The organism is Spirosoma litoris, assembly GCF_054776755.1.
The window spans coordinates 1-47146 of sequence record NZ_BAAHBI010000027.1; the positions used below are offsets into that span (position 1 = coordinate 1).

43 protein-coding genes and 3 CRISPR repeat arrays are annotated in these 47146 nt (G+C 45.5%); of the genes, 14 read left to right on the top strand and 29 right to left on the bottom strand.

Features of this window, described 5'->3' with window-relative positions; translation table 11 throughout:
* Positions 1-91: 91 nt before the first annotated feature.
* Positions 92-555: a CRISPR direct-repeat array (repeat unit 37 nt; unit sequence TGTCGCAATCTCTTCTCCGTCAGCTACAGACTCCTAC).
* Positions 556-649: 94 nt separating this feature from the next.
* From cas2 to ACYVGR_RS16700, 10 genes are all read right to left on the bottom strand, one after another.
* On the bottom strand, positions 650-952 hold the full coding sequence (gene cas2 / locus ACYVGR_RS16655) for a CRISPR-associated endonuclease Cas2 (RefSeq protein ID WP_460958640.1): 303 nt from the start codon (positions 950-952) through the stop codon (positions 650-652).
* A 2-nt stretch (positions 953-954) separates the two neighbouring features.
* Positions 955-1947 carry a CRISPR-associated endonuclease Cas1 gene (cas1, locus tag ACYVGR_RS16660; RefSeq protein ID WP_460958642.1) on the bottom strand — a complete coding sequence of 331 codons (993 nt, stop codon included), beginning with the start codon at positions 1945-1947 and terminating at the stop codon, positions 955-957.
* 45 nt (positions 1948-1992) lie between these two features.
* A CRISPR array of direct repeats spans positions 1993-2671; the repeat unit is 36 nt; unit sequence GTCGCAATCTCTTCTCCGTCAGTCAGATACTCCTAG.
* A 138-nt stretch (positions 2672-2809) separates the two neighbouring features.
* Positions 2810-3679, bottom strand: a complete 870-nt coding sequence (gene cmr6 / locus ACYVGR_RS16665) for a type III-B CRISPR module RAMP protein Cmr6 (protein ID WP_460958644.1) — start codon at positions 3677-3679, stop codon at positions 2810-2812.
* A gap of 12 nt (positions 3680-3691) precedes the next feature.
* On the bottom strand, positions 3692-4063 hold the full coding sequence (locus ACYVGR_RS16670; protein ID WP_460958646.1) for a hypothetical protein: 372 nt from the start codon (positions 4061-4063) through the stop codon (positions 3692-3694).
* A gap of 89 nt (positions 4064-4152) precedes the next feature.
* Positions 4153-4900: direct repeats of the CRISPR family, unit length 36 nt; unit sequence GTCGCAATCTCTTCTCCGTCAGTTAGGCTCTCCTAT.
* Between the two features lie 102 nt (positions 4901-5002).
* Positions 5003-5842 (bottom strand): type III-B CRISPR module RAMP protein Cmr4, encoded by an 840-nt coding sequence (gene cmr4 / locus ACYVGR_RS16675; protein ID WP_460958648.1) that lies wholly within the window; start codon positions 5840-5842, stop codon positions 5003-5005.
* A 12-nt stretch (positions 5843-5854) separates the two neighbouring features.
* Positions 5855-7048: a type III-B CRISPR module-associated Cmr3 family protein gene (locus ACYVGR_RS16680; RefSeq protein ID WP_460958650.1), complete on the bottom strand. Its 1194-nt coding sequence runs from the start codon at positions 7046-7048 to the stop codon at positions 5855-5857.
* A gap of 5 nt (positions 7049-7053) precedes the next feature.
* On the bottom strand, positions 7054-8664 hold the full coding sequence (gene cas10, locus ACYVGR_RS16685) for a type III-B CRISPR-associated protein Cas10/Cmr2 (protein WP_460958652.1): 1611 nt from the start codon (positions 8662-8664) through the stop codon (positions 7054-7056).
* Positions 8657-9982, bottom strand: a complete 1326-nt coding sequence (locus ACYVGR_RS16690; protein WP_460958654.1) for a hypothetical protein — start codon at positions 9980-9982, stop codon at positions 8657-8659. Before ACYVGR_RS16690 ends, cas10 begins: the two co-directional genes overlap by 8 nt.
* The gene (locus tag ACYVGR_RS16695; RefSeq protein ID WP_460958656.1) at positions 9979-11784 is read right to left on the bottom strand and encodes a hypothetical protein; all 1806 of its coding nucleotides are present in this window, start codon (positions 11782-11784) and stop codon (positions 9979-9981) included. The genes ACYVGR_RS16690 and ACYVGR_RS16695 overlap by 4 nt, the downstream gene beginning before the upstream one ends.
* A 164-nt stretch (positions 11785-11948) precedes the next feature.
* Entirely contained in the window at positions 11949-12182 is a 234-nt protein-coding gene (locus ACYVGR_RS16700; RefSeq protein WP_460958658.1) for a DUF3871 family protein, read from the bottom strand.
* A 631-nt stretch (positions 12183-12813) separates the two neighbouring features.
* Here ACYVGR_RS16700 and ACYVGR_RS16705 point away from each other — a divergent pair.
* Positions 12814-13518 carry a ParA family protein gene (locus ACYVGR_RS16705; protein WP_460958660.1) on the top strand — a complete coding sequence of 235 codons (705 nt, stop codon included), beginning with the start codon at positions 12814-12816 and terminating at the stop codon, positions 13516-13518.
* 300 nt (positions 13519-13818) lie between these two features.
* Here the strand turns inward: ACYVGR_RS16705 and ACYVGR_RS16710 are convergent, their stop codons facing one another.
* The 12 genes from ACYVGR_RS16710 to ACYVGR_RS16765 form a co-directional block, all read right to left on the bottom strand.
* Complete coding sequence (locus tag ACYVGR_RS16710; protein ID WP_460958662.1) at positions 13819-14187, bottom strand: hypothetical protein; 369 nt, start codon at positions 14185-14187, stop codon at positions 13819-13821.
* Entirely contained in the window at positions 14165-15055 is an 891-nt protein-coding gene (locus ACYVGR_RS16715; RefSeq protein ID WP_460958664.1) for a DUF6371 domain-containing protein, read from the bottom strand. The genes ACYVGR_RS16710 and ACYVGR_RS16715 overlap by 23 nt, the downstream gene beginning before the upstream one ends.
* A gap of 269 nt (positions 15056-15324) precedes the next feature.
* Positions 15325-16413 carry an AAA family ATPase gene (locus ACYVGR_RS16720; RefSeq protein WP_460958666.1) on the bottom strand — a complete coding sequence of 363 codons (1089 nt, stop codon included), beginning with the start codon at positions 16411-16413 and terminating at the stop codon, positions 15325-15327.
* Positions 16398-16763 (bottom strand): helix-turn-helix transcriptional regulator, encoded by a 366-nt coding sequence (locus tag ACYVGR_RS16725; protein ID WP_460958668.1) that lies wholly within the window; start codon positions 16761-16763, stop codon positions 16398-16400. Before ACYVGR_RS16725 ends, ACYVGR_RS16720 begins: the two co-directional genes overlap by 16 nt.
* Positions 16764-16857: 94 nt before the next feature.
* Positions 16858-17838 carry a hypothetical protein gene (locus ACYVGR_RS16730; RefSeq protein WP_460958670.1) on the bottom strand — a complete coding sequence of 327 codons (981 nt, stop codon included), beginning with the start codon at positions 17836-17838 and terminating at the stop codon, positions 16858-16860.
* A gap of 21 nt (positions 17839-17859) precedes the next feature.
* On the bottom strand, positions 17860-18978 hold the full coding sequence (locus ACYVGR_RS16735; RefSeq protein WP_460958672.1) for a tyrosine-type recombinase/integrase: 1119 nt from the start codon (positions 18976-18978) through the stop codon (positions 17860-17862).
* Positions 18975-19535, bottom strand: a complete 561-nt coding sequence (locus tag ACYVGR_RS16740; RefSeq protein WP_460958674.1) for a helix-turn-helix domain-containing protein — start codon at positions 19533-19535, stop codon at positions 18975-18977. The genes ACYVGR_RS16735 and ACYVGR_RS16740 overlap by 4 nt, the downstream gene beginning before the upstream one ends.
* A gap of 242 nt (positions 19536-19777) precedes the next feature.
* Positions 19778-21220 (bottom strand): tRNA uridine-5-carboxymethylaminomethyl(34) synthesis GTPase MnmE, encoded by a 1443-nt coding sequence (gene mnmE, locus ACYVGR_RS16745; protein ID WP_460958676.1) that lies wholly within the window; start codon positions 21218-21220, stop codon positions 19778-19780.
* A 182-nt stretch (positions 21221-21402) separates the two neighbouring features.
* Positions 21403-22413, bottom strand: a complete 1011-nt coding sequence (locus tag ACYVGR_RS16750) for an oxygenase MpaB family protein (protein ID WP_460958678.1) — start codon at positions 22411-22413, stop codon at positions 21403-21405.
* A 77-nt stretch (positions 22414-22490) separates the two neighbouring features.
* Entirely contained in the window at positions 22491-23657 is a 1167-nt protein-coding gene (locus tag ACYVGR_RS16755) for an amidohydrolase (protein WP_460958680.1), read from the bottom strand.
* A 90-nt stretch (positions 23658-23747) separates the two neighbouring features.
* A complete protein-coding gene (locus ACYVGR_RS16760) occupies positions 23748-23951 on the bottom strand; it encodes a hypothetical protein (RefSeq protein WP_460958682.1) in 204 nt (67 codons plus the stop codon).
* Between the two features lie 36 nt (positions 23952-23987).
* Positions 23988-25535: a S10 family peptidase gene (locus tag ACYVGR_RS16765; RefSeq protein WP_460958684.1), complete on the bottom strand. Its 1548-nt coding sequence runs from the start codon at positions 25533-25535 to the stop codon at positions 23988-23990.
* A 222-nt stretch (positions 25536-25757) separates the two neighbouring features.
* On the opposite strand from ACYVGR_RS16765, the gene ACYVGR_RS16770 reads away from it, so the two are divergent.
* Positions 25758-27032, top strand: a complete 1275-nt coding sequence (locus ACYVGR_RS16770; RefSeq protein WP_460958686.1) for a M20/M25/M40 family metallo-hydrolase — start codon at positions 25758-25760, stop codon at positions 27030-27032.
* A gap of 121 nt (positions 27033-27153) precedes the next feature.
* A complete protein-coding gene (locus ACYVGR_RS16775) occupies positions 27154-27606 on the top strand; it encodes a RidA family protein (RefSeq protein WP_460958688.1) in 453 nt (150 codons plus the stop codon).
* 342 nt (positions 27607-27948) lie between these two features.
* Here ACYVGR_RS16775 and ACYVGR_RS16780 read toward each other — a convergent pair whose 3' ends face one another.
* The gene (locus ACYVGR_RS16780; RefSeq protein WP_460958690.1) at positions 27949-29043 is read right to left on the bottom strand and encodes a GntR family transcriptional regulator; all 1095 of its coding nucleotides are present in this window, start codon (positions 29041-29043) and stop codon (positions 27949-27951) included.
* Between the two features lie 417 nt (positions 29044-29460).
* Here ACYVGR_RS16780 and ACYVGR_RS16785 point away from each other — a divergent pair, with 417 nt between their 5' ends.
* The 6 genes from ACYVGR_RS16785 to ACYVGR_RS16810 all read left to right on the top strand — a co-directional run bounded on the left by ACYVGR_RS16785 (position 29461) and on the right by ACYVGR_RS16810 (position 36118).
* Positions 29461-29886 (top strand): hypothetical protein, encoded by a 426-nt coding sequence (locus tag ACYVGR_RS16785; protein WP_460958692.1) that lies wholly within the window; start codon positions 29461-29463, stop codon positions 29884-29886.
* 178 nt (positions 29887-30064) lie between these two features.
* On the top strand, positions 30065-30799 hold the full coding sequence (locus ACYVGR_RS16790; RefSeq protein WP_460958694.1) for a (Fe-S)-binding protein: 735 nt from the start codon (positions 30065-30067) through the stop codon (positions 30797-30799).
* A gap of 91 nt (positions 30800-30890) precedes the next feature.
* The gene (locus tag ACYVGR_RS16795; protein WP_460958696.1) at positions 30891-32267 is read left to right on the top strand and encodes a lactate utilization protein B; all 1377 of its coding nucleotides are present in this window, start codon (positions 30891-30893) and stop codon (positions 32265-32267) included.
* On the top strand, positions 32264-32848 hold the full coding sequence (locus ACYVGR_RS16800) for a LutC/YkgG family protein (RefSeq protein ID WP_460958698.1): 585 nt from the start codon (positions 32264-32266) through the stop codon (positions 32846-32848). The genes ACYVGR_RS16795 and ACYVGR_RS16800 overlap by 4 nt, the downstream gene beginning before the upstream one ends.
* 260 nt (positions 32849-33108) lie before the next feature.
* A complete protein-coding gene (locus tag ACYVGR_RS16805; protein ID WP_460958700.1) occupies positions 33109-35526 on the top strand; it encodes a TonB-dependent receptor in 2418 nt (805 codons plus the stop codon).
* A 154-nt stretch (positions 35527-35680) separates the two neighbouring features.
* Positions 35681-36118 (top strand): nuclear transport factor 2 family protein, encoded by a 438-nt coding sequence (locus ACYVGR_RS16810; RefSeq protein WP_460958702.1) that lies wholly within the window; start codon positions 35681-35683, stop codon positions 36116-36118.
* Between the two features lie 261 nt (positions 36119-36379).
* On the opposite strand, the gene ACYVGR_RS16815 is transcribed toward ACYVGR_RS16810, so the two are convergent.
* Positions 36380-37768, bottom strand: coding sequence for a glycoside hydrolase family 88/105 protein (locus ACYVGR_RS16815; protein ID WP_460958704.1), 1389 nt, complete (start codon positions 37766-37768; stop codon positions 36380-36382).
* Between the two features lie 1088 nt (positions 37769-38856).
* Between ACYVGR_RS16815 and dtd the strand changes: the two genes are divergently transcribed.
* The 5 genes from dtd (at position 38857) to ACYVGR_RS16840 (ending at position 43495) form a co-directional block, all read left to right on the top strand.
* A complete protein-coding gene (dtd, locus tag ACYVGR_RS16820) occupies positions 38857-39309 on the top strand; it encodes a D-aminoacyl-tRNA deacylase (RefSeq protein WP_460958706.1) in 453 nt (150 codons plus the stop codon).
* 96 nt (positions 39310-39405) lie between these two features.
* On the top strand, positions 39406-40047 hold the full coding sequence (locus ACYVGR_RS16825) for an O-methyltransferase (protein ID WP_460958708.1): 642 nt from the start codon (positions 39406-39408) through the stop codon (positions 40045-40047).
* A gap of 39 nt (positions 40048-40086) precedes the next feature.
* A complete protein-coding gene (locus ACYVGR_RS16830) occupies positions 40087-42438 on the top strand; it encodes a LysM peptidoglycan-binding domain-containing protein (RefSeq protein ID WP_460958710.1) in 2352 nt (783 codons plus the stop codon).
* A gap of 139 nt (positions 42439-42577) precedes the next feature.
* Positions 42578-43144: a DUF3109 family protein gene (locus ACYVGR_RS16835; protein WP_460958712.1), complete on the top strand. Its 567-nt coding sequence runs from the start codon at positions 42578-42580 to the stop codon at positions 43142-43144.
* 18 nt (positions 43145-43162) lie between these two features.
* On the top strand, positions 43163-43495 hold the full coding sequence (locus ACYVGR_RS16840) for an MGMT family protein (protein ID WP_460958714.1): 333 nt from the start codon (positions 43163-43165) through the stop codon (positions 43493-43495).
* Between the two features lie 42 nt (positions 43496-43537).
* Here the strand turns inward: ACYVGR_RS16840 and ACYVGR_RS16845 are convergent, their stop codons facing one another.
* The 5 genes from ACYVGR_RS16845 to ACYVGR_RS16865 form a co-directional block, all read right to left on the bottom strand.
* The gene (locus ACYVGR_RS16845) at positions 43538-44050 is read right to left on the bottom strand and encodes an RES family NAD+ phosphorylase (RefSeq protein ID WP_460958716.1); all 513 of its coding nucleotides are present in this window, start codon (positions 44048-44050) and stop codon (positions 43538-43540) included.
* A 6-nt stretch (positions 44051-44056) separates the two neighbouring features.
* Positions 44057-44611: an antitoxin Xre-like helix-turn-helix domain-containing protein gene (locus tag ACYVGR_RS16850; RefSeq protein WP_460958718.1), complete on the bottom strand. Its 555-nt coding sequence runs from the start codon at positions 44609-44611 to the stop codon at positions 44057-44059.
* Between the two features lie 240 nt (positions 44612-44851).
* Positions 44852-45400, bottom strand: a complete 549-nt coding sequence (locus ACYVGR_RS16855; protein WP_460958720.1) for an NADPH-dependent FMN reductase — start codon at positions 45398-45400, stop codon at positions 44852-44854.
* Positions 45401-45418: 18 nt separating this feature from the next.
* On the bottom strand, positions 45419-45985 hold the full coding sequence (locus ACYVGR_RS16860) for a precorrin-2 dehydrogenase/sirohydrochlorin ferrochelatase family protein (RefSeq protein ID WP_460958722.1): 567 nt from the start codon (positions 45983-45985) through the stop codon (positions 45419-45421).
* 114 nt (positions 45986-46099) lie between these two features.
* Entirely contained in the window at positions 46100-46984 is an 885-nt protein-coding gene (locus tag ACYVGR_RS16865) for a hypothetical protein (RefSeq protein ID WP_460958724.1), read from the bottom strand.
* Positions 46985-47146: the final 162 nt, after the last annotated feature.

Genomic DNA, 47146 nt, shown 5'->3' on the forward strand with positions numbered 1-47146 from the left:
TACCAAACTGTTTTATCAAACTCTCAAAAGTGAAGTGTCCGGCTAAATAGGACCACCCCAGCCGACCTAGCTGAAAAATTCAAAGTTAATGTGTCGCAATCTCTTCTCCGTCAGCTACAGACTCCTACCGTTTTTCATGAAAAACGTTGAAGGGCTCGCTCCTGTCGCAATCTCTTCTCCGTCAGCTACAGACTCCTACCCTCGTTAGCCCAGCAACCAGGATTTGATCTAGTCTGTCGCAATCTCTTCTCCGTCAGCTACAGACTCCTACCATTGGTTTAGTTGTGATCGCCATCAAAAGCGTAGATGTCGCAATCTCTTCTCCGTCAGCTACAGACTCCTACTAATTTTTTGTTCTTGTGACCGCAAGTTCATCAAAGTCGCAATCTCTTCTCCGTCAGCTACAGACTCCTACTGAGCCGAACTCAGAAGGTATTTGCCAATTTTATGTCGCAATCTCTTCTCCGTCAGCTACAGACTCCTACTCGTAGTGAATTACGTCCTCATCAAATACCGAGTGTCGCAATCTCTTCTCCGTCAGCTACAGACTCCTACAGCAAGGTAGGGTCAATTTGTTGTATATCAGTACATTGTATAGTGTTTCTTGCTGGCCCGAAAGGCCGTTTTTATGCATTTGCTTTAAAAAGGGTTATAAGATGAGGGTTAACGTCTGATTACAATGATATGACCAGTCAGGCGGTTCTTCGCCTAACCAATACGCTTTACGGGCATAGGCTTCTGCCAGAGGCATCAACATGAACTGAGTGGTACTCAGATTGGCCGAAGCTAGCCACCGTTCTACTTCCTTTACTAACTGCTGTTGACGTGAATCATCCAGACTACCCAAGAACACCGAACGCTGTAAGCGTTCCAGCCCATAGGCCAGTAAGCAGTTCGCTAATTTCAAGCGTAACTTGTCATCTTCAATATCATAACTAGCTAAATATAACATAGTTAGAAAGGCAAAGCAAACGATTCTACCTTATGGCGTAACTCATTGGCATACCGATAGATACTATTTTTTCGGGATGTTTGATACTGATGGAAAGGCTCCATGCCGTTTACGTATTCGTTCCAGCGAGGGATTAAGAATCGCTTGCCAATTCGATTCAAACAAACTCCTCCATCCGGCTTTCGATCCGTAAAATCGGCTTGCCACATATTGTCTAAGCATAAATCCAGTAGGAATCTATCTGCCCAGGGGCGAAAGGGTTCAATTAGATCAAAGGCCAGAGTTGGGGCATTGTATTCATCTACATGAAATAGACCCAGATAGGGGTCAAGTCCAGCCGCTAGGAGCGCATTTTCGACGGACGTATAAAGCATTCCGTATAGATAATTCAGGGCCGCATTGAAGGAATCAACGGCAGGCCGTCGGCTTCTTGACTCAAAGGTTAATGTGTTGGGAAGAGCAGCCGCAACCGCCTGCCAATATGCCCGAGCCTGACTGCCTTCTTTACCTAATAACTCCTGCCGGAGTGCAGATATGGGACATGTCAATTGATCGGGCGATAATAAAGGCTTTGTTGTCGTGATCTGACTAATGGCCTGTTCAATTGGCTCACTTGCAGATGGTCGTCGATTAAGCAGGTACCGAAGCACTTCTGTCTGTTGCTGATTCTTAAGGGCAAAAACTTCTGCAATCCAGCCTGTAGCAACTGCACTATCAGAAAAATATACCTGATGCCGCCGGATGGTGGCAATCGTACCAAATCGCGGACTTTGTAACGATGCCTGTACATCGCCGATGGTATCGAAAAAGTAAATAGGTATCTGATGTTTGGCAGCCAGTTGGATAGCTCCTGAGCTTATCAGGCAACCCTGTGTTACGGCGATACTACTGACTTTGAAAGGCGATATAATTCGCTCAGTATTCTCATGCCGGATCATAAAACAGCGGTTTCGCAATTTCACGACAAGTCCTCTTGTGTCAAGTAAAAGTTGCATTGGGCTGAGTATTGATGATACAAATGGTTTTCAATTTCAGGGCGTCGAGCCGTCTCTTCTCCGTCAGTCAGATACTCCTAGATAATGGCAGTAGATTTAAGTACAAACTTATTTGAGTCGCAATCTCTTCTCCGTCAGTCAGATACTCCTAGCTGTCGTGTACATTCCACTGGCACTTCCAGGCGCCATGTCGCAATCTCTTCTCCGTCAGTCAGATACTCCTAGACTGACGGTAACTCCGGCAACATTTTCGACATCTCCGTCGCAATCTCTTCTCCGTCAGTCAGATACTCCTAGATTCTGACAGGCATACCACGCATCGTTGAAGCACCGTCGCAATCTCTTCTCCGTCAGTCAGATACTCCTAGCTTTTGGACATATGATAAAATCGTGTTCCATAGATCCGTCGCAATCTCTTCTCCGTCAGTCAGATACTCCTAGGTGGAAAAATTGTACAAGCTGTAGCGGCTGTCGTGTCGCAATCTCTTCTCCGTCAGTCAGATACTCCTAGAAGTCTTCAGCATGACGACTACAATTTTGAGTTAGTGTCGCAATCTCTTCTCCGTCAGTCAGATACTCCTAGCAAAGCACGGTGTAGCAGGTACGGATTCAGTTTTGTCGCAATCTCTTCTCCGTCAGTCAGATACTCCTAGTCGGCAGGATCGCTTTGGTGGCGATGGAGAAGGATGTCGCAATCTCTTCTCCGTCAGTCAGATACTCCTAGAGCAAGGTGGTGATAAGTCATTGTATACGAGCGTAATACATACTATTTTTTGCTGGTCTGAAAGGCCGTTTTTATGCATTTGAGTAAAACAGGGTATATAGGATTAATTGTAATCTTTTCTCAAGTACTCCATTGTTTTTAGTCAACCAATCGACCGTAACCTACGCGTGTTTTGGCGCCGACACCCAGCTCGCCAATGATAGCGCTGAACAAAATCTTACGCTGCTCAGGAGTAAGGCCCGCTTTGGTTCCCCGTAGGTCAAATTGAAATGTAATGGGTACCTCGGGCATTATTTTCAGGAACTGTATCGGGATTGGATTGGTAAATGGACTCATGCGGGGATTCTTCCGGTTACGGTGGGGCGTAATAAAATCATCGCCGAACAACTGACCAGCATGAGCAACTCCCCTCATATCTATGCCGATAAGTGCATCGTAGAAAATATCTCCTTCCGATAGGGGTATGTTTTCCTTAGAGCGCTCCTCATCTTTGAGGTGACCGAAGACCTCAGATTCTAAGGCCTCTATTTTTATGTCTGCACTCTGCTCAGCAGTTAACCCAACGCTCGATTGTAGAAGATATTGAATAAACGCTTTTGCCCGATGATGCAATTGATTCCTGTCGGGATTACCAGGGAATGCACTCCTGAGTAAGCCCTTCACAGATGATCCGGGTATGATGGGTAGTCCCGTTGTATAATCGAACGAAAAGCCTAGTTTAAGTTCATCCTTACTCCCCGTTTCGTGCCGATAGCCACTGCCAACCAATAAACCGGGATAGGTAGTTTTCAGACTGAATCGACCCGAGCTGGGGCCAACTAGCAGGGAGTTCAGTGCATCCCGATACTGATTGGCGCGAATGGCCAATAACTCGGCTTTATGGGTATCCAGCCCGGTAAAGGTATACCAGGGCTTTTCAGGTGCTTTACCCCGTTCGGTAGGGAGAGGAGCCTGGGAGCGGAAGTAGTCGTAAAAGTATTTCCAGTGTAGGTTTACAGGTGCAGGCATAGCCCAATGGGGTTATTGGTTCATTTTTTCTTTATCCATGGGAAAGGTTCGCAAGGCCATTTTTAGGGCCACAGCAGCATTCATTACCTCTTTCCGACGCTTATTCTTAAGGCGGAACGTCTCATCGACAAATGCTTTCAGGTCACCTATTCCTTGAGGGTCAAGTAAATAGGCAATGGCTTCGACAACCAGTGATCGATTTCCTTCAGCTCCGTCGCCTGTGTTCAAATACAACACTAAGGCTGGCAATACTCCCGACTGCCGAACATCGACGCCAAAGGAAGATATATAGCCATTGTAAACACCCGGAACTTTCCCATTAATTAGAAAATGTTTTTGGATATAGGTTCGTGCAGGTTCTAAATACTTCTCAACAGCAGTCATAATTTATCAGGTTAATGAATCTCTTCTCCGTTAGTCTGCTACTATTACCCAACATTATTACCTGGAGTCAAGCGTGTAGTCGACGATGGGTCGCAATCTCTTCTCCGTCAGTTAGGCCCCCCTATACGACCGGATGGTTATTTCACACTATCGGCATTTATGTCGCAATCTCTTCTCCGCCAGTTAGGCTCTCCTATATCGTGGGACTTCTATCCCTGTTTGCAAGCAGCATGTCGCAATCTCTTCTCCGTCAGTTAGGCTCTCCTATATGAATTCAACTCCCTCATTTACCGCGATCAGTGTCGCAATCTCTTCTCCGTCAGTTAGGCTCTCCTATACGACAAGAATCAGAATCCTTTCAAGACAATCACATGTCGCAATCTCTTCTCCGTCAGTTAGGCTCTCCTATACCGATGTGACAGTGCTTGATTACAATGACAAATGTCGCAATCTCTTCTCCGTCAGTTAGGCTCTCCTATGTGGGAATTCAGTTCGGGCGAAAAGTGGATTGCTGTCGCAATCTCTTCTCCGTCAGTTAGGCTCTCCTATCATGGATCGTTACTCACAAAGGTAGTGCGGTTCGCGTCGCAATCTCTTCTCCGTCAGTTAGGCTCTCCTATTTCGCTAATGTGCAGGCTCAATTGAAAAACATTACGCTGTCGCAATCTCTTCTCCGTCAGTTAGGCTCTCCTATGTGGGAATTCAGTTCGGGCGAAAAGTGGATTGATGTCGCAATCTCTTCTCCGTCAGTTAGGCTCTCCTATAACGAAAAATTGTGATCGTAGCCAAAGGGATGAACGTGTCGCAATCTCTTCTCCGTCAGTTAGGCTCTCCTATAGCAAGGTGGAGATAAGTTGCTGTATACGAGCGCGGTATGGGTCATTTTTTGCTGGCCCGAAATGGCGTTTTTATGCATATGGTTTGAACGGGGTATATACGTTAAGTTGTTATCACTCTGCGAAGCATACATTGGCCGTAACCAATAGTTGCATTGGCACCAATTTGCACCCGGCCATTAGCCGTCGAAAGGGCTTGGTCGAATGCTGTTTCGGTATCTGGATGGCGTACAAACAGCGAAAAACGGCTCTGACGAGGGACGATTTCTTCATACCAGAGATTTACACTCCGGCCATTTTCAAGGTTGTTACGGGCAATGACCGGTAAACGTTCGGCTACCTCTTTCAGCGTAGTATGATCAAAGAGGGCAATATGCTCATAGCCTAAAACTGTTTTCAGGGCTTGCCGTACGGTTTCATTAACGACCGATTTGGCCTTGTATTCATCCAGATAAAGATCGCCTGCAAATGTCTGCGGAGTTAGAGCTATTGGCTCGTCTGGTTGCGGGGCCAGTGCCTTGAGGGCTGTCAGTAAATCAGCCGCAGGGGTATATGGAATTCCAAATAATGATAGCTGGTCGAAACAGTCGATCAGGACTTCTTTAGAAGTCGCCAGAAAATAAGGCAAATGACTACTGCGCACGGGAAGCGCTAATAATCGGGCTTCGAAAAACTGATGAGAGCCCTGTTTTAATTCCTGATTACCATTTCGTTTCGAATCGTTCCCAAAAATTGTGTTGACAACGGTGTCGTCAATGCCTTCCTGGTGTTTAAACCACTCCCGAAAAGCGCCTTTCAAACTCGACGCCTGGATTACGGGTAAATTCTCGATAGGGTCACGCTGGACCTCCTTGTCCACAATATCATAATTTGTATCGCCCCGTCCGGCATGGAGGTGGGTTAGGCATTGGAGTAAATACCAGTCGCAGGTTTGTGCAGGCATGGGTCGAAAGGGTTAAGCAGGTTGAAATAAGGTTGCGGATTGTCCGGTCAGGTGGTACGCGTTATAACCAATCTGGCAGAAGTGGATGGGTTTTTCAAGTGCCTTACATAAGGCTGGCATCTGGTCGGCAGTTGTATACAATACAGACCCCCGTTCGAGTAACTGATATTTTTTTGCTTTCTGCGGACTCGTCACATCACCTTTGGCCGAACGGTTGAGATTGGCGTAGTTTTTCACGGTTACGCTAGACTCGATTGGGCGAAAATCAACGGTTTCCGTAATGGCAAAGTCGCATTCTTTATAAATTTCATTGGTTACAAACGCATCACTCAGCAGGGTCAGCCGAAGACGTCCGTCTATAGCAGGGCGATTGGGCAAGGCAAAAAAATCAACTACATTACCAGCAGGCGACATGGTTAGCCGAAATGGACGACCTTCGCCCCCTAACGTAGCCCAGCAATTGGTCAGTAAATGATCCGATAGTTTGGCTGCTGCTTCCTTAGCTAGGTAGGCAATGAACGCAAACGACCAGTTCTTATTAGCAAAGCGGTAGTAGGTCTGTTTGTAAAATCCCTGATCGTCTTCGGCGCGTTGATCAGTTTTTAGTATCCCCTCCTGTATCTGAGATTTGTATGGGCTTTGTGCCGCAGTCTTTTCATCATAATCCAGCGGGCATAAATTATTTTTAGCATCGATCAGTTGTCGTTTCAACCCTATCTTCGGATCATAACCACTTACTACATGTGGTATTTGTTGACGAACACCTTGTCCCACCAATGAAGAAACCGACTGAGTTCTCCATTCCAGAGCCATCCCCTGATCTTTGGGGGCCATTACGAAAGGCGTATCCTGGTGCGTGTGCTTATCCTGGTGCAACCAGAATAAGGGCGATAGGCCATGAATATGTCCGTATGAACGCGCTTGATTGGTTTCGGCTGTGTGCTGAAAACTTCGTTTGCCAATCCAGTCTATGGCTTCCTGTGGTATGGATTTTTGTTTGGACGCTAACCAGCCGTTGGCTTCGAGCAATTTATACCGAAGTATACCCAGCAATGCAGTTTGCTGTGGATACCGATTCGACTCGACAAAGTAATTGGCCGTAACGTTTTTCTGCGATCGCTCGCCATCATAGCCAAAGGTTCGCTCACCTCCGAAGAAAAACGTATCTACGGGCTTCAGCCTGAACAGATAAGGAAGACTAGCCATCGGTGTTAGTTGAGTTCAGTAGAGGTTAGAAAGCGATGAGTCCGTAAGAGTGCGTAAGCTGCATCCATTGCCAGGGCTGCGTTAGCGTGTTCTGCAAAGCAGGCATTAAGCAAACTAACAATAGCCGCAAGAAATAGACGGGTATGACTTTTATGGATGTCTTCGTTGAAATTGTTATCAAAAAAGGCCTGTAAGGCACTATTGTCGTGGCCAATTAATTGAAGAAGTTTCCGATTCTCATGAAGTTTATGAACGATCGAACTGAGCATCTGGCCGTCTTCTTCCGAGGAAAACTGAAGCAAGGCCATAAGCTGGTCGAACGAAGCACTTTTCAGTCGAAATGCACCGCCAAAAGGTTGCCCGCTATGTTTTTGCACTCGCAGCGCAATGGTATTCTTACCGTCTATGTGTTTGGCCACACCAAAAAGCTGATGGGCAGCAGCTTCACGAGCTTCGTATAATGGAAATTTATAGTAGGTTACCGATACCCCAAAAGAAAGCGTTGGATGAGGATCACCTGTGGCTACAGGAAACTCTTGAAAGGTTTTTGTGAACAGCGTATCTAACCTGCTCAATAGGTCAAACAAGGTTTCCTGCTGATACAATAAGGGGGCAAAGAACAGTAAGTCATCCCCGCCTGCATAAATATTCATCCCCCCAAACGCAACGACTTCCTTGACAGCGTTGAGGGCAAATTCGCTTAGTTTTGTAGAAAATTTCGCATAATCTGCTGGTTTCAGGTTCGCAATTACTTTGCCAACATTATCCCCATCGGCTTGTATAACCGCGATGTATTTATGCGCAGGCCGAAAGATTTTAGCCGGTGTAGGCGTGAGGGTTGCTCGGTAATTAGCCGTTAGGTAACTAATCAGGCTGGTTTCATCGGAAGCCAATTCTGATTCGTCTAGTTCTTCTGCTTCAGCAATCTGGGAGAAGCTAGTCATTTGATTGGCCTCTGCCTTATTATACTGAAACCCTGTTCGCTTTTCTTTTAAACGATCATAGGGCCGAAGTCCTAGTTGACTGAAGTCTCGGGTAGCTACTTCCAGGATAGTTTCGAAACTGTGCTGCTGCTCTCTGAATCCATCCTGCACCAAAAATGACTTAGTAACCCGGTCGAACAACTGGCGGAGAAACGGCTCATCGGTTGAGTTGAAGTTGTGTTGCAACTCCAGACTATCCAGATGCGGCATAATTGTCAGAATAACGTTTTGCGTCGCTGGATCAAGGGGTATTTCTAAGGCATAGAGTTTAAAGTAATTTTTAAGAAATGCCAGCACTGGTCCAGTAATACCGGCAGTGCGTTGCATCTGGGTGGCAAGGTATACCAATGTCTCTTCAAGGATTTTCTCTAGCTCGGGCAGTTGATCTGGCGCTTTGGTTTCGAAAATAAAGCGGTCTGGAAATATCCCTACGCCATAGGTAGACGTCTGCTCTCCCAGAATAGAAGGAAGGATAAAGTTGCCAGGGATACGTTCATTCTGTAAGATGCGCCTGGTTATTTGCTTTACCAGGTAAGAAAACAAATAACTCGATGCCCACAACTCGCGGGTATAACGGGCACCAGCCATCGTTTGATAGATCGGCCCGATGGTAAAGGCGAGGTAGTTAGGCATTTTTTGGTGGGGTATGGAATTTGAGTGAGCGAAGAACTTGCTTGATTACAGGAGAATGATTCCGGTTTTCCCGCTGTATATCTTTCTCAATTCTAGGTGCGTAAACATCCTTAATGTATTGAAAAAAAGCGGATAGGCCGAAATAAGGAGCGGTCGAAAATTCCGTAGTAGGACTATCTTTGATATTAATTGATAGCTTAAAATTTTGACTCAAAAATTCAATGGGAATCGGCTCATAAGAAACAAAAACATTAAATTCCGTTTTGCTTAACCGAATAGGTTTGAACATAATAGGAGACTTGAATCGTGCAATCTGACCTGATTTATGATCCTTTTCGAGAGTAACTTGCTGGTGTTTCCAGTTAGTTGTTGAGGCCAATCCTAATAGATCACGAAATAAAATTTGAGGTTGCTTTGCAGGTTGATTATGCTGCTGATCTTCTTTCGCTGCATCTACGTATTTTTTGATGGCAGGCTTATCCCATTCAATAGCCAGCGGAGTGTATTGTCTAATTAACTCTTTGTGAACATCTGGTTTAAGTGCTTTCAGGAAATCAGCTTTCCATTTGCTGTGGACATACGAATCTAAAGCAGCCGTAATAACAGGTTTAGGTAGTTTAATGCCATTCCGTAATGACATCCAGAAAAGGCTGATGTGTTCAAAAACTTCTTTAGTCTGGTCAATTGGTTCTAACTTACCATTAACAGGAACCGTAAAACTTAGCAGATTACGGGCGTTGTCTGTCGAGGGAGGAAGGTCAGGTAATAAAAGTGTCCCGTTATCATTTACTGCAGTAAAAGAGCCAAATCCTTTTGATTGCCGTGTACCAAAATTTTTGCGGCATAGAAAAATAGGAAAATGCTGTTTCAGCAGAATTATTAACTCTTTGTGCAGACAGAAAATCTTAACGTTAATATCGCTATCAGTTAATAATAGCGTCCAGTTTTTACCAGGCTGCTCATTAGTAATGGGTTCGTTTTCGCCTAAGTTCCCGAAGAAACATGGATATTTTTGACCTTTTCTTATGGGAAAGCCTCTAATTGGGCCTGAGCATGAAATGTGGATTTTATAATCAAATGGCCGTTCTTCTCTCTTGAACTGATGCAATAACTCGTTTTCTCGTTTTTCTGTATAGCCGACAATAAAACTCTTGCCCTGCTCAAAATTATTCTTGAAAACTCGCTGCCATAAGTACTTGTCAAAAGCCGGTTTCAATTCGCTCACCCGCAGCAGTGCTCCTGGCTGGTCGGCCTGGAAATGGATCATAGGCGTGTGCTGCCGTAGGGTAAAAGTGGCGTGGAATTCGTCGTTTTTCATTGGGTTTTGTTGTTAAGGACACTGGCGGTTTTAGGAGTACTAACAGTGGGTTGCTTAATAGACTGTCGAAGCAAGCGGATTTCATTACGAAGGCTGTCAATTTTTTCAGTAGCCGTAGAGTCGATGACAGGTTGTGTCTGTGTGACTTTCTCAGGTACAAGCAGTGTACCGATTGCAGGAGTAAGAACCAACAGAACTATGAGCGCAAGAAACACACGAAAAATCCATGCATTAGGCTTGAATTCGCTGGGTTTGGCAAAAAAGGCCTTATATCCAATACAGAAGAGGGCAAAAAAGGCAAAACCAATTAAACCGAACTCCCAACCGTTAATAGGTACATGGTTGAAATCGAGGATGCCCCAGCCGAGATAACTGAGCAGAAAACTAGGTACTAAAAATAGGCCTCCCAACAGGCTTACTCGCTCCAGTGTTACACGCTGGGTTTCACTATTGGCGGTCTGGACATAATTGTTTAGCTCGCTAATTTCTCGCTTTACATCACTGGCTGTTTCCAAAAGCCGCATTTGGGCATGGAGCATATCATACAGTTCAATACCTTGCTCCTGCGCTGTGACTTCCTTAAAAAAGAATCGATTATCAAACTGAATATAACTGCGATTAAGCTCTTGTACCTGATCGCTGATAAATGCTAGCTCAGTGGTATTTTTTAGCCGCCTAGATACATAAGAAACCTCACCTGAAAAGCGAAGTAAAGCTGCTCGTTGTACTAAGCCGATAAGGGCTAAACGGGTATAAATATTAGTTAAGTGGACACTCAGAACACTACTAGCAAAATCTCCTTCGTCAGTTAAAATAACAAACGTATAGCGGCTAACCCCAAAGAGTGTTTTTTCGGGTGCCCAGCGGGTATACGTTGTTTGTTTCAGCAATGTATTTTTTAGTACGGGGTCGGGGCAGGTTAAATCCGTGTCAACAAATACGTACCGATACCAGAAATCTTTTTGTTTCGTCAAGTCATATTGGGTATTGGTCAATACCGCCAATTCATGAACAAGCTGATTTCGTCCATACCAACAAAGCACGAACATCCGATCATCCAAAACTGGCTCAATACGGATACCGACGCTGGCAATAGGTAATTTTTCAGCGAAAAAGACAGAATCCGTTTTCAGCCCACTATCCAACAGCTGGAGAATATGCGGGGGTAAGTAAGAGGGAGAGTTTGCATAATCCTGAACAAAATTGGACTGGATGTTTAGCGACTTATCCTCATTGAGGAGCTGGATTGAGCTGGCCAGGAAACTATTTTGGGGATACTGCAAATTAAACCCAGGTCCTATGTACTGGGGGTATAACCGCCGACCGAAATCGTTGATTTGTAGAATATCCTCTGGTTCGCCGTATGTGTCGTTTTCCAGCGAAAAACTAAGTACGCCAACGCCTAAATCGTATACGTTGAGGGTTACCGACCTCAGTGCCAGAGTAAAGGTTTTTTCGAAGGCAATTTTGTCAAAATGTGGCCAAGCTTTTTTTACAATGGTAATCTGATACGTAGCGTTCTGACCAAGTTCATAAGTATATTGTTTGTAGGACCGATAATTGGCATCAGGGAATATTGCTTTACGAACGAACGGGTAGAAATAGGTCCAAGCATTGTAGTGTTCAGGCGTATCAGTCTTAAAATCGACAATCTCACTCCAGCGAGAAGCGTCCTTAGTTGTCAATTTTTCGTGGAAAGCGGCTAAATCGGTTCGCTCTCCATAGGGTGTTTTGCTAAGATCTTTACCAATATATTTGACATCCCATCGAAAGGGGAATTGGAAGACATGCTTACTGTGCATACTAAAAAAGGTGTGGCGTAAAGGGATAATTAGGGGTGGGAATTTATAAAAAATTACAATTCAACTGGCTCATTAATCCTAAATTGATTAACCGGTTTCTGCTGGCAGGTTTTCTTTGGTCCTTTATTGGGATGCGAGACTCATACCGAGGGCAATAACACTTGTTAACCTCGGAATACATCACTTATGGCATCCAAGGTGGAGTATATGAAGTCGACGTGGCTGATGAGTGGTTCGTTGTCTTTTACAAACACCGGAATGATGTGTTGATGCCGCACCTCGTCTAAACTGGAGACGAGGTTATTGGCTTCTATGAATGCCTGCGAAGACAATTGCTCTCCTACGATAGGTGTAAACGGGACAGGAAACAGGCCGATTTTAACAGGATTGTAGTCCATACGACATTAGCGGTAAAGTGATGTGATTGAGAATGACTGGGCGCGATCAACAGGCAACGCTTGGCTTTGAGTAACTTCATATATATTGGTTTAGACTGTGCTGACCCTATGCGGGCGGTAGTTTTCCAGCACGTCAGAGCCTTTGGCATCCTGTGCTAGGATATCAGGAAAGCCAATTCCATGTTAGTTAACTCTTGAACGTTTAACTAATCCGGAGTTAACTCAGGCCAGTTCACAGAAAAAGCCCGGGGGTAGGGGTATTTCAAAAAAGCACCGGGGGAGGGTATGGGGGGATTATCTGTTCGTGAAGGCAAAAAGTAAAAATGGGCCCTAAAAAATATTTTAGGATTTTTTTAAGAAAGGTGGCTTGGCTGTTGTAGAACTGTTTTGTATGTTATTGTAGACCTTCATTTGATGTTGTAGGAGTCAACAAGTTATGTCCTTTTAATCACCAGCCAAGAGTTGAATTTTGCCGAAAATTCATTTCTGGGGTGGCCAAAGGTCGCTAATATGTATGAGTTCTACAATATGCCTGAAAATATAAATATCTGAATATCAAAAAGTTGATCTTTAGTTGTGCATTGAGTACTGATAATAGTTCAGTAGTTTTGCTGCCTAAATACTAGCGCAAATGATGATCTCAGTAACCTCGCCGAAAGGGGGCTCCGGCAAAAGTACCTTGGCCTTTAACCTTGCTTCACTTTTTACCCGTGATGGGTATTTAACCTGTATTGCTGATTGCGATGATTCTCAGACGAGTTTGCGCTGGGGTCAGATTCGAGCTAGGGCTACAGAAGAGCTGCCTTCTGTAGATGTAATATGGACACCCGATGGTATAGTGGTGAATCAATTAAAACGACTCGGGCGTGAATACAGTGTGATCATCGTAGACTCGATGCCTACTTATGGCAACGCAGATACAAAGATTTTGAAAATGACCAATTATAATCTTATTCCTGTGCGGTGTTCTGGGCCGGATATCCAATCTCTATACACGTACATGAATCGAATTGAAGAGATGCGGGCTTACAGGGATATAAAATTAGAGACAGGTATTGTGATCAATCAATATAATGCCCAATCAAATATCGACAAATGGTATCATAAATGGCTTCAGAGTCAACCTTGGAAGCCCTTCCAAGAGTTAATTCATCACCGTGTCCCTCACAAAGAGCCATTTATTTACGGTATGGGTATCAATGAAATGTATGCACTTAGTCGAAAACGGGAATATAAAGCGGCAGCTGACGAAATGGAAGCCTTTTATCAGGCCCTCTTAGGGCAGTTACGGTCGACTCCCTACGGAGATTTATTTAAGAATTCCGGTCATAAATAACCATCATAGTTACTCGTTCAGCACCCATCGACCAGCCAATTTCGCAACTACAGATTTATGGTCAGCTGCATTGTATGATACAATTGGGCATTGACCAAATCAGATAATTATAGCCATTTGCTAGGTATTACAGTAGCAGTCGGCATGTAGGGCGCTTAGCGTCTTGGTAGAAGTAGAGAGTACGGATATATACAGTCTTCTTGCACGGAGGCATACAACTTGATTCTACATAGATGGGTCGAGTAGTTTATACACCTCCATAGCAACTCCTAAATGAAAGATGACTATGGAGGTATTGAGTTAGCATCCCAAATTGAATCGTTGGCAAAGTCGTCGTCTACCCTGTTCATAGCGTGGCATAAGTTCATACCACTCATTGTCCAGAATCAGCTGTTTAATCGAGTCTAGGCACTGCCGTAATAAATCGGGCGCTGTTTGGGGTTCAAATTCCAGCAATAAGCCCACTTCCTCGAAAAGATCCATAAATAGGATAGGATGCATGAGAAACATTTTGAATAAATATTTACAGTAGCCAACATGCTCAGTCAGGACTTTGGGACCTGCCATCTTAGGAAAGTGATTCGGCCACTTACCCAGCGAGCTTACAACCTGCTTACTATTAATCGTTGTGCCCGCAAATATCTTTTTAAAGTTCTGTTGTCGATTCATGGCCAGAGGCAAAATTTGCAGCTTTACGAAGAGTGGGTTCAGAATAAAAAACAGTTCCGTTCGGATTGAGGGAAATGGTAGGAGAGGAATCCAATGACAACCCACCTGGATTGGCTGCAGCTTGCAACGACCTTGGTTCTCGGAGATGAGTCAAGAAGTAAGCGATATCTAATCCTGCCTTACGCTGGTCTTCGTTAGCATTATCTTCCAGATAGCGTGAAACACGAACCTGGCCATGTGACAACTGCTGGAGCTGCTTGGCCAGATTTGTATATTTTTGAAAGGCGCTACCATCTTTGGATAAACTTGGGTACAGGACTATATTCCTCCTTTCCGAAATTGCTTGGTAGGGTTCAATATCATCGAGTGCTAATCCTTCCGAGGCTAACCAAATGTAGTCTGGATAATAAGCTGATGCGATGATAGCAGTCATCTCATGCTTGACCAAAGCTATGCTCGCTAGAGGCTTCGTATTGAGTTGATGTTCGCCAAATAAACAGGGCCTACAGTTGAATAGAGGCATCTTCATCAGTTGGTGAAATGGAACAGGCTGATGGACGGAATCAGGCTTGCCTGTGTGAGAATCAAAGAGGATTACTTGACCAGATCGTGTTCTTCCCGTACGATCTGTTCGCCAAAATATGGTTGCCCCAGGCCAGTGTTGAGATGTACCTATCTGAAATTGAGTAACTAATGTCTGAGCTTTCTGGAATCCAAAAAGTTTATAGAGGTAGTGGTACAGATTATTCTGCTCAAAATTGGTTAAGGTGCTTGAAACTTGATTGGCATCAATAATGCTGGCTGGTTTAGACAAATAATAGGGGCGTAATCGAGGAGCTTGTTCGGGCTCTGAAGTATCATTAAACATAAATCAAGGATATTAGATGAGTTAATAGGCACACTAGCGTGCATACCAGCGTCATACATTCTTCCATCATGTTGATATAAATGGTAGGCAGAACTATGACAATTACTCGTAGCCTAAGCATCGAGTCTGGGAAACCCAGTTGTAGAATTGAGGGTACGCAGTGGATGCCTTAACTACCCACTGCATACGCTACAGAGGAGTAGCGGTTGACAGATGTGTTACATGTTACATTTGTTACGACTTGAAACATGTAACAGATGTAACACCGATTAGGCAGGTGTTGCAGCTTTCAATAGTCGATTGACCGTTGCGACAGAAGTACCAACCTCTGATGCAATCTCGCGTTGGGTCTTTCCCTCTGCATGTAACTCCAGAATTTTGGTATTCCGATCTGTATTTTCTTCATTCGAAGGGGGTTTCAAGTGTTCCCACTCCTTGCCATACCCGACCAATTTAAAGGAAAGAAAACTGCCCTCTTTTTGGATATGACAGACGATAACATTCTCCGCATCATACTCAATGGCGGTGTTGCGGGCTTTGATTTGCTTTAGATACTTTGTGCTACTCCCTTGTGAACTGGCTCCGATGGCAAAACTGCTGTCACAAAACTGCATCAGTCGTGAACTCCCCTGAAGGTCATTCTGTGTTATGGGTTTCGTGATTTCTCTCTTAGGCGTATGAGCCAAAACGAGTAATGATAGGCCGTACTGGGTCTTCAGCTGCTTCAACTGCTTCATTAACGGAGCAGCACCTTTGGCCGTTTCGGTATCAGAGGCTAAATAAGTTAAGTTATCAAGAATGATAACCTTAGCGTCAGTCCGGATGATTACTTGTTCGATCGAATCGACAAGATAATCCTCCGGATTCTTACAGTGAGCAGGTAGTTCAGCATCGGGATCAATTTCGCAACGTTGTAGGTTGTCGCTCCACTGAAAGTGATTCGTGCCACTTTCGCAATATCGGGCTTCAAACTGCTTGGTCGACATCTCAAAATCAATGTAAATTACCTTCTGAGCACCTGAGTCAAATTTGAACCCGTCTATTGGAAAACCCGTACTGATGCTGTTGGCAATCTGAACGGCCAAGAGTGATTTACCCTGATTGGAGCTGGCAAACAATATGCAGATTTCGCCTTCGAACCAGAACTTATCGAAAAGCCCTTTAGGGGTTGGAAGCTTTTTCGACTCTGCGATCCAGTCCGCAGCGGAACGGATCAGAAAGGCTCCGATATGATCAGAACCTTTCTCTCTGAGAATACTCTGCCGACTAATTTCTGCTTGTAGTCCGTCGAATGTAATGCCTTTCTGTATTAGCTCAACGTTCTGAAATGGGGTTAGGGCGTTTATCGTTTGCTCCATGTTGCCCTCCCTTTTCTGTTTTTGGCTAGATACTCATCGGCTTCTGTGTTAATCTCCATCCGTGTTTTACAGCGCTGATTCTTTAAATAGTCATCAACCTCTGATTTGAGGAAAACCAGGCGTTTCCCCATCCTTTTGTGGGGTATCTCACGGTGTTGGACTTTACTATACAGCGTCGTAACGGCTGGCTTTCCAGGTAGATAAGAACTCAGTTCTTCAATTGTAAGCCAGCGGTCTTCCGTCTGCTGTTGTACGATTGAAGACTGGTAGTTTGCCAGACCACTCCTGACAGCTTCTTCCAATAGAGCTTTTAATTGGGAAGGTGTTGTTAATATAAATTGTGAATCCATGTCCTTTGGGGTTAGTGGAACATGGCACAAAAATCTTGGTTGTTATATTGCCCACAATGCCAATACTGCCATTTTTACAACGGCAGTATTGGCATCAAGCTGGTATGAGCTTCGTAAAGGTGTCTAGTAATTCGTCTTTTATTTCTCCCCTTAATGATCGGCCATCTGCACCCATATCGAGATTTGGAAAGTGATTATTCAAAAGCTTTACTAGATGTTTATCCTCTAATTTTGGTATTCTACCTATTACTTCCAGCCGTTTAACCCATGCCACGAGCACTTCTATGCTTCCTTTTTTTCCAATCCATTCTCCTTTCTCATTCACTATAGGCTTCGTCCAATGATACTTTTCTTTCCCATCTGCATTTAAGATTGGGCGATCATAACGAAAATTCTTTAGGATATCGACGTAATTAGATAGATCATTTTGGGTTAAACCATCTTTCCTAAAAAAGTCCGCAAATGTTTCTGAGGATTCAGCTCTGAAAACGGTAGAGGTCTGTGATTTCGTTTTTTGGGACTGTTCGGTCTGATCATTAATGCGTTTGACTGCTGGTGTCGATTGGGAGGGAATAGTAGAAGGTGTGGCTATTCGGTTTTCGCCTGTATCTAAAACCTCATCTTTCTGCGTTTTATCGCCTTGGAAAAAGCCCTTTTCTATAAGTGAGTCGTATTGAGACCTTTTATAAATGGTATTTTTTATATACTTAAGTTCTGTGCTAACAGTCGTGAAAATTTTAGCGATTAATGACCAAGTAACTGGGTAGCTTATATTCTGGTCTAATGAAGTAAATACTTTGTGTGCAGGAAAAGTCAAGGTTGCCCGGAACTCATCATAATCCTTATCATCGTAATCATAATATAATACCTTAGTCTCTACCTCAAATTCTTTTTCGCCACGATATATCTTATTAATAAGAAGCTCAAGTGCTTCTTTTGCAATAACAGACCCTTTAGTTTGCAGGGGTTCTAAAACTGCTTTTCGAGCGTCTTCATTTTCAGCGGTCAGCAATTTTATGAATATGTCAGTGAAGTCTCTTTCGAGTTGCTCCTGCTTCTGTTCGTATTGAGTCATTTGTAATAAATGGAAGCTAATCTATAAATCAATCTTAATCCGATCAGCAGCATCCCGTTTTGATTGGTCGATGATCTTTGCATAAATCTGTGTAGTCTTCAGTTCGCGGTGGCCCAACATCTTCGAAACTGTATAAATGTCAGTTCCTAGGGATAGTTGCAAGGTTGCGTATGTATGCCGGAAATTGTGGAAGCTTATTGGCTTGGTTATTCCAGCATCTTTGACCCACTGTTTTAACTTGTTGTTCCAATGAGCTGAATACATTAAACCAGGAAAAACAGGCTGACTGTCCTTCTGCTGTTCACCTAATAACGAAACGGCTTGCTCTGAAATCGGCATATACTCTATACCGTCTGTCTTCTCTTGTCGAAAAGCGATAGTATAGCCGTTTTGCGGATCGTGCCGGATTTTTTCCCAGGTTAATGCTTCAATATCGGAGTAGCGCAAGCCCGTCAACGCCGAAAACAAGGCCGCTTGCTTAAGTACAGGGAGACTAGGTAAGTCTGTCTTGACGAGCGCCTGTAATTCGGTTAAAGTCAGATACTCTCGCCGGGTTTCTTCCGGCTTGATACCCTCTATTTTTGCGTCAAGGTCAGTACTTATTATGCCGTCCTTATACGCCTGCTTCAGCGCAGCTTTGAATTTGTTGAAATAACTGACGGTAGAGTTTATCGCTAACGGTTCATCATTTCGCTGGCTCTTTGCCTGCATCATATACGCCCGAAAATCCCGGCATTTCTTTAACGTCAATGTGGATAGTTTGAGTGTTCCACCTGTAAAATCCCGCAAGTAGTGCAAAGCACTATCCCAGCCGTCTTTATTGCTGCCTGTCCGTGATGCGGCTATGCCTTCACAGTACGCCACAAAGCAGCTATTCAAAGTCTTTTTTGAAAGAAACCCATAGGCCCCGTTCTGCACTTCAATCTGGCGTTTTGCCCGAATTGTTTCAGCCAAAGCAATTGTCTCTGCATTTTGCTCCTTGTCAGCAGGTGTCTTAGGGCGGTTAAATAGATACAGCCCTAAAAATTCACGCCGGGTATCTTTACCTGTATCAGGGTGGGGGATAGCTGGATAATAGTCTAAGTAGAGACTGGCTCGGCCATCCGTAATCGGCTTTTTACGTAGTTTGACTTTAATCATGGTAGGGTGGAAGCAAGTAGCTGATCAATTCGAGACTTAGGTACATAAGCATATATTCCGCTGTACTGCTTCGGAACTTCATGCCGTTGTATCAGGTCGTATAAAGCCTTCTCGGAAATACTGTATTTATCCCGTATTTCTTTCATGGTATAGCAGTCAACGAGTGGAACCGGAATGGGTCGGCTCTTCTCCAGGAGTTCGGTTGGTCGGTCAAAGAGCCGGTCTATATCAGAGCGACGGATGACCGTACGTCGATTGAGTTTGACAAAAGGCAGTTCTCCTCGCTCATTGAGCCGGTACAAGCTGCGACGACTAATCCGAATGAGTTTGGCCGACTCGTCAACCGTTAGAAACTCCTGCGCCTTTATATCTTCAATCGGCTTGATTTTTAGTTGCAATGTCTGCTGATTGCTTACCTCAACCTTTCCCGACCGCTGGCGTGCTTTATATGCCTTCTTCGCACAAGTATCACTACACGTTTTAGACGTTGTCTTACGTGCTTCAAACTCGTTACCGCATTGTTGACAGATACGAATGATCCGAATATTAGAACTCATGTGTCATGCTGTGTCAATAGAATGACAGACTATGTCTTAGTGTGTCAGTTTGTGTCATTATCTCGCCAAAAAAAGGACTTTTCCTAAAAGCCCTTATAGCAGATACAATAAAGGTACAAATTTTTACTCAATAAACAACTACCATCACTCGGTAAACTAATAGTATAATGCATGAAAAAAGCCCATTTTCAGGGCTTTAGGTACTATTTATTGATAGGATGCAAAATGGTTATTCAGTAAGGTTACTTTCCGATACAGAACTTACTGAAAATCGACTCTAATAAGTCGTCGGTTGTGATCTCGCCAGTGATCTCACCCAGATGCTGTAATGCAACGCGTAGGTCCATTGCTAACCAGTCGGGGGTTACGTTTGTATCTAGGCCTAAGATAGCGCGGGCGAGGGCATCGTCTGTGGCGGTGAGGTGGTCGTAATGGCGGGCATTAGTCACCACGGCGCTGCCTGTCTGCACAGCGGCATCGGTACGAACCCGAGCTGAAAGGGCCACTTTTAACTCCTCTAAATGCGTTTGTCTGGCTGCCGAAATCCAGACTATAGCTTCACCAGCTATAGTTTCTAATGCCTGACGTTTTTCATCATCAACCGCATCTAATTTATTTCCGACAAGTAAATAGGGCTTGCCCGATTCACGTACTTCGGTAAGTGCCGTTTGTAGTTCATTGAGTTCAATGTTTTTTCCGTCGAACAGATAAACAACCAGAGCCGCATCGCGCATTTTCTGCTGCGTTCGCTCAATACCAATGGCTTCGATACGGTCGGTGGCTTGCCGTAAACCAGCCGTGTCGATCAGCCGAAAGCGGATGCCCTCAATGAATAATTCATCTTCGATGACATCGCGAGTAGTACCCGGAATATCGGAAACGATAGCTTTCTCTTCGTTAAGCAGTGCATTTAACAAGGTCGATTTGCCTGCGTTGGGTTTGCCGACAATAACCGTAGGTACCCCGTTTTTAATGGCATTTCCGGTTGAGAATGATTCGATTAATGGATGTAGCACTCGTCGGATGTCGAGCATCAGTTGTCGGAGTCGGTCACGGTGAGCAAACTCTACATCTTCTTCCCCGAAGTCTAACTCCAGTTCTACTAAGGCCACAAAATCAATGAGTTGCTGTCGGAGTTCTTTGAGTTGTTTCGAGAAGCCTCCGCGCAATTGGGTCAGTGCCGCCCGATGACTGGCATCCGAATCCGACGCAATCAGGTCAGCTACGGCTTCAGCCTGGACCAAATCGAACTGACCATTTAAAAAAGCACGTTGGGTAAACTCGCCCGGCTTGGCCAGTCGGACGCCTTCCTGCGTAAGCCGACGTAAAATCTGTTGGATAATAAACTCGGACCCATGACACGAAATCTCGACCACATCTTCTTTGGTAAACGATTTCGGCGCGCGGAAAACCGTAACCAGTATTTCGTCGATGATGCTGGCATTTCCTGTTTCGTCGGGGCGGTTTCGGAGGGTGCCAAAATGAGCGGTATGGCTGGGCTGTTGCGTCAAGTCTTTGCCCCGGAACATACGGTTGGTCAGCTCAATGGCGCCTTCGCCCGATACGCGGATAACGGCAATGGCTCCGATGCCCGGCGCAGTAGCAAGGGCGGCAATGGGATCTAATTGAAACAAGTTTGTAGTATCTGGTTTATGGTTTACGGTATTTGGTTTACGGTAGCCCATTGCTACAATAGAACGGCTGATATACTAGTGCTTTACCAAAGTAGATTTTATAGATTTTATAGATTCTATCGGATTCTATTGTCACTATTCTGCTGATAATCAATATGTACTCATCAATTAGAATCAAAAGAATCTCTAGAATCTAAATTGGACAAGTACTAGTTGATACGCCACTGAATACCTTATACCGTTTTTGGAAAAATGGATAACTGATTGAGCAGTCCTGCTAGGCGTTTTTCGACGGGTACCGCTGGAATTTTAAGCCAATCGGCATAAGCGTCGCCAAGGAAGAAACGCATTTCACCGGCCACGAGGTTCCGAATCATTTCAGGTCGGCCTTTTTGATGTTGCGCGAGTTGTTCGGCAATAGCATCCAGTAACGAACGGGTAAGCCCGATACCTGCTTCGGAAGGGGCAAACTGACGTCGGCCAATAGCGTGACTAAGGGTGTACGCTTCACGAAGATTCCTGGGTAGAAGTTCTTCCGCTACTCCATTGAGATAATTTACCACGTTGATGTGGTGCAGATAATCTTCTTCTTCCTGCTCACTAACGACTATCCCCAATTTACGTAGGCCCAACAGGACAACGTAAGAAAATGTTAGGTTCGTGCCAGCCATATCTTCCTGATTGACAGGATATCCCCAGTCAGTATTCCATTTTTTAGAATGGATCGCAAACCAGCGCACACCGGCATGAATCAGACGGATTTTTAGGATTCGGTCAATAGCCTTGCCTGATTTCCACTCCTTTGAGTCATTGACGCCAAATACCCATTCGCCGGTTTCCTGTAATCGGCGGGCTGTATCGTTTTTAATGCGCTCAGTCAACCATAACACCTGGGCGCCATGAGCACCAAGATAGGAGAAGGGGAGTGAAAAGAAGCCCAGCACAAGGCCAATTTGTTGAGCATGTTTTTGAAAAAAAGCCATGCCCCGTTGCATACGATCTGAATTTGCCCAACTGGGTAGTTGCGCCTGAGCCATAAAAAAGTCCTGCACCACCTGATGCTGGTTCGCGGTTGAAAAGTTCGTCGTATCGGCTAGCCACGTCATCAGTGACCGTAATTCTGTGGGACCGTTTGCCCCTACCACAGCCGCAATAACAGCGTCGGCAGGTGAGTCGCCTTGCTGCCTATACGGCTGGAGCAAGTTGTCGGAAAATGAACGGGTTGGCTTGATCAGAACTGGCATCGTCGTTATGAGTACAGCTAGGCACTTTGTAAACGTTGGGCGTACTCAATTGGTTTGACTGACCATCAACCGACTGGCTACTTTGAGCCATGCAGTTGATGCACCAATGTCAGGAATAACTGGGCGGCTGGTTCAATCAGGCTATCGTTGAAATCGTAGTCGTCGTTGTGGAGGGCGGGGGAGTCTTCTCCGTTGCCAATACCGAACATGGCTCCGGGATAGTGTTGAGTAAACAAACCAAAATCTTCACCCCACTTGAATGGCTCCGTTTTTTCGATGAAGTTATATCCAAGTGCCTGAGCGCTTTGCCTGATCAGGTTATAAACCTCTATATCATTTTCGTTGGCCACGAACGCTTCGGTATAGCTCGTTTGTATATCGATACCGCTCGCTGTTGAAAGCTCAGCGAGTAAAGTCTGTAGCTGAGCCGTTAAGGCATCCATCCGTTTGGCGTTTCGGGTTCTAAGGGTTAGATGAACTTCGCCATAACCAGCCGATATGCCATAAGATTTTTCGCCCATCATAGTGTAAATTGGAGTTATCAACGCGAAATCATCCGATTGAGGCTCTGGATGCTGTATCTGTTTCGTACGCAACATAAAGTCAGCCATCACATAGGCTGGATTGAGCCCTTTTTCGGGTTCGGCAGAGTGCGAAACTTTGCCCGTAAACGTGACGATGATGCTAAGCACTGACGATGTAAACGAACCAGGTTTGCATACAATACTCCCTAACGTAAAGCCGGGTAAATTGTGGAGGGCAAACGCTCTGTTGGGATGAATGGCAGCAAATTTGGGGTCGTGCAGGACGGCTTCGGCGCCCTTGCCCGTTTCTTCGGCGGGTTGAAACAGCAAATAGACCCGACCGTCCGAAACCGGGTTTTCGGCTAATAAAGACGCTAACCGGGCAAGAATAGCCGCGTGCCCATCGTGTCCGCACTTGTGCGAAACGCCTTTGTTCTGTGATTTGTGGTCAAAGGTATTTACTTCCTGAATGGGCAGAGCATCAATATCGGCCCGAATTAAGGTAACTGGCCCAGTATCTTCCTGACCATATTGAAGCAGTAAACCTGTTCCCCCCACGTTGCTACTAGCAACAGGATTGAACTGGCTGACGAATGCTTTTATTCGTTTCTGAGTCTCAATTTCCTGCCCTGAAACTTCAGGAAACCGGTGAAGCTCGTGTCTGAATTGACGAAAGGTGGTAGGGTCTAAAGCCATTTTTAGGGGTTCTGGCGCGGGCATGGGCCCGTCCTGTTTATGAAGTCAGTATTCACTGACGCAAGCGAATGCTTGCTATATAAGTAGGCACGGGTAAATACCCGCGCCAGTGTGTCACATTTTAAGCCATTCCCGAAAACTGGCTGGTCGGCGATCGATGCAGCTATAATAAGCTGCCAGAATACTATTGAGTATAAGACAAATAAGTACAGTTACCACTTGCCCACGAAGACTTTTCATGGGGATCACCATCGCGAACATAGTACCCCAAACGATCATCATCAGGATGCCAACTACTATTTTCTTGAATTTCGCCATGATAGTCGTTTCGAGATGACCTGTTGCCTAATTGAACTATTTACTTCCCGAGTATTTAGCTGGTTCGCTGTTTTTGGGTGTACTTTTCTGGATGAATTTCCGAAGTCGTTCGTTACTGGTGGCCAGATCTTCTTTGCGAAGGTACATCATGTGACCGCTTCGATAGCCTTCCCACTCCATCCGATCTTTCAGCTTGCCACCAGCGTCCATTTGCCATAGATTGTATTTCGCATTGAAATAATCGCAGGCTCCGTCGTAGTAGCCTGATTGTACCAATAAATGCAGATACGGATTTTGAGCCATTGCCTGACGCAGATTTTCGCCGGTATGGTTGTTGGTATTGTCCCAGGGAAACGTAGGGCCAAACATGTAGTACTTCAGGTCAGTTTTATAGTTGAGTTCTTCCCGCATAAACATGTTGATGGCGGGTGTAAACGAATGCAACCAGGAGGTCAGTTCGGAGTTATAATCGGGGGTAACACCGGCATCTTTGGTGTCAATTCCCAAATAACGGGAGTCTAGTCGGCCAACGGTCTGGCTTTTGCTTCGTAGTAGCTCTTTCCAGAAGAAATTGGTGGGAATATCCAGATTCTGCTGCATCACCGCCGTTTCCGACAAGCCAGAATAACGAGCTACTTTGGCTACTATTTCCTTCCGTTTCTGGTCGCTAAGCGAGCCGCCTAATGCCAACGCCGGCAGATATTCCTGAATGGCAAAGTTTTCTACCTCGGGGAGCATATCGGTCAAATCCTTCTTTTGCAAATCGGCAGGTAAGGCTTTATGATACCAGGCTGTTGCCGCAAAATAAGGGAGTTTCAGCGCGCCCTGTGCTGGTCCATCGCGCTCGATACCCAGGCCCGTTGGCGATACTAAAATGACGCCGTTGAGGTACATCCAGTGCGCATTTTGCAATTCCAGAGCTAGCCCTGACACGCGGGCGGTGCCGTAACTTTCGCCAATCAGGTATTTGGGAGAGGCCCACCGATTGTAACGACTTACGAACGTGTTGATCCAATCGGCCAGGTATTTGATGTCGGCGTTGACCCCAAAGAACAGTTTCGCAACTGGAACGTCTTTATTGACGGGGCGCGAAAAACCAGTATTAACCGGATCGACATACACGATATCCGCTACATCCAGAATCGAGTGAGGATTGTCTTTGATGCCGTAGGGCTGAATAGGATAGCCTTCGTCATCAACTTTCAGAATGCGCGGACCGGTATAGCCGATCATCATCCAGACAGAAGCCGTACCAGGACCTCCATTAAACGAAATGACCAGCGGACGCGCTGCCCGGTCGGCCACATCGGAGCGTTCGAAGTAGGTGAAAAAGACCCCGGCGAGTGGTTTTCCTTCTTCGTCCCAAACCGGAATGGTGCCGGCAGTCGCTTTGTATGGTACTCGCTGGCCTTTGATGGTTACCTGACCATTGGTAGTAACCTGCGAATCAACGTTGAGCGTACGCGAGAAGGAGGCCGGTTTATCATCTTTGGGCAACTGTTTCTCGGTAGTGGCCGGTTTTTGTGCGTGAGCACCAATGACTAGGTACGAACAGAGTAGTGGTAGGAGGAAAGCTTGTTTCATGAAGTCGGTTGACGCGATTAAGCGAAAATTTCGGGCAAAGAGGTACGTATTTTTGATCGAAGATAGAAAGAATCGCCAAATAGTATTTGGAGTCAGCGTGCCAGTCTGTTCATTTTTAGTCGTAGTAGGTCAGAACGAAGTAAAAGTTGTACTTAATCAAATCATTGGTTCATTGGCCTTTAACTTTCCGTATTTTAGCCCATTAGCCCAATCAAACTACCTATGAAACAAATCTTGTTCCTTTTACTGATCGCTGGTTATAGTGTATCGGCCCAGTCACTTTCGAACGTTGAAAAGGCGGTTATTGCTAGAGTAATAGGACAAATGCCCGAAACCGATCTGTTTCTGCAAAAAGTCGTCAATATCAACAGCGGCACCCTTAATAAAGAAGGTGTACGGAAGGTCGGAAAATTGATGTCCGATGAATTTGACAAACTGGGTTTTAAAACCGAATGGGTCAACTTGCCCGACTCCCTGAATCGGGCGGGACACTTGGTAGCCACCCGGCAGGGTAAAAAAGGCAAAAAGTTATTTCTGATCGGGCACCTCGATACCGTTTTTGAGAAAAGTTTGCCCATGGAACCCTTCACGCTCATCAACGACTCGACAGCGTCGGGACAGGGCGTTGCGGATATGAAAGGGGGCGATGTACTCGTTATTGCAGCGCTCAAAGCCTTACATGCGCAAAAATTGCTCGACGATACCTCTATTACCATCTATTTCACGGGCGATGAAGAGAGTTCGGGTGGACCAGAAAGTCGCCGTGATTTTATCGAACGGGCTAAGAAATGCGACATCGCGCTTGCCTTCGAAACGGCACAGGGGTTGAATAGCGTAACAACTGGTCGGCGGGGTTCGAGCGGGTGGACACTCAACGTAAAAGCGCGAACGGGGCACTCCTCCCGAATTTTCAGCGATCTGGGGTATGGTGCTATCTATGAAGCCGTTCGGATTCTGAATGAGTTTCGACGGACGCTAGGTCAGGAGCAATATCTGACCTTCAACCCCGGCCTGATTGTGGGTGGTTCGGAAGTACACTACGACGAAAAAACGGCCAAAGCAGAAACGATTGGTAAAACGAACATCGTAGCCGGAACGGCACTGGTGAAAGGTGATTTACGCTTCCTGACGGAAAAACAGAAAGAAAATGCACGGGCCAAAATGCGGGAAATCGTGGAGAAAAGCCTACCATTGACGAAAGCCACCATTTCGTTTACCGATGGCATTCCGGGTATGGAACCGTCTGCCGCTAACGATGAATTGCGTAAACAACTTGATAAGCTTAGTAAGGACATGGGACTTGGACCCGTAAGCGCCTTTGATCCGGGTGCCCGTGGCGCGGGCGATGTATCGTTTGTGGCCGAATTCATGCCTTGTCTGGATGGGTTGGGCGCATCGGGTAAAGGTGCGCATAGCATCGAAGAAACAATGAATACCAAAGAATTTCCCTTGCTGGTTCAACGTGCAGCTTTATACATTTATCGGCTGACGCGTTAGTTTTTTTGAACACAGTGTGATTTCGTGAAGGCAGATTTAAGAATCTGCCCCCACAAAGACGTAGTACAACTTGTTGTATACCATTTTTTGATTGTCAAACTATTTTCTCACTTTAATACTCATGAAGTATCTTATCCTTCCTCTGCTTGTTTTTAGTATCAGTTTTTCGGCATTAGGGCAGCACAAAGAAATTGTAAAGCCGCGTAAAGCTCCTGCGATGCCCTACCCATTCAGCATGGGTGTTGTTAGTAATGGTTTGCTGTTTGTATCTGGACAAGTAGGTACCGATCCACAAACGTCCAAAGTTGTGGCCGGTGGGATAGAGGCCGAAACCGAGCAAACAATTCTGAACATTAAGGGTATTCTGGAAGATGCTGGCGCTTCGCTTGACGATGTCGTGAGTGTAACGGTTTACCTCAGCAATATGGACGACTTCGCGAAGATGAACACCGTCTACAAAAAGTACTTTAAAGAAGGTGCTTACCCAGCCCGGACAACAGTGGGAGTGGCTAAATTGGTTTTTGGGGCCAGCGTCGAAATGACCATGACAGCCGCCATGCCGAAGAAGAAGTAGAGCTCCCTAGCGTCTTCGTAGATAGATTTCTTTTCCGAACGATCTAGGTTAATAAAGGACTAGGTAATTAAATTTTTCTTTCCCAGAAAATACTTGCCAGTTTTTTGTCATTCCGACGCAAGGAGGAATCTCAAAGTTGTGTATTAGTCAAGCTCAAGATTCCTCCTTGCGTCGGAATGACAAAAAATGTTACCCCTTCTGGGCGGAATCCTGAAAGTTTAAACAGGTTCGATGATAGGTAATTCATCGGGACTATTCGCTAGTTAAATTATTCGCCAATCCTTATAAAATAAGTGGGGGCAGCTTCTCAAAACTGCCCCCACTGTTTATATGATATGCCCATTACAACGATTCGCGCCGGATCATGTAAAAAGGATTCTTTACTTTAATGTGCTTATTGTCAAGTAATAAAGAAGCTGCGGTGTAGCCCATCGCTTCAAAGTCAGTCGTAATTACAGTAATGTTCAACAGTTCCTTAAGCGTGGTTTCATTGAACGAGATAATCCCGATTTCATGACCTAATTCATAGTTCGACTGGCGCACTTTCTTCACCACTTCCGATAAATCGGTTTCCTCAATGACCACATAAGCGGTACCCGCCTGCAGATTCTCATTCATGGCGTTCTCTTTAATGGAGAATTCCTTGTTGTAGTTGACACAGAAGGATCGGAATCCATGCGCAATTTCGGCTGGGTGGTTGCCATCGCCGGGTAAAATCAGAACCATCCGAGGGTATTTGATCAACAAATCCTGTGCGTTTTCGAGGGCTTCACAAATGTCTTTGTCAAAGTTCTGGTAAACGCTCAACGTGGCCGGCGATAACTCCGAAACATCTTTATCGAGCAACACCAGCTCGTTGGTCGGAATCGACTCCAGAACCTTCCTATAGTTGGCCTTGTCCAAATCCTGGGTAAAATGCGGCATAACAACGTAATAGTTGTACTTGCCCAGATTTTTCTCAATAATTTGCTGAAAGTGATAGGCGCTATAATGGTGAATCTGCAAATCAACCGTTGCTTTATCGCCGAGTGCTTTCAGGAATGAGTAATAAATGATTTTTTTGTACGAGCTGAGTTTGTTGAAAATAAGGAGAATCTTCAGTTTAGGCGCTGCACTGGCCTGAACATAATACCCCTTACCCTGCACCGATGTAATGTAGCCCTGTTCCCGAAGCTCCCGGTAAGCTTTTTCGACCGTATCGCGAGCCAGATAATATTCAACGCTTAACTCACTGATAGAGGGAAGCTGCTCATTATTTTTTAAGACACCCCGCTCAATATCGGTGATTACTGATTGGACGATCTGTTTGTACTTGGGCGTCTTGTCTTTCGGATTAAACTGAAGTTTATACAGCGGAACTGACGGGCCGCCATCCACATCGACAAATCCAAATGCTTGTCGGCGACCCTGAACCGGAGAAGGAAGTTTCGCTATCATAATTTTTCATATTTTCTGGATTATTCGGCGATAATCCTCGTAATAGTTAACCTTAACCCTGACTGAAATAGGCTATAATCTTCTGAAAAATACTAGATATAAAGAAGAAAATATCTGATTATTTCTATGCAAACGTTTCCGGTAACGTTATCAAAACGTAGGCTTATCCAATTTAGTTGTAAGAAATAACTTCATTAACAGGAAACAACATAGACTGCCAGGCAAGTTAGCTCATAAATAGGAAAGTGAAATTTTGTATTTATCAAAGTGAAACAGGGCAACATAGGTCACTTTAGAAGAAGCGGTTGGAGCCGTAAAGCTAAGAATTTATATACGTTTACTGATTTGGCATCAAGCGGATTTTAGCCCGATAAGGACCAAGGAACATCGAAACTATTCAGTATGTATCTTTCGACTATGAACAAGATGAAATTTACAGTAAGGTTTGCACGACTGATTGTACTCACGCTTTTGAGTTCCACATATAGTTATGGTCAGCAACAAAAGCTGGCGAAAATTTACCTGGGTAATCCTGTGTATGATATTATGACAAGCCTGGACCCGACTACAATTCTCAAGCTTGGGTCTCATAGCCGTGCTGGCTATGGGCTGATTGAAACAGATCTGGATAGTATTGGTTTGGTACTTTCCAGAAGTCGCATTGTTTATTTGCGCGTTGAACCTGGTAAAAGCTATTATTATCTGGCTGAGCATGGTGCTTATAAGGATATTTCAGAAAATGCCTTTTGGTTGTCTATGAGTGCCTTGGATGGCAACTGGTATCGCCACTATATATTGACCCGAAAATCGGGCGTAGTTTTAGCCGATGACAGTATCAGGTAGCTTTTATTGAATATTCATCGGTTTATAGGAGAGTACAGGAAAGGTTAGGTTTAAGAAAGGCTCTACTTTTGTACGAAGTCTTGTCTTCCGTCGGGGCGAAACAATCCGTAAGTCCCGATTGGTGGTATAGGCTCCGATGAACTCACTCAGCAAGGCATGCAGTTAGCCTAAATTGTCTATGAAAGTTGGCTTATTTATTCCCTGTTACATTGACCAGTTTTACCCGCAAGTAGCCATTGCTACCCTGAAATTACTGGAAAAAGTAGGTTGCGATGTAGACTACCCATTACAGCAAACCTGTTGCGGTCAGCCAATGGCCAACTCGGGTTACGAGCATCTGACGGGCGGTTGTAACGACAATTTCGTGAGCAACTTTGCGGGTTATGATTATATTGTTTCGCCCTCAGGAAGTTGCACCCTGCATATCAAGCATCATCTGCACGGAACCAACGAAGCGTCAGCTACCGAGATCCGTTCACGAATCTATGAACTCACTGAATTTCTGACTGATATACTGAAAGTCTCCTCGTTAGAGGCCACGTTTCCCTATAAAGTTGGGTTGCACCAGAGTTGCCACGGTCAGCGCGGATTACATTTAGCGCAGATGTCGGAACTGGTGGCCCCACCTTATTCGAAGCCTGTGCAGCTGCTCAATCTGGTAAAAGATCTGGAGTTAATTCAACTCGACCGGCGTGACGAATGCTGTGGGTTTGGTGGAACGTTCTGCGTGACTGAAGAAGCCGTATCGGCCAAAATGGGTAAGGATCGGGTGGCTGACCATCTCCGTCATGGGGTTCATTACATTACGGGGGTCGATGTATCGTGCCTGATGCACCTCGAAGGCATCCTGAAGCGAGCCAACTCTAACGTACGGGTCAAACACATCGCAGAAATCCTAACGGCTACGATATAAAAAAAGTTAGCCGTTTCAGGTTTCAAGTTCCAGGTTCACGGCTAACAACCTGCCTGAAACATGAAACCTGGAACATGAAACCTGAAACAACATGAACCAGCCAACTTTAGATCACGCTCATGCCGCTATTGAGTTCAATAAAAACGAGCCAAGGGTTAACTGGCACGACGAAACGCTTTGGTTTGTACGTACGAAACGTGACCGTGCGGTAGCTCAGATACCCGAATGGGAACAATTGCGTGAGGCCGCTTCGCAGATAAAGCATCACGTGCTGTCGAACATGCACGATTTACTGATGCAGTTTGAGGAAAATGCCAAACGCAATGGTATTACGGTGCACTGGGCAGCCGATGGTGCTGAGCACAATGCGATCATTCATGGGTTGATACAAAAGGCGGGGGCCACCCGAATGGTCAAGTCGAAGTCGATGCTGACCGAAGAGTGTCATCTCAATGATTACCTGACAAAGCATGGTATTGAGGTGATCGATAGTGATTTAGGTGAACGTATTGTGCAAATGCGGAAGGAGCCACCTTCGCATATTGTTATGCCCGCCATTCACCTCACCAAGGCCGATGTTGGGGATACTTTTCATGAACATTTGGGTACCGAAAAAGGAGCTACCGACCCACAGTACCTTACCGAAGCCGCTCGTCAGCACCTACGGGATACGTTTCTGACGCGTAAAGTTGCCCTTACAGGTGTCAATTTTGCCATTGCTGAAACGGGTGGTTTTGTGGTATGCACCAATGAAGGTAACGCCGATATGGGCGCTCACCTGGCCGATGTGCACATTGCAGCCATGGGTTTTGAAAAAATCATTCCCCGAGCCGAGCATCTGGGAGTATTTCTGCGTTTGCTGGCCCGATCGGCAACAGGACAGCCGATTACAACCTTTTCGAGCCATTTCCACAAACCAAGACCCGGTCAGGAAATGCACATTGTGATTGTTGATAATGGACGTAGTCGTCAGTTAGGGCGCCCCGATTTTCGGAATTCGCTCAAGTGCATTCGATGTGCGGCCTGTATGAACACCTGTCCGGTGTATCGGCGGTCGGGTGGGCACAGCTACCACAGTGCTGTTGCCGGGCCGATTGGCTCCATTCTGGCTCCGAACCTGGATATGAAACAAAACGCCGATCTGCCGTTTGCCTCTACGCTCTGCGGGTCGTGTTCGAATGTGTGTCCAGTTAAGATTGATATTCACGACCAACTCTATAAATGGCGTCAGGTGTTGATGCAGGAAGGCTACGGTCCAGCAGCCAAAACCGTGTCGATGAAAGCAATGGCGACTGTTTTGGAGTCACCCCGACTGTATCGGATGGCCGGTAAGGTAGGCCGGGGCGTCTTACGATTTGCCCCTGTTACGGTCGAAAACCGGTTCAATCCATGGTATAATCAGCGCGAAATGCCCGAGCCACCGGCAGAGAGTTTCCGCGACTGGTACATTAACAATAAAAAGGCATGACCACTCGCGAAAAAATTCTGGCCAGCATTCAGGCTAACCAACCATCGATACTACCACTGCCTGAGCAATTTACGTTTACCACTACGTATCCTGATCTTACGAAACAATTCAGTGATTCACTGACATTTGTTGGTGGTATGCCGGTTGTCGTCCCTGATTATAAAGCCATTGAAGCTCACCTGAAAGAGTATTATCCCAACTTCACAAGCATCGCAACGACTTGCCCTGAGCTGGCGCATATGGCCGATGTGAGTCTGGATATTACGGACCCACACGACTTGGCTAGCTTGAATTTGGCGATCATCGAAGGGCCAATTGCCGTTGCTGAAAATGCCGCTATCTGGGTCGATGAGCAGCAACTGCCGCACCGGGTACTTCCCATGATTACGCAATATCTGGCCATCATCATCCGACAGTCAACAATTGTGGCGAACATGCACGATGCGTACAAGAAAATAACGGTTGATACCACAGGGTTTGGTACGTTTATCAGCGGCCCTTCTAAAACGGCCGATATTGAGCAAAGCCTGGTGATTGGCGCTCATGGTGCCCGCTCGCTGATTGTTTATATGTTGCCGTAATGATGGCACAAGGGTTTAATTTAGATTTTATAGTTTCTGATTATCAGTGTAATAGGATCAACCGCGCGGGCGGCCCCGAGAATCTATAGAAACGTCTAGAATCTATTTTGCCAAAGCACTAGTCTTGCGCCACCGGCTACAAAGAAAAATTACATCGACGCTGGTAGATGACCAGCGTCGATTTCTTTATGAATTAATCCTCTTTTTAGTTTCAATTTCTGACTGATTCGGGTGGACTCATCAGAACAGGCTGCTTCGCTATGCATCAAATTGCTCTACGTTTTTTCCTTCTTCTATTTTTTCTTTTCCCAACGATAACTTTTTCTCAATCGAATAAATCAGAACATTCGGTTTGGCTTCGGGGCGCTTTTGTTGATGAAGAAACTAAGCCCGTGCCCTTTGCTTCGGTCGCCTTGTATCAGGGTTCGGTGTTGGTGACTGGTGTTGTTTCGGACGAGGCCGGGAAGTTTGAATTACAAGCCAAACCAGGAAACTATTCTCTGAAAATAACGGCCCTGTCGTACCAGGATAAAACTATTCCCGACATTCACTTGGTGGACAAGGCGATACAGCTGGGCACATCAGTACTTAAAGCCAGCTCTAAAAAACTGGATGAAGTAGTTGTAAAAGGCGAAAAAAGCCAGATGGAGTTATCCCTCGACAAACGGATTTTCAACGTCGGTAAGGACTTGGCTAATGCGGGTGGTACGGCGTCGGACATTCTAAAAAACATCCCATCAGTGGCCGTTGATGGCGATGGAAATGTCAGTTTGCGTGGTAGCAACAGCGTCCGAATTCTGATTGATGGGAAGCCATCGGGTCTCGTGAGCCTTAAGGGGGGAGCTGGTTTGCAGCAGTTGCAGGGGAGTATGGTTGAGCGGATTGAAGTCATTACAAACCCGTCGGCCCGCTACGAAGCGGAGGGTATGGGTGGTATTATCAATATTGTTCTAAAGAAAGAGCGGAAGGAGGGATTCAACGGCTCATTCGACATCATTACGGGCAACCCCGCCAATTTTGGGGCAGCGGCCAATGTTAATTACCGACGGAAAAACCTGAATTTCTTCATTAATTATACGGCTTCTTACCGAAATACGCCCGGCCGGAGTTCGCTTTACCAGGAAGTCTATAGCAATGATACCACCTTTGCTTATCGGCAAAATTCGACCTACAAACTGAAAGGGCAAAACAACAACGCCCGCGCTGGTATCGACTATTTCTTCAATCCCAAAAGTATTCTGACGGCTTCCTACACTTGGCGACTAAGCAAAGGAAAGCGCTTTTCGGATATTCAGTATCTGGATTACATTCCGAATACCAGCACATTGCAAACGATTACCAATCGAACGCAGGACGAAACCGAAACTGAACCTAATTCGGAATATGTGGTAAGCTATAAAAAGACCTTTGCCCGAGAAGGCCACGAACTCACCGCTGATATACGCTATCTGGACAACTGGGAAAAGTCGGATCAGTATTTTGCCCAGCAAACGGTTCTGCCCGACGGTACGCCTTCGAGTGTTCCCAGTTCGTTGCAGCGCGCCATTAACGACGAAACCGAAAAACAATTTTTGGTGCAGGTTGATTATGTACGGCCCTTTAAGAAAGACGGTAAGCTGGAGGGTGGCCTTCGTAGCAGCACGCGGCATATGACTAACGATTACACCGTTATTCAGCAAAACGCCGACGGCAGCTGGTTTCAACTTCCTAACCTGACCAATGATTTTTTGTATGATGAAAAGATTAACGCGCTCTATGGAATTGTAGGAAATAAGGTTCGGAAGTTTTCTTATCAGCTTGGCTTACGAGCCGAGTGGACCGCTGTAACAACGACGTTGAAGCAAACCAATGATGTGAACCCTCGTAGTTATGCAAACCTGTTTCCGAGCGTACATGCTACCTACGACCTGCCGAATCAGCATGCCTTACAAATTAGCTACAGCCGCCGGGTACGTCGTCCACAATACAACGACTTGAGTCCATTCATGACGTTTAGCGATAGCCGAAATTTCTTCAGTGGTAATCCCAATCTAAATCCCGAATTCACCGATGCTTTTGAGGTTGGGCATATCAAATATGTGGAGAAAGGATCGATTAGTTCGTCGGTTTATTATCGGTACACCACAGGAAAAATTATCCGGATTCGTCGGGTAAATGACCAGGGGTTTTCAACAACTCGCCCCGAAAACCTCGCTACGGAACACTCGTACGGTGCCGAATTTGCGGGTTCGTATGCGCTCTATAAATGGTGGAAACTCGATGGAAGTGTCAACTTTTTTAGGGCTATTACGAATGGGGGCAATCTGGACGCAAGCTATCAGAGCGATACCTACAGTTGGTTTACCCGAATGACTTCCCGATTTACGATCTGGCGAAATACGGATTTCCAGATGCGGGGTAATTACGAAGCGCCACAGAAAACACCTCAAGGCACACGGCAGGCGATTGTTACGCTGGACTTGTCGGTCAGCAAGGATATTCTCAAGAATAACGGCACACTGGTGCTTAACGTGCTGGACGTATTTAATTCGCGTCGCTATCGTTCGATTACTGAGGGGGCTAACTTTTATACTGAAAGTAATTCACAGGGACGATTGCGCCAGATCAATCTAACGTTCAACTATCGGCTACATCAGGCTAAAAAGAAAATGAAAGAATCTGGTGAAGGTGAGTTTTAAAGTGGAACGGTTCGGCGTTTTGGAGAACTACTAGGTGAGATTTACGAACTTTTCGTTAACACAAGGGTAATTTTTTTCGAATTTTGCGTTTTGAAAGAATGGTTGCTTCAAAGGCAACTGCACCAAATTAGATCACAATCAAAAAATTATCTCAATGAAAAGTGTTGCATTTACCCTTCTTCTTTTTTTTAGTTTATTAACTGTTACCACAAAAAGTTTTGCCCAGAGTAAAGACCAAGCTGCTGTTGCACAAGCGGTTGAAGCGCTACGTTTACAGATGATTTCGCCAGATAAAGCTAAACTGGAAGCACTTGCTGCCGACGACCTAAGTTATGGGCACTCGAACGGTAAAATCGAAGCTAAAACTGCATTTGTTGAAGCGTTTACAAGTGGTACATCCGATTTCGTAAGTATCGAACTTACCGATCAAACAGTAACAGTAGTCGATAACACGGCTCTTGTGCGCCATAAATTGATGGGCGAAACGCTTGATGGTGGTAAACCAGGACAGGCGAAACTGAGCGTGCTCCAGGTATGGATTAAGCAGAAAGGAACCTGGAAATTGTTAGCTCGGCAGGCAGTAAAAATCTAAGTAAATTAGCTAGCAAACTAAATAAGCCCATCAGACATCTGATGGGCTTATCCGATAACAAACCTATGATAAAACGTATTCTACAAAAGAAGTACGTTTTATTTGATAAACTCTCCTGAACTCACCTGCCTGATTTCCAAATAGCTATAGTTCAGTGAGATTAAGTGTTTTTATACAGCGCACAAAAAAGGTGACCAATTGTTGGTCACCTTTTTTGTGCGCTGTATTTACGCTACGATACCCGTTCTTATAAATCGCTATTTATTTTTTCTGAGTCAATTGCAGCGAACTATCGTTGATCTCAAAGGTGTGCTTTTTGATCATGTTAATCACCTCGGAACCGGCTAATAGTGTAGGCCCGTATCCATGCGCTGCGTAAGGGTTGATAGGCCGATGGTAATAGAAAGCTGGATCGAATCCCATACCAGTACCTACGCAAACGCCTTCAACCTGCCCTGCCTGTGTAACTTTGGTCGTTACGGCATTCCAGCCCAGTAACGTTGCCGGCGCATAGGCCAATGGATCGAGCCATCCCCGATTAATGGCTCGGGCAAAGCAGTACACGTAAATAGCTGTCGCTGAGGTTTCCAGATACGAATCGTTACGGTCGAGCAACTGGTGCCAAAATCCTGATCCTGATTGTTGAGCTGCTAACCCTTTGGCATGTGCTTTTAATAAGTCAAGAATGGCTGGCCGACCGGGATGGTTTTCGGGAAGAACATCCAATAATTCCACGGCAGTCAAAATTCCCCATCCATTCGCACGCCCCCAGTGAAACTCGGGATGCACAGCCATGCCTTCTACCCAACCATGCATATACAAACCTTTTTGCGGATTGAACATGCGTTTGGCGAATTGCGTAACCTGCTTTACGGCTTCGTCGTAATACTTTTTGTCGCCGGTTAGTTTGCCCATTTGTGCCAGCGCCGGGACGCTCATAAACAAATCATCGAGCCAAAGGGTATTGGGCTGCGGACGATTGCGGGCCAAAGTGCCATCGGTCAGGCGGAACTCTTTCGTTTGTATGTAATTGATGTAGTTATCAATCAAGGGGCGCATGTCGGCCTTAACTCCTCCCGTCCGACTCGCTTTAATCATGGCTGCGCACATAGCTCCGGCATCATCCAGCGCATGAGGGGCCAGTACCGATCGCATTGGGGTATTTGCTTTAGGATCGGCCGTTACCTGATTGCGGAAATAAGGAACCTGTTCCGTAATAAACTGAAGTCGTTTATACGTATAATCGGCATAACGAGGATCGCCGGTAGCTTCGCTAGCTTGTAACATAGCAGCATAGGTAACACCCCATTCATAGCTAATTAGCCGGAAGTCGCCCGGTTTGAAAATAGCATTTGGGTTGAATGGCCCACCCGTAGGAATGTCATTTTTCGTCTCTTTATCAATGAGCTGGGTCGGGGTGTTTGCATCCAGATAGGTATGGATTCGGCGTAATACCCCTGTTACCTCGTCAATTTTAGGTTGCCCATAGGGAACCGGATAATCAGGCTGTAGTAAGTGCAGCGGAGTGGTCGAATCGTTCGCTTTCGGAGTACTTGGTTGGGCATACAGAGACGTGCCAGTAGTTACCCCAATCAGTAACAGCCCTAGACTTCGGCTAGTAAAAGAGAAAATTGGACTGAAAACAGACATAAAACAGGTTTGAAATTTGGTTGGTGAGCAACGGTGTCACTCTATAAATAGACATATTTAGTAGCTGAATACCCCAAATATTACAAATCTTGGCTTGTTTTCTATCATGCTCGCTCCTGTGTGAGCCTATTATTCGTTAATATGTCAAGGAGTTAAATCGACCGATAAGTTTAGCAGAAGAAAACGAGATTAGGGGCAATTTTAGCGCCCTTATCGATGGATATAACGGCCTTTACACAAAGCCATCGCAAGATTTTATAAAGTACTGAAACTTATCAAAACTGGATGTATGTCAGTCTTTTATCGAGTAAAAATCTGATTAAATAGATGTGGTCTCCCCGATGTTTATGAGCGACAATTTACCGGCTATATACCTGCATAAAACAGATTATATACGGGAACTTGTCGAAGAGAAAAGTAAGCAACTACTGTAAAAAAGATCTGTAAACTACTTATGCATGAGCACTCTATTTTCTGGCTCATGGTAAGAAAATGGCCGAAAAATAGTGCACAAGTTTGTCTCCAAAAAGCGATTAAGGAGAGAGAGGTTTCCTGAAATACAATTTGTAAAAGGTACTTAGGGTAAGGAGCTGAAGTGCCGATTGAAAAACCGAATGCCGAAATAAACGTAAACAATCAAAGCGGCAGTTTTTAAAAAACCTTCAGTAGAGTTGGTGCTATAAACTCCGTTGGTATAAGCTTGTACCCAGTCAAACAAGACAATAAAAAAGCCGATAAACGCAGTTATTGCTCCTACTATAACTAGTACTATCAGTAATTTCTTATCCATTATTGAATCCGTCAAAGAGAGGTGATATGGCATATGACACTCACCTCATCAAGAAGTTTAATTCCCATCCTGATAATTTATTTAATCATATAAACAGATTAAATAAAATAAAATGGAAATCGTGTGGTTTTAGGTTGAGGGCGCAAGATAAGGAGTTTTTAATGAATTAATTACTTTCTACAATTACTAAATAATTTTATAAGCTTTCACTAACTTATGCTCACACACCCTAGAAAGAACTAGGCTATATCCTGCTATTTTCTTGTAAATTGCTCTCGCAAGTTTTTTGAAATTTTATATGATTGCTGTTATACAACGTGTTTCAAACGCATCGGTTTCTATTGATAATCAGGTTAAAGGACAAATTGATGCTGGTTTTTTAATTTTATTGGGTATAACTCATACCGACTCTCGCGAAGATGTAGAATGGCTTAGTCGAAAAATAATTGGTATGCGAATTTTTAGTGATAATGACGGGAAAATGAACCTTGATTTAATGGCTGTTAATGGCAATATATTACTGATCAGCCAGTTTACATTGCATGCCAATACCAAGAAAGGAAACCGACCCAGTTTTATCGAAGCAGCTCGTCCGGAAGTTGCGATACCGCTTTACGAAGCCATGATTGCCCAATTAACCGCCGACTTAGGTAAACCTATTCAGACCGGAGAATTTGGGGCAGATATGAAGGTGTCGCTGCTTAACGATGGACCAGTTACGATTATAATAGACTCGAAAAACCGGATTTAGCCTGGCTCGATTACCGATTTATGCTAATGATACGTTACTTTTACTGTAACCAGCCCTTGCCTGTTGCCAAACCAGCGTGTACAGGTAAATAGCCGAATGGATTTTTTACCCTCGAACATAAGCGCCTACGCCGAAGCGTTCACCGCTCCCGAAAGCGAGTTGTTGTACCAACTCAATCGAAATACCCGCGCTCACATTATGGCGCCCCGCATGTTGTCGGGGCACATGCAAGGTCGTTTTTTATCGATGATTTCGTGGATGATTCGCCCCCGTCGAATTCTTGAAATCGGGACCTATACGGGCTACTCAGCCCTTTGTTTAGCCGAAGGTTTAACGGACGATGGACTATTGATTACCATCGATCATAATGAAGAACTTGAAGATTTTGCCCGGTCGTACTGGCGGCAATCTCCCTTACAGGATAAGCTGGATTTTCGAATCGGATTGGCCGTTGATATACTGCCAACACTCAATGATACGTTTGATCTGGTATTTATTGACGCTGACAAACGCAACAATTCGATCTATTTCGATCTGATTATCGACAAAGTGAGGCCCGGCGGCTTCATTCTGGCCGATAATGTTTTGTGGAGTGGCAAGGTTGTTGAACCAGTAAAACCATCGGACCTTGATACAATGAGTGTATTGGCGTTTAATCAAAAAGTACAGGATGATTCGCGCGTAGAAAATGTACTCTTACCCGTGCGAGACGGGATTATGGTGATGCGAAAACGATAAGTGCGATTGAGAAAATGAGCCGCTGTAGCGGTACGATTTATGAAAAAACGAATTCAGGTCCTTGCCCTATTCTTCCTGCTTACAGGCTTCATGGCGTCGGCACAAACGAGTGTGCCAACGGTACCGGAGCAACTGACGTTTGCCGATATATCGGTACAATTAGACCCCGATGCCCGGCGCATCGTGCAGCAGGATGTCAACGCACTGATGTCGAATCGGCAATACTGGACCGCGAAACTTGACCGGGTGGTTTTGTACTTTCCTATGATCGAAGCGATTCTGATTGACGAAGATGTCCCTACCGATTTTAAATACCTCGCCGTTCAGGAAAGCTCACTTACACCCGATGCCGTATCGTCGTCGACAGCGGTGGGGTATTGGCAATTCAAGCGCGAAACCGCTATGGATAATGGTATGCGCGTAGATGATGTTGTCGATGAACGAAAGAGCATTACGGGGTCAACACATGGAGCCGCTAAATATTTGAAGCGGAGTAACGCTCAGTTCAACAACTGGGTTGCATCGCTTTATTCCTACTACCTCGGTGCGGGTGGCATTGCCAAACTGATTCCACCCGATTGGTCGTATGCGCGTGAAGTAGCGCTCGATGGCCGTACAGATCGGTATATTCTGCGCTTCTTCGCCCACAAAATTGCGATTGAAAACGCCCTGCAAACGCACCAGACCAGCAATCGGTTTGCGCTGATTGAGTACCCCAGCGGAGGAGGTAAAACCATAAAGGACATTGCCGAAGAATTAAACGTCGATGAGTTTGAGCTACGAAAATATAACCGCTGGGTATTGGGCGATGCGGTGCCAACCGACAAAGTTTATGTGATGGCAGTGCCGGTGGCGAGCAATCAGATCAATGATGTTCGGCAGAAAATTGTAAACGTAGACTCGAAAAAGACGCCTGATTTTGTTCAGAACGATGTGGGGTTTCCCGTTTTGCGTCGGGTTACTACGGGCTTAAGTAGCAAAAACGATCCGATTTTGTATGAAATTAACGGCTTGCCGGGTATTCAGGCTCAGGCGGGCGATAATGCGGCCTCGTTATCGCGGAAGTCAAAAGTTAGCCTATCGAGCTTTTTGCGCTACAACGACATGACCGATCGTGATCCGATCATTGTCAATGATGTATATTATCTAGCGAAGAAACGGAAAAAAGCGCTGGTCCCTTTTCATACGGTTCGTGAAGATGAAACAGCTCGTAGTATCTCGCAACGGTATGGTATCAGGCTTAAAAAGCTGATGCGTTATAACCGACTGGATCGAGTGCAGAAGCTGGCAACAGGCCGGGTTATGTGGCTTCGTGAACGTAGACCAAGTAATAAACCTGTCGAAATTATTAACGCGCCAACTCCTCCTGTTTACGATCAGACTCCAACGCCTAGCCGGGCGGAGGTGGCAGCTAACACCACAGCGGGCGGGGCTCCTCGAACAGTGAGTGGTGGCGACGCTGTGCCACGAAATCCATCGGAACGGAAATTATACCAACCTAAACTGATAGGCGGTGGCGTAACGCCAAACGATGGTACATCGGAACCTGCAACAGCCCCTCGACCAGAAGTAAGCCGACCTGCTACACAACCCACCAATAGCCGATCAGTACCGGTCACAAGTAGTTCGACACCGAGTAGTTCGGATGGTTCGCAGCGCGTCGTAATTGTTCGTACGCCCGATGCGTCACAGCCAACTAAATCGGTACCAGTAGCCACGATGCCCGAGCGAGACCAAACGGCCAGTACCCCAATGAATACACCGAAAACCAAACCGTCGGATACGTATGCAACTGCCCAAAAGCCTAAATTGACTCCCGCAGCTGATATCGATATGGGTCGGCCAGAGTCTGGCAAGTACGAAGGACCGCGTGAACAGCAGGCCGATGGTTCATTGACCATACCATCTGCGGTACCGCCAACGAAAGCTCCTCCCCGTCCGGCTACCAAGGTAGAAACACGCCCTGTTGTGCCTGCTACAACAACCTCAGAGCCTAAGACAGTTACCTCGTCGGCTCCGGTAGCAAATCGTTCTGCAAACACACATACGGTTGAGGCTGGCCAAACTTATTACAGTATCTCAAAATTATATGGGCTGACCGTTGATGAACTGCTCTCGCTCAATAACCTGACGGCTAACGATAAGCTTGAGGTAGGTCAGCAACTAGCCGTTAAGCTTGTTCCTGGTGGTCGGCTTGTGCAACCTTCGCCAACCGTTAAATCGGCTTCGCCTGCCGAATCATCGGTAACTTATCATACCGTGGCAAAAGGAGAAACCATGTTCCGTATTTCGCAGATATACGGGGTAACTATCGAGCAGATTCAGGCCTGGAATAACCTGCCGGATGTTGGGGTTAAATTGGGCCAGAAAATCAAAATTGTGAAGCCTTAACTGACTTTCACAAGCATGACACAAAAAGCCATTCCTGATAGGGATGGCTTTTTGTATTGTGGGCTTCATCGTATCTTTACTACATGATAGGCTGGTTTCTGTTGGAAGTCCCGATGGGAAGATGCATATCACGATAACTATGATTCTAATTGATAATACCTGCATCAGCGATGATGTTGCTGAAAAATTCTTCGTCTGCAACTTAGATAAGTGCAAAGGCGCCTGTTGTGTTGAGGGTGACATGGGCGCACCTTTAGAAGACGATGAGCACCTGATTCTGGATCGCATATACGAAGATATCAAACCCTATCTCTCGCCCGAAGGGATCAAAGTTATTGAAGAGCGAGGGGGCTATGAATCCGACGGTTTTGACGGCTTTGTAACGAATACGGTTGGTGGCCGGGAGTGTGTCTATGCAACCTGGAATGATAAAGGAATTCTGAAATGTGGCATTGAAGAAGCGTATAATGATGGTAAAATAGACTGGAAAAAACCGATTTCCTGTCATTTGTACCCGATTCGGGTTACCAAGTATGAAGCGTTTCACGCCCTTAATTACGACCGTTGGCCAATTTGTAGTCCGGCTTGTAGCTTTGGTGAGCAATTAAATGTCCCCATCTACAAATTTGTTCGCGAAGCGCTTATTCGGGCTTATGGTGAAGAATGGTATAATCGCTTGTCGAAAGCAATTGAGGAGAAAGAATAAACGCGATACCGTTTACACATGGAACAACGCGATTATTTTGAAGAGGTATATGAGGTAGTGCGGCTGATCCCTAAAGGTCGCGTAACGAATTATGGCACGATTGCCCGCTATTTAAGTCTTCGGGCGGGCGCTCGAATGGTTGGGTGGGCCATGAATGGCTGTCATAATCGACCTGATGTACCCGCACACCGGGTCGTCAACAGTGTGGGCGTCCTATCAGGCAAACACTTCTTCGGTGAACCTGATGTTATGCAGCGCCTTCTGGAAGCAGAAGGTGTTCAGGTTAAAAACGATAAGGTCGTTGAGTTCAAAAAAGTTTTCTGGGACCCTACAGTTGAACTGGCTCTGTAAGAGGGGTTTAGGATTTCTACCTACTGAACTTTATTGAAAAGCTCATTTGATTAACCGGGTATCTAGTGGAATAGGCCTCTGGCTGATAACTTCTATCTCGGCGAAAGCTGGATGCTGTGGATGCAGCAATAGGTTGTAAGATTCAGGCATAATAACTGATGGTACAGCAACTGCCAGGCAAAACGGCTCAATTAGCCATTCGGTCAGGATTGTTTGGGTCTCAGCCAATGTTCCTGATTTCCAGTAAGCAGGAAGTTTGTTAGGTGTTATCCAAAAAATAGTCGAATTGCCTTTGGTTGATTTGCCAGCTTGCTGGGTGGATTCGGCATTGGGTAAATCGGGTAGATGGAGTGTACTCAACCAAAGCTGGGGTAACTCGGATAGTGTAACCGGTGGCAGATGAACCAACGTCTCCAGTAGGGCAAGCTCAGGCGTTCGGCTAGTGTATAGAATGCCTACTCCTTTGGGATTCCAACGACCGCCGTGCTGATAACTGCCAATGGTGGATAATGGGTCTGTGTGGTAAGGCTCTTTATTAATTCGATAAACCTCCATAAGTACTTAGCCAGCAATACCCCATTCAATTCGCCCAAGAACATCTTCGGCCAGCGAGAAACCCGACACCGTGTCCAGTACAGCTAAAGGTGATTGAGGTATTAATCCAGCGGGTGTATCTGTGGCGGCTTCTGTTGTGTTTAAGGTGTCAGTTTGCTGCCGGGATGGTTCTTGAAAACTACCTACATTTCTTATAGAAAATGGCTTGGATAGGTCTTCTGATTCATCAGCCTCTTCTCGATAAGCTAACTCAAACAAGGGCGTGCGAAGCCAATGACTCAGTAGGTCAACTCGACCGTCAAACACCGACAGACCATGTTGCACCAACCGTTCGAGCAATAGCAACCGTTCACTGGCTGCCGAGGTTAGTAACTCGGAGTTTGCCTTACCATGTAGCCCCCGAACCGACATGTTTAGAATACGGGACATTTCTCTATCAGTTAACCCCACTACATTCGCTATTTCATCGACGCGCCGACGTAATACGCCGTGTCGGGCTTGCTGAATGAGGTCGGTAACGGGGCGTACTAGGTCGGGCCGAATTGAAAATGAAGGATGCATACGTTACGATCTTAACGTGAATAATGGATAGAATCTAAAGCTATCAACTGTTTGTTAGTCATTTATGGTGTTATTTTCTGTCATCCTGACGTCAGGATGACAGAAAACTAGTATAATTCTATTCGTAAATTCTCCATAATTCGCGTTATATTATAAATAAGTAGCAAATGTACAGTTTTAAAACGGCAAATTTGCCATTTGTATGCTTTTGGTACGTTCTGAATCTATTTGTTAAAAGCTTTAAGCCGCCTGTTTTTGTTGCTCAACTATCTCCGCTAAGGCCGATAGTACATCTTGTAATTCCTGAGCCAGAACAGGGTCAATTAATTGATCGTTAGCGCCTAATCGTTGTCGAACAAAGGGAACAATCAGCGACGCTTTTTCGGGCGTTATCGCCATAAGAACGTCTAGTGTGTGCGACAACGCTGCGTGGGCCCGCATACCACCCGTATCGGAAGGACCGGCGCTGATAATGCCTGTGGGCTTATGCACAAACTCGCCCGATGAGGCAATCCAGTCGAGCATATTTTTCAGAACTCCCGGCATGCCATGAATGTATTCGGGGGTACAGACGATTACGGCATCAGCTTCCCGAAGTTGATTGCGCAGACTTTTTACCGCTTCGGGTGCTTGATCGGTATCTCGTTCAGGACTAAAATGTGGAAGATCGTCAAGCCCGTCGTAGAGCTTGACTGTTATCTTCGAGGGAGCTAGGTTGGCAATAGCGCGCAGGAGCGATGTATTCGTGGAGGCTGCCCGCAGGCTACCTGAGATGGCCAGAATGTTCATGCGTGTTGAGACTAGTGCCTAGCGTAACACTTTCGTGATCTCGTTTAGTTTCTCCATTTTCTGCACAAAATCACCTTTGAGTTGATTCCGGATAGCAGTCAGATTATCCAAGGTTTCCTGTAAGCTATCAGGCAGAATATCTTCCAGTACTTCGCGGAATCGTTTGGCGAATGTGGGCGATTTGCCGTTGGTAGAGATGGCAACTTTCAAGTCGCCTTTCTTGACCACGGAACTTAAGTAAAAGTCGCATAAATCAGGGGTATCGGCTACGTTCACCAAAATCCGGTGGCGTTTGCAATCGGATTGTACCTGTCGGTTAACGGCTTTGTCGTTCGTACCGGCAATGACTAAATCTTTGTCAGATAAGTAAATTTCGTGATAAGCTTCCTGAATCAATTGTAGTTTGGGAAACAGGTTTGCCATTTCCCGAATCTCGTCCCGGATGTCAGGCGCTACAAGCGTGACCCGAGTCTCGGGCGAATTGCCTAGCAAAGCGTTCAGTTTTTCCAGACCTACATAACCTCCGCCCACGATGAGCACGTGTAGGTTCTCAGCTTTGACAAAAATCGGAAAGAGGGTATTCATGAAAATAGTCGTCAGTCAATAGTATTTAGTCGTCGGTAGGTTGACTATTGCCAAATCTACTACTTACAAACGACTAAATACTATTGACTGACGACTATTGCCTGATGACTATTTTTAAAACTTGAACCCTAGGTTTACGCCCAGAATTCGACGTTTGCTGTTGCCGCTGGTCAACACATCGGCAAACCCATAATGGTAAACAAAGTCTAGCATGATTGGGCCTGCATCGAAACCAAGGTTAACCAGACCGTTGATCGTTGCTGCCTGAAAGTCAGCATTATTAAGATTGAAGTCGTTTTTGTCGGTGCCTAGTGGCGTAGCATATTCACCACCCAGGGCCAGCCGTACACCCGACACGCCCCGTTCCGATTGCGCCAGCTTCACCCCGATATACGCTGGAATGTGCAGATAACGCTGATCGATGTTGGACGTAATATCGCTAACGCTCTGACCATCACCTGCCTTATAGAACTGAGAACTGGAGGTCAGGTATTCGGCCCCAATTTGTCCATAGATTCGACCACCGGCCCGTACAAGGAAGCCCAATTGATAACCCAGTCGACCTGTCAAATTCTTACCATCAACGGTTTCTCCTTCGAAACGGGTTGAGTTGGCCCCGCCATAAACACCAAATGTAAAGTGTTTGTAATTCTCACGATGTTCCTGACGTTCAGATACTTCCTGACTACGTTGCCCATCCTCAAAGCCCTCATCGTAGGCTTTACTTAGATCACGTTCATCAAACCGGCGATTGTCGCCAATACGGCCTTCGTAGCGGTTGTCGTAGCGTGGATATTCTTCATTCCGACGATTATACTCGCGCCATTCATCAATGGCATTATTGAATTGGCGTTCATCACGCCGGTCGTAGCGCCGTTGATCACGACTATCGTTCCGGTTATAATCGTATCGGTCGTTGTAGGAGTTTTGCTGGCCCAATACGAAACTCGTACTACAGACCCCTGCGATAAGTAAAGCTGTTTTTGTTAACGTTTTCATAACCTGTTGAGTTGAGTAAATGAATACCAAGATTCAATTCTAAAACCGCCTATATGGAGGAATGTTTGTGTAATCATGTCTGTAAGCCATTTTAGTTGGTTCCTGTGACCCGTCCTAAAATAGGTTGACAGATTATTGATCGCTTTTACCTTCGACAACGCC

Bases quoted from the DNA above. Each gene is read 5' to 3' on its own strand.
- cas2 (WP_460958640.1), bottom strand. From the start codon at position 952: ATGTTATATTTAGCTAGTTATGATATTGAAGATGACAAGTTACGCTTG.
- cas1 (WP_460958642.1), bottom strand. From the start codon at position 1,947: ATGCAACTTTTACTTGACACAAGAGGACTTGTCGTGAAATTGCGAAAC.
- cmr6 (WP_460958644.1), bottom strand. From the start codon at position 3,679: ATGCCTGCACCTGTAAACCTACACTGGAAATACTTTTACGACTACTTC.
- ACYVGR_RS16670 (WP_460958646.1), bottom strand. From the start codon at position 4,063: ATGACTGCTGTTGAGAAGTATTTAGAACCTGCACGAACCTATATCCAA.
- cmr4 (WP_460958648.1), bottom strand. From the start codon at position 5,842: ATGCCTGCACAAACCTGCGACTGGTATTTACTCCAATGCCTAACCCAC.
- ACYVGR_RS16680 (WP_460958650.1), bottom strand. From the start codon at position 7,048: ATGGCTAGTCTTCCTTATCTGTTCAGGCTGAAGCCCGTAGATACGTTT.
- cas10 (WP_460958652.1), bottom strand. From the start codon at position 8,664: ATGCCTAACTACCTCGCCTTTACCATCGGGCCGATCTATCAAACGATG.
- ACYVGR_RS16690 (WP_460958654.1), bottom strand. From the start codon at position 9,982: ATGAAAAACGACGAATTCCACGCCACTTTTACCCTACGGCAGCACACG.
- ACYVGR_RS16695 (WP_460958656.1), bottom strand. From the start codon at position 11,784: ATGCACAGTAAGCATGTCTTCCAATTCCCCTTTCGATGGGATGTCAAA.
- ACYVGR_RS16700 (WP_460958658.1), bottom strand. From the start codon at position 12,182: ATGGACTACAATCCTGTTAAAATCGGCCTGTTTCCTGTCCCGTTTACA.
- ACYVGR_RS16705 (WP_460958660.1), top strand. From the start codon at position 12,814: ATGATGATCTCAGTAACCTCGCCGAAAGGGGGCTCCGGCAAAAGTACC.
- ACYVGR_RS16710 (WP_460958662.1), bottom strand. From the start codon at position 14,187: ATGAATCGACAACAGAACTTTAAAAAGATATTTGCGGGCACAACGATT.
- ACYVGR_RS16715 (WP_460958664.1), bottom strand. From the start codon at position 15,055: ATGTTTAATGATACTTCAGAGCCCGAACAAGCTCCTCGATTACGCCCC.
- ACYVGR_RS16720 (WP_460958666.1), bottom strand. From the start codon at position 16,413: ATGGAGCAAACGATAAACGCCCTAACCCCATTTCAGAACGTTGAGCTA.
- ACYVGR_RS16725 (WP_460958668.1), bottom strand. From the start codon at position 16,763: ATGGATTCACAATTTATATTAACAACACCTTCCCAATTAAAAGCTCTA.
- ACYVGR_RS16730 (WP_460958670.1), bottom strand. From the start codon at position 17,838: ATGACTCAATACGAACAGAAGCAGGAGCAACTCGAAAGAGACTTCACT.
- ACYVGR_RS16735 (WP_460958672.1), bottom strand. From the start codon at position 18,978: ATGATTAAAGTCAAACTACGTAAAAAGCCGATTACGGATGGCCGAGCC.
- ACYVGR_RS16740 (WP_460958674.1), bottom strand. From the start codon at position 19,535: ATGAGTTCTAATATTCGGATCATTCGTATCTGTCAACAATGCGGTAAC.
- mnmE (WP_460958676.1), bottom strand. From the start codon at position 21,220: ATGGGCTACCGTAAACCAAATACCGTAAACCATAAACCAGATACTACA.
- ACYVGR_RS16750 (WP_460958678.1), bottom strand. From the start codon at position 22,413: ATGCCAGTTCTGATCAAGCCAACCCGTTCATTTTCCGACAACTTGCTC.
- ACYVGR_RS16755 (WP_460958680.1), bottom strand. From the start codon at position 23,657: ATGCCCGCGCCAGAACCCCTAAAAATGGCTTTAGACCCTACCACCTTT.
- ACYVGR_RS16760 (WP_460958682.1), bottom strand. From the start codon at position 23,951: ATGGCGAAATTCAAGAAAATAGTAGTTGGCATCCTGATGATGATCGTT.
- ACYVGR_RS16765 (WP_460958684.1), bottom strand. From the start codon at position 25,535: ATGAAACAAGCTTTCCTCCTACCACTACTCTGTTCGTACCTAGTCATT.
- ACYVGR_RS16770 (WP_460958686.1), top strand. From the start codon at position 25,758: ATGAAACAAATCTTGTTCCTTTTACTGATCGCTGGTTATAGTGTATCG.
- ACYVGR_RS16775 (WP_460958688.1), top strand. From the start codon at position 27,154: ATGAAGTATCTTATCCTTCCTCTGCTTGTTTTTAGTATCAGTTTTTCG.
- ACYVGR_RS16780 (WP_460958690.1), bottom strand. From the start codon at position 29,043: ATGATAGCGAAACTTCCTTCTCCGGTTCAGGGTCGCCGACAAGCATTT.
- ACYVGR_RS16785 (WP_460958692.1), top strand. From the start codon at position 29,461: ATGAACAAGATGAAATTTACAGTAAGGTTTGCACGACTGATTGTACTC.
- ACYVGR_RS16790 (WP_460958694.1), top strand. From the start codon at position 30,065: ATGAAAGTTGGCTTATTTATTCCCTGTTACATTGACCAGTTTTACCCG.
- ACYVGR_RS16795 (WP_460958696.1), top strand. From the start codon at position 30,891: ATGAACCAGCCAACTTTAGATCACGCTCATGCCGCTATTGAGTTCAAT.
- ACYVGR_RS16800 (WP_460958698.1), top strand. From the start codon at position 32,264: ATGACCACTCGCGAAAAAATTCTGGCCAGCATTCAGGCTAACCAACCA.
- ACYVGR_RS16805 (WP_460958700.1), top strand. From the start codon at position 33,109: ATGCATCAAATTGCTCTACGTTTTTTCCTTCTTCTATTTTTTCTTTTC.
- ACYVGR_RS16810 (WP_460958702.1), top strand. From the start codon at position 35,681: ATGAAAAGTGTTGCATTTACCCTTCTTCTTTTTTTTAGTTTATTAACT.
- ACYVGR_RS16815 (WP_460958704.1), bottom strand. From the start codon at position 37,768: ATGTCTGTTTTCAGTCCAATTTTCTCTTTTACTAGCCGAAGTCTAGGG.
- dtd (WP_460958706.1), top strand. From the start codon at position 38,857: ATGATTGCTGTTATACAACGTGTTTCAAACGCATCGGTTTCTATTGAT.
- ACYVGR_RS16825 (WP_460958708.1), top strand. From the start codon at position 39,406: ATGGATTTTTTACCCTCGAACATAAGCGCCTACGCCGAAGCGTTCACC.
- ACYVGR_RS16830 (WP_460958710.1), top strand. From the start codon at position 40,087: ATGAAAAAACGAATTCAGGTCCTTGCCCTATTCTTCCTGCTTACAGGC.
- ACYVGR_RS16835 (WP_460958712.1), top strand. From the start codon at position 42,578: ATGATTCTAATTGATAATACCTGCATCAGCGATGATGTTGCTGAAAAA.
- ACYVGR_RS16840 (WP_460958714.1), top strand. From the start codon at position 43,163: ATGGAACAACGCGATTATTTTGAAGAGGTATATGAGGTAGTGCGGCTG.
- ACYVGR_RS16845 (WP_460958716.1), bottom strand. From the start codon at position 44,050: ATGGAGGTTTATCGAATTAATAAAGAGCCTTACCACACAGACCCATTA.
- ACYVGR_RS16850 (WP_460958718.1), bottom strand. From the start codon at position 44,611: ATGCATCCTTCATTTTCAATTCGGCCCGACCTAGTACGCCCCGTTACC.
- ACYVGR_RS16855 (WP_460958720.1), bottom strand. From the start codon at position 45,400: ATGAACATTCTGGCCATCTCAGGTAGCCTGCGGGCAGCCTCCACGAAT.
- ACYVGR_RS16860 (WP_460958722.1), bottom strand. From the start codon at position 45,985: ATGAATACCCTCTTTCCGATTTTTGTCAAAGCTGAGAACCTACACGTG.
- ACYVGR_RS16865 (WP_460958724.1), bottom strand. From the start codon at position 46,984: ATGAAAACGTTAACAAAAACAGCTTTACTTATCGCAGGGGTCTGTAGT.